This window comes from Bradyrhizobium shewense (genome assembly GCF_900094605.1).
In the GTDB taxonomy this organism is placed as follows: domain Bacteria; phylum Pseudomonadota; class Alphaproteobacteria; order Rhizobiales; family Xanthobacteraceae; genus Bradyrhizobium; species Bradyrhizobium shewense.
In genome coordinates, this window is the sequence record NZ_FMAI01000012.1 from 112,690 (window position 1) to 170,360 (window position 57,671).

The following is a 57,671-nucleotide window of genomic DNA, read 5'->3' on the forward strand; positions in this document are numbered from 1 at the left end:
GAGCTAGATCAACACCGGGCCCCTCTCCGGCGGCAGCGTCGAGGTCTGACCGCGAAGGACGGACCATGAATGCGCTGCTCAGGGAAATCCGGCACAGCCCGCTGCTGTGGCTGCTGATTGTCGTGCCTGTCGTGATCGTGCTCGAGCATGTCATGCCGGACGCGCATACGCTGCTGTTCGTGCTGGCCGTGATCGCCATCGTGCCGCTCGCGAGCCTGCTCAGCCACGCGACGGAGGCCGTGGCCGAGAAAACCGGCGATGCGGTCGGCGGACTGTTGAACGCCACGCTTGGCAATCTCACGGAGCTCATCATCGCGGTCACAGCGTTGCAGGCCGGTCAATACATGCTGGTCAAAGCCTCGATCGCGGGTGCGATCGTGACCAACTCGCTGTTCATGCTGGGCGCATCGCTTTTCCTGGGCGGATTGAGGCATCGCGTGCAGGAATACAACCGGGCAGGTGGCAGACTCCATTCCGCGCTGCTGCTGATGGCCACGATTGCCCTGTTGTCACCCTCGGCCGTAGCCGATCTCGACTTTCCCGGACACGAGGCGACGGTGCAGCGCTTGAGCACCGCCTTGGCGGTCCTGCTGATCGCGGCCTACGGTCTCAGCCTGCTGTTCTCGCTGAAGACGCACAAGGATCTGTTTGCGAGCAGCGACCATGGCGAGGCAGGCGGCCCGATACTACCGGTCGCGATCGCCGTTCCAACCCTGGGAATCGTCACCGTGCTGGTTGCGCTCGTGAGCGAGATCTTCGTCGCCTCGGTGCAGAAGGCCGCCGAAACGCTCGGCATGACCCCGGCCTTCGTCGGGTTCATCGTCGTTGCCCTGGTCGGGGCCGCGGCCGAGATGGCCGTGGCGTTTTCCGCGGCACGCCGCAACCGGCTCGACATGAGCGTGAGCATCGCGCTCGGAAGCGCCAGCCAGATCGCCTTATTCGTCGCACCCGTTCTCGTGCTGCTGAGCTACGTTGTCGGGCCGCAGCCCATGGATCTTCAATTCTGGCCGGGCGCGGTGACCATGGTCATGATCGCCGCCGTGGTGACGAGCTTCGTCACCAATGGCGGACGCTCCGCCTGGTTCGTCGGCGCGCTCCTGCTCTGCATCTACGCGATCTTCGCGATGACCCTCTACATGGTCCCGCCCGGCTCGCACGGGCCGGTCTAAAGCATGATCCGGAAAAGTGCGCTGCTGGTTTTCCGGATCATGCCTAAACAACAACCTAAAGCAGGCCGCGCGCCGGTTGACCTGTCGGGCAAAACAGCGGCACGATGGCATCATCGGCCTCGACAACACCCAGATCGCGACCGGCTCCGGGCGACACTCTGCTTCCATGGATCGCTTCAGTACCGACAACCTGACCGCGGAGAGGCTGAACGAAAGTCACCTCGCCGACCTCGTCGCGCTCCATCTGGATCCCGAGGCGTCGCGTTATATCGGCGGCGTGCGCTCGGCGGAGGCAACGGAGAAATATCTCGTCGCCAACATGGCGCATTGGGATCAGCACGGCTTCGGCCTGTGGACGCTGCGCACGAAAGACGGCGCATTTGCCGGACGGGCGGGCATCCGGCACATCCTGGTGGACGACGTCGACGAGATCGAGATCGCCTACGCGTTCACCCGCAACCTCTGGGGCCGGGGATTTGCCAGCGAGATCGCGACTGCGCTGACTCAGATCGGGCTGTCACAGCTCGAACTGCCGTCTCTCATCGGTATCGTCTATGTCGCAAACGGCGCATCGCGCCGTGTGCTGGAGAAATCGAATTACCTGCTCGAGCGGAGCACGAACCGTCACGGCGAGGACGTGGTGATCTACCGCATCCGTCGGTGAACGTCACAATGAGACGATTGGAGCGCGCTGACCGGACTTGTTGTGTTCAATTTTGAACCGACACAGCGAGTGCGGTCATTACCGAGGCGCGGGGCGAGAGCACCAGTTGCCGGGAACTCGGGCAGCGCTGGAGAGTTCCTTGTACGGACCTAGCTTGGGCCCCAGCCCTCTCTTTGGACGCTGGGCGAAAGCGGTCCTCCGGAATATCGTAGGGGGTTCAATGACCGGTCCATCCAGGGCTGCTCCAGACAGCGACATCAAGGACTTGCCGCGGGTTTCGACGGGCAGTGAAGGCCTGGATGACATCCTGGGCGGGGGCCTCGACGCCAATCGGATGTATCTCTACGAGGGCCGGCCGGGCACCGGCAAAACCACGATCGCGCTCCAATTCCTCCTGAGGGGGGTGCGGGATGGTGAACGTGTACTTTATATCTCCCTCTCCGAAACCAGGCGCGAGCTGAACCTGGTTGCGCATCGGCACGGCTGGTCGCTTGATGGTGTCGATATCTTCGAGCTGGTCCCTCCTGAGACGACCCTCGATCCCGACCGGGAGCTTACGGTCTTCCATCCGGCCGAAATGGAGCTGAGCGAAACGACCAGCCTGATCTTCAAGGAGGTCGAAAGGATAAATCCCACGCGCGTCGTTCTCGATAGCCTGTCCGAACTGCGCCTGCTGGCGCAAAATCCGCTGCGATACAGGCGTCAGGTTCTGGCGCTGAAGCACTTCTTCACCAACCGCAACTGCACCGTCGTCCTTCTCGACGATCTTTCGTCGTCTCAGGACGATTTGCAGCTGCATTCGATCGCGCACGGCGTCGTCATGCTGGAACAACTCGCGATCGACTACGGTGCCGAGCGGCGACGACTTCGCGTGATCAAGATGCGCGGCATTCGGTTTCGCGGCGGCTTCCACGATTTTACAATTGCAGAAGGTGGCCTGCGGATATTCCCGCGGCTCGTCGCGGCAGAACATCACAAAGCCTTTGCAGGCAAACTCACTCTGAGCGGCAACGCCGAACTCGACCAACTCCTCGGAGGTGGACTGGAGCGCGGTACCAACGCGCTCCTGATAGGCGCTGCCGGCGTGGGCAAATCCTCGGTCGCGCTGACCTATGCGATAGCGGCCGCCGAACGCGGCGAGCACGCCGTGTTCTTTGCCTTCGATGAAGGCCGCGGCACCGTGGAAGCCCGCGCCCGGACGCTCGGCCTCCCGCTCGAAAAGCACCAGGAATCGGGGCTTATTCGATTTCAACAGATTGATCCGGCCGAGTTGTCGCCCGGCGAGTTCGCAGCAGCCCTGCGCACGAGCGTTGAAGTCGACAACGCCCGCCTGGTTATCATCGACAGCCTGAACGGTTACCTGAACGCGATGCCGGACGAGCGGTTTCTCATCCTGCAAATGCATGAACTCCTGAGCTACCTGGCGCAGCAGGGCGTGCTTACCATCTTGATCCTGGCCCAGCATGGGCTGGTGGGCCCGATGGAAACGCCGCTCGACATGAGCTATTTGAGCGATGCGGTGTTGATGCTGCGCTATTTCGAAGTCGGCGGGACGGTGCGGCGCGCCTTGTCTGTCGTCAAGAAGCGCAGCGGTCATCACGAGCATACCATCCGCGAGTTTCGACTCGGCAGCACCGGGATCAAACTCGGCCCGCCTCTCAGGGAGTTCAGCGGCATCTTTTCCGGAAATCCGCGGTATACCGGCACGGACATCCCGGAAGGTTCGGCAGAATGAGCGAACACCGGGATCACCGCGTTCTCGTTTTTGCTCCAATCGGACGCGACGGTCCGGCCTCGGCCGAGCTCTTCCGCAGCTCGAACCTCGACGCGAGCAACTGCCGAAGCCTGCCCGAACTGGTCAGCGAGATGTCCGCCGGCGTGGGTACCGTTTTTCTAGCCGAGGAAGGATTATTCGGGAAAGACACGGCTCCGCTAGCACAATGGATCGCCAGCCAACCGCCCTGGTCCGACCTGCCTTTTGTCATCCTCACCAGCCATCGAGAACAGCCGGCGGTCGTTGCCTGGCGCCGTAGCATTGTTTTGCTTCTCCGCAACGTCTCCCTGCTGGAGCGGCCGGTGCAGCCGATCACGCTGACCAGCGCCGTTCAATCGGCGCTGCGTGCACGGCGGCGCCAGTACGAGATCCGAGCCCTGCTCGCCGCGCGCGAGCAGACGGCACAGGAACTCGAAAAGCTCGTGGTCGAGCGGACGCGAGCGCTGGAGGAAGCCAACAAGCAACTTCGCGTCGAAATGGAGGAGCGCGCCCGTGTGCAGGAGACGCTTCGCCAGGCGCAGAAGATCGAAGCCATCGGCCAGCTCACCGGCGGCGTGGCTCACGATTTCAACAATCTGCTGATGGTCATCTCCGGCGGCCTCGACATGCTCGACCGCCAGACAGACCCGAACCGCAGGCGCCGCTTGATGGACGGGATGATTCAGGCCGCGCAGCGTGGCGCCAGCCTAACCAAGCAGCTTCTGGCGTTCTCGCGCCGGCAGAAGCTTCGGCCGCAGCCCGTCGACGTGGCCGCGCAAATCGGCGGCATGCGAGAACTGCTCGATCGCAGTCTCAGGGGCGACGTTCATGTCGAGTTCGACTTTCCAGACTCGCTGTGGCCGGTGGAGGTTGATCCGGGCGAGCTCGAGCTCGTCATTCTCAACCTGGCCGTCAACGCCCGGGACGCGATGCCCAATGGCGGGACCATTCTCGTCCGCGGCGAGAATCTGCCCGATCTGAACGACGAGGAGATCTGCGGCGATTACGTACGGCTATCCGTGATCGACGAGGGCGTCGGCATGAGCCCGGAGATCCTGTCACGCGTGTTCGAGCCGTTCTTCACGACCAAAGACGTCGGCAAGGGGTCGGGACTTGGGCTCGCACAAGTCCATGGATTTGCCACGCAGTCGCGGGGCACGGTCCGAATTCATTCGGAAGTGGGCCGAGGCACCAGCATCGAACTGTACCTGCCGCGATCGTTCGACCTGCCTTTGAGCGAACAACACCTCATCGACCTTACCAGAGTGCGACCGAAGAAGAGCAATCAGGGCCGGATCCTGCTGGTCGAAGACGATGACGAGGTGGCCGCCCTGGTCGGCGAGATGCTCGGTCAGCTCGGTTACGACGTCACGCGCGCCGCGAGCGCGGCCGCTGCACTCGGCGCTTTGGCCGATGGTCGCTCCGTCGATGTCATTTTTTCGGACATCATGATGCCGGGCGGCATGAATGGGGTTGAACTCGCACAAGAGATCAGACGACGGCGCAGCGACATACCGGTCTTGCTAACCAGCGGCTACGCCGAAGCCTCTGTCCGCGAGGCGCAGGCGGCGGGTATCCGGATCCTGGCGAAGCCGTACCACATCGACGAGCTGTCCGCGGCGCTGGGTGCGGCGAGGTCGAATCCAGGGCTCGATGGAGACTCCAAGCGCTCCAACTCCTGCTGAGATCGGTCCCGGGCCGCGCGGAGCCAGCGGCACGGGGAACGTCTACCTGAAATACCCCAGCACGAGATCGATGTCGGAGCTTCCGGCCACCGTGCCGGTCAGTTCGGCGTCGATGACGCGGCGGCAGGCGTCGATCGCGGCGTGGTCGCCGAGGTCGTTGGCCGCTTCCAGCACGAGCCAGGCGGCGTCCACCGACGCCTTGTCGGGTGCTCCGCCGCCGAGCTCGGCGGTGACGGCGCTGTTGAGGTTCTTCTTGCGAACCGCGGTGCCGAATTGAGGCAACATTGCAAATACTCCCCTTCGAATTCCGGGACGATGCTCAGTGCACCTGTTCAGTGGACCTGAAGCTCGGGCTGACGGCCGCCTGAGGCGGAGTCAGCGGCGGTCTTGCGCGACTGGTAGAACTTCAAGACGCTGCGCGAGGTCTCGATCTTGAGCCGGCCGAAATCGCGCTCGTTGTCGTGGAGCTCGCGCGCCGTGATCAGATGATCCTTGGCGCCGAGGAACAGCAGCGACATGGTCGTGTCCCAGGAGAAGTCGAGCGCCTTGCACAGCACCAGAATCATCTCGCGGTTGCGGTCCATCATCGCGCGCTCGATCACGTCGACCGGCAGCGCCGACAGCAGCGACAGGCCGATCTGCACCTCGTCGAAGCGGTGCTGGCGCGCATAGTTCGAGATCGAATCCTGGTTGAGGTTGCCCTGGCGATACTGCGTCGTCACCACGCGCTTGGCGACGAAATAGCTGCGCGAGGACGGGCCGAACTTGGACTGAAGATCGCCGGTGACCTCGGTCACCGAGCTCTGGATCTGCGCCATCATTTCGGGCCGCTCGGTCTCGAGGCGGCGGCGGACGTCTTCCGACGCCTTCGAGATCAGCTGCTGGAAGATGTGGCGCGGTACGTCCTTGCGCAGGCCAAGCTGCTCGGCAAGGATCGAATCGCCTTCGGCGCGGCGGACCATGTGCAACAGGCCCGAGCCGGAGAAGCGCGCGCCCTCGTTCCTGGCAACCGACGTCACGACCTCCTGATCGCCGCGCTTGACCAGCACGTCGGTGACGGCCTCGCCGATCGATTTTCGCTGGGCGATTGCGAGCAGATGCGACTGGCCCTTGGTCATGGCGCTCTCGACCAGCATCTTCTCGTCGAGACGAGTGGAGTCGCGCAGCACGGGACCGGCGACCTCGATCTCGTCGTCGAGCGCCAGCTTTTCGATGACGTCGAGCGGAGCGTGATCGCACGCCGACATCAGCTCCGAGAGCTGCGCCCGCGCAGCGACCTCGATCTCGTCGGCGAGCCGCCCAATGACCTCGCCGAACATGCTGATCTCGTCGTCGCTGTAGCGGCCGGTGATCAGAATGTCGGTCGCATGCCACAACGCCTTCGCCCGGCTCTCGTCAGTGCCGCGCGCGATCGCGTCGTCCAGATCCTGTAGAAGCGTTTTCGCCCCGTTCATCTCGATAACCCCAGTTCTTGGCAGTTCTTTTGGCGCGCCGCCCCGCCGCTCGTGGCGGGACACCGGATTCCTCTGGGAACTGACGCTAGAGATCAAACGCGAGAATTCGGTAAAATCGGCAAATCAGTTTTGCCGGGCAAAATTCATTCAAATGCGAGGGAATCGGTTTACGGGTGCGGAAGGTGCTGCCCGGGAGGTGCGCTCCCTCTTCCGCAAGCGGGAGAGGTTGCTCCGAGCCCGTGGGTTCATCTCGCTGAACCAAGTCGCCCTTACGGATTCTGCGGCGTCAGGACCAGCGGCGGCTTCGGCTTGGGCTTGGCGGGCGGCGGACCCGGGGCAGGCTTCACGTCGATGGCCGGCGGCAGCGGCGCAAGCTGTTGGGCGAGCGGCGGGCTTGGCGCGGCAGGCGCGGCCTGCGGGGCCTTTGGCAACGGCGCGGCTTTCGGCTTTGGCGGCGCGCGGCGCGGATCCTGGCCCGGTAGCGGCACGTTAACCGGCGCCTGCTCGGGCGCTGCATCCGGAGACACCAGCGTCGGCAGCGCCGCGGTCGCCGGCGGCGGCTCGCCGCGCTCGATGGCGTCGAGCCGGCGCGTCTCGCGGTCGATCGTGCGCACCGCCAGCCACGACGACAGCGGCGCAAGATCGATGGTGCGGCTCAGCCGGTCGGGAGGGCCCGCCGCGAACAGCTGGATCTCCGGTGGGGCGCCGGAGAGGCCGGTCATGATCGGCGTCAGGCTGGCGCGGATGTCGGCCTGGTCGGCGGGGATGTCGTAGCCGCCGGAGACGATGGCGCGGGCGTTCTTCGCTTCCAGCGGCGTCGCGCCGACGCGCAAGCGTCCGTCGCGGATCGTGAACGGGATCTGCGCCGAGGCCACCGCGATCGGCGCGGCGGCAAGCGCGGGCTCGACCAGCTGGCGCAGGCGGTTGTCGTCGGCGACCTGGCCGCCGTCGCTGGCGCGGATCGCGATCTCGAAGGCGCGCGGATTGAGGCCGCCGATTTCCGCGGAGTCCAGCGTCACCGTGCCGTTGCCGGCGAGCGCGCCGGTGAGTGCCGCGACGCTGCGGCCCTGGCTGGTCAGCGCCATCTGCACCGTGGCGCGCCCCTTCGGCAGCGCGAGATCGCGATAGCGCAGCGTCGCCGCATCGACATTGCTGAGATCGATGCGCGCGTTCAGCGCAAGACCATTCGCGCCGTTGCGTGCGTCGAAGCTCGCCGACATCTCGCCGCCACTGAGGCCGCCCTTCAGTGCATCGAGCGCGAGCGACTGACCGTCGCTTCGAAGCGTGCCGCCGAACGGGCGCAGCTCGATGCCACCGGGCAACATCCCGCGCAGCGCCTGGAAAGCGATGCGGCCGCGCCAGCCGCCCAACAACCCCGCACTCAGCGGCTCGCCGGACTCATGTCCCGTCGCGCCGATCGCCATCGCCAGCGCCGGCGCCAGATCGAGCGTATCGAGGCCGACTTCGCCGTCGACGCTCTTTTCCTGATCGAGCCTTAGCGCCAGATGACCGCGCAAATGCGAGCCGGCCGCATTGCCGTCGAGATCGTCGAAGGTCAGGCGGTTGCCGGAGAGCGTGAGGCGGGAGGACAGGCTGACGGCCTGCATCGATTTGTCGGCGGGGCTGGTCCCGAACAGCGGCGCCAGATTGGCGCTGCGCACGCGCAGGTTCACGCTGGCTCTCGGCTCCGACAATTCGACGCTGCCCTGCGCATCGGCGTCCAGCCCGCCGCCGCTGAGCTTGGCGTTCAATTGCAGCGGCCGCCGCCACGCTCCGGTCAGCTTGCCTTCGAATTGCGAAGCGCCCTCGCCTGCAGCCACCACGCGATCGAGCCCGAGCAGCACCAGCAGCGCGCCGGCCTGCGGCGTCGATACCTTCGAGTCCAGCGTGAAGTCGCTGTTGCGCAATTTGTCGATGTCGATACCGTTGACCGCCGCCACCGGCGTCTGCGCAGCCAGCGTCGCGGTGGCCTTGAGCTGCGGCGCGTCGAGATCGAGCACGGCGCGGGCATTGCCGCGATCGGCATGCTCGGCATTCCTGTCGAGACTGAGATCGAGCTTGAGGCGGGTCGCGCCTGGTAGTGACGGCATGGCATCGAAGCGCGCGCGCACGGCCGGCGCAAACGGCTCGATCAGCGCGGTGAGTTCGCGCAGCGAATTGGCCGACGATTTCAGCGCGAGCTTGCCGGTGGCTTTGGCGCGGTCGAAGCTGCCGCTCGCCTCCGTGGTCACGCCGCTGGCCTGGCCGAAGCGCAGCTGCTCCAGCGACAGCGATGCCGGGCCGTAACCGAGCTTTGCCCCGAATGGCCGCAGCTCCTGGCCGGCGGAGATCGCGCGGCCGATATCGAGCGAGAGTTTTGCCTCTTCCGGCCATTCGCCTTGCGGCCCCGCGAGCGCGCGCGCGAAGCTTGCGGCGGCATCGAGGTCGAGCCGGTCGGCCTTCAGCTCGGCGTCGATCCGCGAGCCCTTGCTCGCGCCTGTTTGCACGAAGGCGATGCGGCCCTCGACGGCGCCGCCTTCGATGTCGGCCTTCAGCCTGTCGATGGCGAGATGGTTGGCGGCGATGGTCACGTTGCCGGCAAGGCGCAGCGGCCGCGTGCTGCGGCGGTTGATCTCGCTGCGGCCCTGCAGCCAGGCCACCAGCGCGTCAGGATCGGAGGATTCGATGCTGAGACGGCCGCTGAAGCTGTCGGCGCCCGGAGCTGCACCGTTGAGCGAGAGCTGCGTCATGCCGGGCGCGCGCAGCTCGAGCCGCTGGAAGGTCCAGGACCTTCCATCGGTCTGAAGCTCGGCCGCGATGTTCTGCAGCGGGCGGCCGCCGAGCATGATCTGGTCGGAGTTGAACTCGATCTGCGCCGGGATTGGCGCCTGCGGAATTGCAGCTAACCCCGCGCGCAGCGCCGGCAGGATGCGGAGCGGCTCGGCATCGTCCTTGCCCGCGAGCTTGTCGGCATCGACCTGGCGCGCCGACAGCACCGCGCGCAGCAGCGGCGAGGCGCCGAATTTGAGGTCGCCGACGCCGCCGAGCTTCAGCGCATTGTCTTCAGCGCCGAAGTTCGCGTCGATCTGCTCGAACTTCGCGCCGGCCGGATCCGCCCTAAGCTTGGTCGTGAGCTTCCACGGCGTCGGACCCGCCTCACCCGCCTTCTTGACCGCCGGCACGGCCAGCGTCAGCGCGCCGTCGAATTTCGGCAAGCGGTTGTCGAAGGCGAGCACGCCTTCGAGATCGGCGAGGATGGCGCGCTCGCCGGGATCGATGTTGAGGTGGAGACGGGTGGCGCTGCCGTCGGCGCTCGGCCCGGAGGAGACGCGGAACGGATAGCGCACCCCGCCGGCGGTGAATCTTCCGTCGCCGCGCACCGAGCCCGCGAGTGAGCGGACGTCGCCGGCGAAGGCGATGTCGTTCAGCTCCAGCGTCGAGCGGCTGGCGGCATCGTGGAGCGCAATGCGGCCGGTGAGATTCAGCCGCTCGATGGCGAGGGAGGCCAGATTGAAGGTGCCGCTCGCGGTGGAGGGCAAATCGACCCGCCCCCGGGCATCGAGGCCGAGATCGACCGCCATGCCGCCCACCGAAAGCTCGGTGGCGCGCCATTCGCCGCGCATCAATGAGCCCAGGCTGAACTCGACGTCGAGCTTGTCGGCGCGCAGGCGGCCGAGATCGTTATTGCCGCCGAAGGTGACCTGGCGCAGCCGCAGCGTCGGCGCCGGCAGCAGCCGCGCGTCGAGCTCGCCCGCGACCCGCACCGGCACGCCGATGATCTTGCCAGCCTCCGCCTCGAACTGGGGCCTGAACTGGTTCCAGTCGACGTAGTAAGGCCCGATCAGCGCGGCCAGCAGCGCAATAATGAAGGCAATCGCCAATCCGAGCAGCGTCGTCTGCACGGGTCTCCCCTCGGCCAAACCGGCATCCGGACCAAACCCTGGCCTTAGTGGACTTCAGGCGTGCCGGAACAGCCCCTTATATAGGGGGAAGTGTGGCGAAGTCACAGCGACTGTTGCGCGCGGAGGTTAACGCCGGGGCGCCTCACCAGCTCGCCGGTAGCCGCTTCAGGCCGCGTAGCACGAAGGTCGGCCGCCATTCGGGGTTTTCGACGTCGTCGATGCGCAAATCGGGTAGCCGCCGCAGCAGCGTGGCAATGGCGATCTCGGCCTCGATGCGCGCCAATTGGGCACCCAGGCAGAAATGGATGCCGCCGCCGAACGACAACGGTTTCACGTTCTGGCGGGTGACATCGAGCCGGTCGGGCCGATCAGGATAGACCGCGGGATCGCGGTTGGCGGAGCCGAGCAGGCACAGCACGGTCTCGCCCTTGGGGATCCTCTTGCCGCCGAGATCCTCGATCTCCTCCAGCGCGACGCGTCCGGTCATCTGCACCGAGGAATCGTAGCGCAAAAATTCCTCGATCGCGCCTGCCATCAGCTCGGGGCGCGCCTTGAGCAGCGCAAGCTGGTCCGGATTGCGGTGGAGCGCGAGCAGGCCGTTGCCGATGAGATTGACGGTGGTCTCGTGGCCGGCGCCGAACAAGAGGATGATGTTGGCGGTCAGCTCCTCGTTGGTGAGCTTGTTGCCGTCCTCCTCGGCCTGCACGAGCTGGGTGGTGAGATCATCCCCGGGATTTTTGCGGCGCAGCTCGAACAGCTGCTGGAAATACATCTGCGCCATCAGGTTGCCCTCGTTGCCCTTCTTGACTTCCTCGGCAGTGAGGGGCACAGGGTCGAGCAGCCGCCCGCCGTCACGCGAGCTCTTGTAGAAGACCTCGCGATGGTCCTCGGGGATGCCGAGCATCTCGCAGATGATGGTCACGGGCAGGCGGAAGGCGAAATCCTCGATCAGGTCCATGTGGCCGCGGTCGATCACGGCATCGATAGCCTGGTCGACGATCTCCTGGATGCGCGGCCGCATGTCCTCGACGCGGCGGGCGGTGAAAGCCTTCACCACGAGGCCGCGCAGGCGGGTGTGGTCGGGCGGATCGGCCTGCAGCATCCAATGGCTCATGCTGCGGAACACCGGCTCGTCCATGATGGCGGCGCTATATCGGCGCTTGGAGCGCTCGACGAAATCCTTGCCGAAGCGCTTGTCGCGCATCACGAGGCTGACGTCGGCGTGGCGACTGGTGACGAACTGGCCGAACGGCGTCACGTGGATCGGATCGTTCGTGCGCAGCCGTTCATAGTGCGGATAGGGATCGCGGATGAAGTCCGGCGAGAGCGGGTTGAACAGCGGTCCGCCTGCGCCTTGCACGTGCTCGTTCATGGTGACCTCAATCGGTTGCCGATGACACGAATACGCCGATCGGAGCCCCACTGCCCGGCGTAACCATCCCTGAATTATCAACTCGATACATTGTTGTATCGAGTTGCATTCTGCCCTAACCTCGTCCGATGTCAAGGGTGAGAACCAGGCCGACCAGGGACGATACGCGCGACAAATTGTTCGAGGCGGCCGCGCGCGTGTTCGAGCAGGACGGCATCGGCGGCGCCAGCATCGAGGCGATCGCGGCGGCGGCGGGCTTCACCCGCGGCGCGTTCTATTCCAACTTCAAGAGCAAGGACGAGCTGATCATCGCCATGCTCGAGGACCATGTCGAGCAGTCGATCCGGCGCAACCTCGACATCCTCGCCCAGCACCACAATCTCGACGACTTCATCGCGGCGTTGAAGGCGATGGACCGCTCGCGGCAAGATCCCCTCGCCCGTTCGCCGCTTCTGCACATCGAGATGATCCTGTTTGTCGCGCGCGCCGAGAAGCGCCGTCCCGAGCTCGCCAAGCGCCTGCGCGCCCGGCGCAAGCTGGTGGCCGACATCGTCGAGGCCACGTTGAAGAGCAAGGCGAGCGGCGGCAATCTGAACCCGCCCTGGATTGCCTCCGTCGTACTGGCGCTGGAAGACGGCTTTCGGCTACACCGGCTGATCGATCCCGAGACGACGCCAGCGGATAGCTTCTTGCGCGCGATCACGGATTTGCGGCGGAGGACGGGCCTGGCGTCGGAGTGAAAGCTACTGGGGCGTGTGTGCTCATACGCCGCTGGTTCCCCACATTCCGGGATTTCCCCACGGCTCAGTTGGAGTATGATCCGGCGGTCACCAGGGCTAACCCTGAGGGAGGGAATCATGACGAACTTGGCCCCCTCAACGAGCTTCGACGTCAGAGCCGAGATTACCGCGGCTTATGCCGCCTGGGATTCGGCATTCAACAAAGCTGACGCAAAAGCAGTCGCGAGAGCCTATGTTTCGAATGCCAAAGTGCTGCCTCCGACCCATCAAATCATTTCGGGTCCGGCAGAGATCGAGAATTTCTTCGCTGGGCTTTTTTCGAGCGGATTCGTCAATCACAACCTGACGATCATAGATGCGGGTGGAGACGAGAAGGTCGTCTACGGCACGGCGAGATGGAGCGCCAACGGCAAGGGAGCGGATGGGTCCCGCCAAGCTGCCGGCGGGATTGCTACGCACGTGTTTGAGCGTCAGGCGGACGGTTCGCTGAAGCTGAGGTTGCACACCTTCAACTAAGCCGGCCGTACGCCTCACCGGACACCAGGCGAGGAGGCGTCGCGTGAACATCGCGGAATGGCTTCATGGTCTTGGGCTGGAGCGCTACGCCCAGGCCTTCCACGATGCGGAAGTCACGCCTGAGGTCCTGCCAGAGCTGACCGAGGATGACCTGCGGGAACTTGGCTTGCCACTCGGCCCGCGCAAGACGGTGCTGAAGGCGATTCACGCTCTCGCTCTGTCGAGCGGTCCCACACCTGTGGAGGTTCGTGCCTCGGCGGGACAGCCAAAATTTCCACTGCCGTCGGAAGCAGACCGGCGGCAGCTCACGGTCATGTTTGTCGATCTGGTCGGCTCGACTGCGCTCTCCTCGGGACGTGACCCTGAGGAGTTGAGAGATCTGATACAGGCCTACCACAACACCGTGGCGAGCGAGATCACCCGGTTCGAGGGCCACGTTGCCAAGTTCCTGGGCGACGGCGTTCTCGCTTACTTCGGCTGGCCGCGGGCGCATGAAGATGAGGCGGAGCGTGCAGTTCGCGCCGGGCTTCGGATATCCAAGGCGGTCGCGGCCCTTACCGAGCCGACTGGTGCGGCACTCGCCGCTCGCGTTGGCATCGCAACGGGTCTCGTTGTCGTCGGCGAACTGATTGGCGAGGGAGAAGCGCGCGAGCGGTCGGTCATTGGAGAGACACCAAATCTGGCCGCCCGCCTGCAAGGGCTCGCCGAACCCGGCGGCGTTGTCATCGCCGATTCAACGCGCCGCCTTATCGGAGACGCCTTCATATACCACGACCTGGGGACGGTGCCTCTCAAGGGTTTCCCTGGACCGGTGCAGGCGTGGCTCGTCATGGGTGAGGGCGCGGCCGAGAGTCGATTTGACGCCCAGCACGGGATGTCGACGACCGCGCTGGTCGGGCGCGACCAGGAACTCGCACTTCTGTTGGACCGCTGGGAACAGGCGAACGGGCGAGAGGGACAGATCGTCCTGCTCGGCGGCGAACCCGGCATCGGCAAATCCCACCTAGTGCGCGCGCTGCGCGACCGGCTCGCAGGCGTGCCGCACACACGGCTGAGCCATTTCTGTTCGCCATTCCATACCAACAGCGCCCTTTATCCGATCGTTGGGCTCCTTGAACGTGCAGCGAGAATACGGCGAGAGGACCCTTCCAAAGAACAGCTCGATAACCTCGAGGCGATGCTCACACTTGCGACAGACGACGTGCGTGCGAGCGCGCCGGTTCTCGCGGACCTGTTGGCCATCCCGACGGGCGAGCGCTACTCTCCGCTGGAGCTTAGTCCACACCAAAAGAAGGAGCGAACGTTCCAGGCTCTGTTGGAGCAGATAAAGGGCTTGGCGGCAAAGCAACCGGTTCTTGCCATTTACGAGGACGTCCACTGGGCCGATCCCACCACGCTCGAACTCATTGATCGGGCTGTTGACGAGGTGCAGCGGCACTCGATCCTGATGATCGTTACTTTCCGACCGGAATTCGTCCCGCGCTGGACGGCGCATGGACACGTGGCGGCACTCTTTTTGAGCCGGCTGGGGCGCAGGCAAGGTACTGCCGTGGTCGACCGGATCACCGGCGGCAAACTGCTTCCGCAGGAGGTGCTCGATCAGATCCTGGCCAAGACGGACGGTGTGCCCTTGTTCGTCGAGGAGCTCACCAAGACCGTCCTCGAATCCGGGCTGCTCAGGGATCGGGGGAGCCGCTATGAGCTGATAGGCCCGTTGCCCCCGCTGGCGATTCCGACAACGCTACAGGATTCGTTGATGGCTCGTCTTGACCGGTTGGCACCCGTCAAGGAGGTCGCGCAGATCGCGGCCTGCATTGGGCGTGAGTTTGGACATAACCTTTTGAAAGCAATAACGCCGCTCGGTGAAGATGCCCTCCAGCTCGCGATCAATGAGCTCCTGGACGCGGAACTCATCTTCCGACGTGGAGTGCCTCCGGATATCGGCTACAGCTTCAAGCATGCGCTGGTCCAGGACATCGCGCATGAGAGCCTCTTGAAGAGCAAGCGACAGCAGATCCACACGCGTATCGCCGCAGCTCTCAAAGAACATTATCCTGCCCGTGCGGAGATGGAGCCGGAGACGATAGCCTTGCATCTCGCAGAGGCCGGGCTGGCGGCCAACGCGGTCGGCTATTGGCTGCAGGCCGGCCGGAACGCCGCGGGGCGTTCGGCCAATCTCGAAGCGATCACTCATCTCTCAAGAGGGCTGGAGGCACTCAAGGCCTGTCCGGAAGGGCCGGAGCGGGATCGCCATGAACTCGCGCTCCAGACGGCAATTGGAGGTCCGCTGATCGCCATTCATGGCTACACGGCCCCCCAGCTTGGCACGGCCTTCAGCAGGGCTCATGCGCTCTGTTACGAACTCGATGACACGAATGCTTTGTTCGCTACGCTTAGCGGCAAGTATATTTTCCATTTCGTGAGAGGCGACTACGGAGCCATGCAGAGCCTGGCTGCCGAGGCTCGCCTCGCCGCCGAGCGCACCAAGGACATGGCACTGGAATTGGGCGCGCATCGTTTGGCGGCTCTCACAGCCATGCACGCCGGTGACTTTCTGACGGCCCGCGCCGAGTTCGAGACGATCTTAAGCCGCTATGACCCGGACGCCCATCGGCCAGCGCCTGTGCACTATGTCCATGACCCGAAGGCCTCCGCGCTGCCCTACATGGCGATCGTGCTTTGGATCCTCGGCTACCCCGATCAGGCCCTGAGAACAAGCCGTGCGGCGTTTGAGTACGCTGCGGAGCTGAACCAGACGAACCTTACCGCCCACGTCGCGGTCTATGGCGGAGCGGGACCTGCGGAGCTGATGGGGGACGTGGCGGCCGCGCGTGCGCACGCAGACGCCATCGTCGACCTCGCCGATCAGCACAGCTTGAACTACTGGCGGCTGAGCGGCCTCATCCTTCGGGGGTGGGCCATGGCGCAGGAAGGCGACGCGGAGGGTGGCTTGGCGCTCATGCGCCGAGGGTTGAACGATCGCGGCGGGCTCGGAGCCAGTTGGTACCAGGTCCGGTACTTGTGCATGTTGGCATCAACCTGTTTGCAACTCGGTGACGGCGAGAAAGGGCTTACTGCGCTGGCAGAGGCAAAGGATCTCGCCGCGTGCCACGACGAACATATCTGGGAGGCAGAGATTGCATGCATCGGTGGCGAACTGCGGCGCATTCGTGGAGCTCCAGCCGATGAGGTCGAGGCTTATTTGCAAACTGCACTTGATGTCGCACGCAGGCAAAGCGCGCGGTCGTTCGAGCTGCGCGCGGCCATGAGTCTGGCTCGGCTTTGGCGCGACGAAGGCAGGCTTGTCGAAGCGCGGGCTCTCCTTGCCTCAACGTACGGATGGTTTACGGAAGGCTTCGAAACGTCCGACCTCCTTGCCGCCAAGACACTCACCGCAGAACTGGCTAAGCTTTAGTGCTTGTTTCGTTCGGTGACGCGATATAGCAGCCGCAGTACGTGATGCCTGTGCCGAACGGCAGAGATGAATATGATCTGCAGGGCGGCTGTTGGTAAAGCCTCCGCTTCCTCTGCTGACGAGCGGCAGGCGCCGGCTTCACCCGCGGCGCGTTCTATTCGAACTTCAAGAGCAAGGACGAGCTGATCATCGCCATGCTCGAGGACCATGTAACGCAGTCGATCCGGCGCAACCTCGACATCCTCGCCCAGCACGACAATCTCGACGACTTCATCGCGGCGCTGAAGGCGATGGACCGCACGCGGCAAGATCCCCTCGCCCGTTCGCCGCTCCTGCACATGGAGATGATCCTGTTCGTCGCGCGCGCCGAGAAGCGCCGCCCGAGACGACGCCGGCGGATAGCTTCTTGCGCGCGATCACGGATTTGCGGCGGAGGACGGGGCTGGCGTCGGACACGGGGGCGTCTTCATAGATCGCGGTGGCCCCGAGCAAGCGAGTCGCGAGATTTGTCGCAGGATCGGACAAGGCCCGCCCGCTTTGGGAAAGAAGCTCGATCCGCCCTGCGCCACAAACGAGTGCCATCGTTCGAACCCAGGGTTTCGTCCTGCCTCAGTTCCCCAGCGGCGCTGCGACGCCAACGTCTATTGTCGATGCCCTGAAGGCGGTTGCCGGGCTTCCGCCAAAGGCGCGGGCGAGCTTTTCCTGGGGCCAATGCGTTCGCGGCACCTACTCCCCGTCGCATCAGGCCAAGGAGATCACCAAATCCCGCAGTTTCACCAAGCCGTCCCGGGTGCTTGCGCGGTTCTCGGCGGACGGCTGCACGCCGGATGCGGTGGTCACTGGCAGGTGCTCGCTGCGGGGCTTCAGCTTCCGGCTCGGCAGCGAGGGGCAGCGCTCCGCGATATTCACCCAGAGCGCGCCGGTTCATTTCGCCAGAACACTCGACCAGATGCTGGCATTCCTCCAGGCGCGCATGCCGGGACCGGACGGCAAGCAGGACATGGCGCAGGTCGAGGCATTCTCCGCCGCCAATCCCGAAACGCTGCACCAGGCAAGCTACCTTGCCGTGCATCCGCCGCCCGCAAGCCTTGCGTGCACGACCTATTGGGGCGTGCACGCCTTTCCCGCGACGAACGCAAAGGGCGAGACACGGTTCATCAAATTCAAGGTCGCGCCGGTCGGCGAGGAAGGCAGGCCGCCCGAGGATGCGGCAACAGCCGAGTTCACCGGCTTTCTGCGCGGCGAGCTGGAAGCCCGGATCAGGGCACGCGATGTCAGGTTCAGCGTGCTGGCGCTGCTGGACCAGCCCGGCGACCCCGTCATGGACGTGACCAACCGTTGGCCCGATGAGGATGCGCGCGAAGCGGTACGCCTCGGAACGATCGTGATCACGGGCACAGAATCAAACGAGGCGTGCGACGGCTCCGCGTTCAATCTGGCCGAAGGTATCGGCCACCCGCCGGACGAGATGTTTGCAGCGCGTCGCGCCGCCTATGCCATCTCTCAGGCAAGGCGCCGTTGAGCGGAAGGCGTCTTGAGCCCGATCACGTTTCGCTTTCCGGCACGCCCTGCGCCTCGCGGCGCCACATTCCCGGGCTGATGCCGACCACAGAGGAAAATACCCGGGTGAAGTGGCTTTGATTGGCGAACCCGGCCGATATCGCAATCTCCGCCAGCGACAGGTCGCGCACCGTCATCAATTGCTTGGCCGTGTCCACGCGCTGGCGCAGCAGCCATTGGTGCGGCGGCAGGCCGGTGGAGACGCGAAATGCACGCGAAAAATGACTGACGGAGAGATCGAACTCGGCTGCGATCTTGTCCAGTGAAAGCTTTCCACGGAGATCGGATTCCAGCTTCTCGCAAGCCCGCTTGATCTGCCATGGGGCAAGGCCGCCGCGCGCCGGCTCGGCGGCGCACCGCAATCCGCCGTAGGTCGTCGCAACATGCGCGGCGAGCGCGAGCATCATGTGGTCGATGAAGAGCTGGTTGGCCTCATCAGGCTGGCGCAATGCCGCCAGGAACGATGCGCCGAGATGGCGGATCGTCATATCGTCATGGCCGACGCCGGGCTGGTAGGCGAGTTCGCCGATCCGTGGCGCGCCGCCTTGCCTCGCCATGTCGTCCAACACCGAACGGGGCAGATGGAAGAACAGAGAATGGAAAGGCTTGTCGATCACGTAGCACGGATCGCGTTTCAGGTCGTACAGATAGGTGGCGCCGGCGCGGATATCGCTCTTGGTTACGCAACGACCGCGCTCCCAGCACTCGCACTCGGCGAAATCGCGAAATTTGAGGCTGACGAGATAGGCGTCCTCCGAGGGCATCGAATCGGAAAGACGCGGCATGGGATGGTCATCCCGGGTTTCGGTGACGGCGAGCTCGGCGCTGCGCAGCGAACGCGTGACCAGCGTGGGCGGCGCATCTTTCAAATGCAGAAATCGTTCGACCTTCTGCGCGAAGGCAGCTGCCTGTGTCATGGCGGGAATCTCGGGCGTGATCTCGTATGAGAGGAGACTTGGGAGCGCGGCGCCATCGCCAAATCACCCCCGATTATCCGACATCGCCAAGCGACGGTCCAGACCAGCGGCTCGGAGCGACAGCCGTGTGACGGCCCGCCGCATTTATTGCCTCAGACCGTCTTTCACGAGCAATTTCAACGGGTTTTGATACCTCTCGCGCAATCCCGGTTCAGTGCCTCGGTAAGCGCATCGCCGGCCCATCGTGCGTTTGTGAAAGCGCGCGCCGCCTTGGAGCAGGATCGGACAAAGCATCACCGCTTCAGGAAATACGCTGAACCTTCGCAGCGCATAGAACACGCCCCGACCCGTACAAATACGGACAGCTGATCGAAAGCTTGAGCTGATCAGGAGGAGCCACCCAATGACCGGGAGCACTGCACTCATGCGCAATCCCTCGCACAAGGGCTTGCCACCCGCGCCGGGCTCACAGCCGGACGATCGCTCGAATTCTGAGCGACGCGCTGAGGCGGAGATGGCGCGCGTGCTCGGGACCGAACCACTTCGCATGGCATTGGAGTCCTCCGGTGCCGGGATCGCCCATTGGCAACATGATCCGTTGCACGACGTCGTCGAGCCCATGAGCCACCACGTGATCATGGCCTACAACGGCGTGATGCAACGCATGGAGCGGCGGACGGGAAAATCGGTTGCGATCGGTACGTTTCGTCGCGGGGTCGTGATCGTCATTCCGGAAGGATCAAGCTCCCGATGGGACATTCCGAAGCCCGTCGATGTGGTTCAACTGTATCTTCCTGATGCAACGTTGAAGCGCGTTGCTCGCGAAGCCGAGATCACGGGAACGGACGACCTGCTGGAGCGGACAGCGCATCCAGACCCCATTACGTCTCGGCTGCTCCTAAGCGCGGCAGATGCGCTGGGAGGCAATGAAGCCCTGGATACGCTGTTCCGGCATCAACTGACAGATCTTCTGGCCACGCGCTTGCTGGTTGCGCACACAGGTTCGCCAACCATGCTCCAGCCGACCATGGGCGGGCTGTCGCCGAAGATCCTGCTCCGTGCGATCGAACGGTTGCGCTCGGACAGCGATGCGGACGTCTCGCTCGATGCGCTGGCTTCCGATGCCGGACTATCGCGCTTTCACTTCTGCCGCGCCTCAAGGAAAGCACCGGCCTTTCCCCGCACTCCTGGCTGCGCCAACACCGGCTCGAGCAGGCCATGAGCATGCTGCGCGACAGCGACGAAGCGGTCGTCTCGATCGCTGCGGCGCTGGGCTATTCGTCGCAGACGGCGTTCGCAGCAGCCTTCAGGAAGCTGACCGGCGAGACGCCGAGCGACTGGCGCAGGCGGCACGCGCGCTAACGAGCCCCGCCGATCCGGTCCGTCATCGGCAGGTTGTCAGCGACGACACTGAACCGCGCGGTCCAGCGCCTGCGGTCCGAAGTCGAGACGGACCTCTCACTCCCGCGCTGGCGTCGGATGCCGGCCTGCTGCGCTTCCATTTCTGCCGCGCGTTCAAGAAAAGCACCGGGCTTTCGTCGCGTGCCTGGCTGCGCCGGCACCGGTTCGAGCAAGCCATGAAGCTGCTACGCGACTCCGACGATTCGATCGTTTCGATCGCAGCTGCGCTTGGCTATTCCTCGCAAACGGCGTTCGCAGTCGCCTTCAAAAATCTGACCGGCGAGAGCCCGAGCGACTGGCGCAGGCACAAGCGTTAGCAGCAATCGCGATGCAACCACGGCAATCGCTCTGGCGCAGCGGCAGATTCGATCCGCTAGACCATCACCGTGCCAGACCAATCGACGGAGACCGAAGATGACCTGGAAAAACTTCATCAGCCGGCGGGTGATCGCTTCGCGACGCCGAGGCCTTGCAACCGCAACCTTGTACGGACTCTCGCTGGCCGTTCGCTTCACGTCGGCGACGGGCGAGCAGGTCGAGATTCCGGCGCAAGCCATGCATCCGACCTACCCGCTGGTGTCCAACATGACCCGGGATGGCTCCGGTCTTCCCTACCAGGACTGGGGCCCGAGGACGACTCAGCCGGTCGTCTTTCGTCAAGGTTGGTTACGCCAAAGTTCGTTGCACCAAGGCTGGCCGTCGAGTTCGCCGCTGTCGCGCTGCGCCGCGCCTTAACACCGACGGTTCACTTCAACCCTTCGTGCCATCACCGGACGCTGCCTCAAGCGGAGCAGCGACGGCGCGCGCACGGACTTTCGAAACGCAGAGATCGAAACGCAGAGATCAAGGAGTAAACTCATGCGACTAGTCATCATCGGCGCCGGCTTCGCCGGCATGTACGCCGCCCTTTCCGCAGCCCGCCTGCGCGAGATCCAGGGCGTCTCGCCAGACCAGCTCGAGATCGCGCTGGTTGCCCCCGAGCCGACGCTCGTGGTTCGCCCTCGGCTCTATGAACGAAAGCCGGAGACCCTGACGGCGCCCCTGCTCGACGTGCTCGAGGCCATCGACGTCAGCTATGTGCAAGGCATTGCCGAGACGGTCGACACCAAATCCAGCATGGTGAAGATCGCCACGGCGAAGGGCACGAAAAAGACGCTCTCTTACGACCGCCTCGTCGTGACCACCGGCAGCCGGCTGTTTCGCCCGAACATTCCGGGTCTTGGCGAGCACGGCTTCAGCGTCGATTCGCTCGCGGATGCGATCGCGCTGGACAAGCATCTGCATGGCCTCGCCAAGCGGCCGGCCACGAACGGGCGCGACACGGTCGTCGTCTGCGGCGGCGGCTTCACCGGCATCGAGGCGGCCACCGAAATGTCGGGGCGGCTTCGCGACATCCTGGGCGCGAACGCCAGGCCCCGCGTCATCATCGTCGAACGCAACACGTCGATCGCGCCCGACATGGGCGCAGGTCCCCGGCCCATCATCGAGGAAGCCCTTGGCAAGCTTGGCGTGGAAGCCCGCCTCGGTGCAGGGGTCGCCTCGCTCGACAAATCCGGCGTCACCCTGTCCAGCGGCGAGCACATCGAGACCGAGACCGTGATCTGGGCCGCGGGCATTCGCGCCGCGCCGTTGACGACGCAGATTCCCGCCGAGCGCGACAGTTTCGGCCGGTTGCTTGTCGACCGCTGCCTGCAGGTGACAGGCGTTCAGGGCGTCTTCGCCGCCGGCGACGCGGCGCGTGCGGCCTGCGATGACGAGGGCAATTACGCGCTGATGTCGTGCCAGCACGCCACGCGCATGGGCGCCTTCGCCGGCAATAATGCCGCAGCCGAACTGCTCGGTCTCGCGACCAGGCCCTATCACCAGAAGGGCTACGTCACCTGCCTCGACCTCGGTGGAGCCGGCGCGCTGTTCACGCGCGGCTGGCAGCGCGAGGTGACAATGGTCGGCGAGGTCGCCAAGAAGACCAAGCGGGAGATCAACACCGTCTGGATCTATCCGCCCAAGGCCGAGCGCGCCGCCGCGCTCGCCTCCGCCGATCCGGAGCATGTGACCGACGTGACCGGCTTCCTCTAGTCCCTTCACACGAAACGGGCTGCGCATCGTCGCCGAGGCGCAGCCTCCCCCTGGATACTCTGGAGCTCGACCACAATGAAACACGAGACCGTGCGCACCAGCGCATTCGCCATGCCGCTGACCAACCCCGCCTTTCCACCCGGGCCCTACCGCTTCGTCGACCGCGAATATTTCATCATCCAGTACCGGACCGATCCCGAAGCGCTACGCCGGATCGTGCCCGAGCCGCTCGTGATCACCGACCCCGTCGTGAACTACGAGTTCATTCGCATGCCCGACTCGACCGGCTTCGGCGACTACACCGAAAGCGGCCAGGTCGTCCCGGTGAATTACCAGGGTCAGGCCGGAAGCTTCGTCCACCAGATGTTCCTGAACGATCATCCGCCGATCGCTGGCGGGCGCGAATTGTGGGGCTTCCCCAAGAAGCTGGCGCAGCCGAAGCTGGCGGTCGAGATCGACACGCTCGTCGGCACCCTGAACTACGGCTCGGTCCGCATCGCCACCGGCACCATGGGCTATAAGCATCGCGCCCTCGATGCCGCTGCCGAAGCGAAGAAACTCGCCGCCCCGAATTTCCTGCTCAAGGTCATCCCGCATGTCGACGGTACGGCGCGCATCTGCGAGCTGGTGCGCTTCCATTGCGAGGACATCACGGTGAAGGGCGCGTGGACCGGGCCGGCGGCGCTCGACCTCTGCTCGCATGCACTTGCACCCGTCGCCGAGTTGCCGGTGCTGCAAGTGTTGTCGGCCAAGCATGTCGTCGCCGATCTCACTCTCGGGCTCGGAACCGTCGTGCACGACTATCTGTCGCCGCGCACATCCGAACAACGGCGCGCATCGACTTCCGAAATCTTGATCGCCGGATGACCGGCTCGGCCGCAATGCAGGGAGTACTGGCAATGTTGAATGTGATGCGGGAGCCCATCAATCCTGCGCAGCAGATCGATTCGCTGCCTTACGATGTCGTCGCGCTGGTCCTTCAGGGCGGCGGTGCCCTCGGCGCCTATCAGGCCGGGGTCTACGAAGGCCTGCATGAGGCAGGCATCCGGCCGAACTGGCTTGCCGGCATTTCGATCGGTGCGCTCAACGCTGCCATCATCGCGGGCTCGCCCGAGGCCGAGCGCGTGGAGCGGCTGCGCGAGTTCTGGGAGACCATTTGCGCCTCCTCGATCGAGTGGCCTGCCGGTGAGGGGCTGGCCAATGCCCTGCCCTTTGCATTCGACATCAGCTCGGTGCGGAACGCCCTGGCGGCGATGCGCGCCCTGATGCAGGGCCAGCCCGGCTTCTTCAAGCCGCGCTTCCCGTCGCCGCTCTGGTCGCCATTCGCGGGCGATGCGGCGACCAGCTTCTACGACACGGCACCGTTGCACGCGACCCTGGAGCGGCTCGTCGATTTCGACCGGTTGAACTCGGGCGACGTGCGCGTCAGCGTCGGCGCGGTCAACGTCCGCACCGGCAACCTGACCTATTTCGACACCGCCGAGCGCCGGCTGGGGCCGAAGCATTTCATGGCGTCCGGCGCACTGCCGCCGGGATTTCCCGCCGTCGAAATCGAGGGCGAGCATTACTGGGACGGTGGTGTCGTCTCCAACACGCCGTTGTCGCGCGTGCTCTCCGGCGACGCACGCGACTCGCTGACGTTCCAGATCGACCTCTGGTCGGCCAAGGGGCGCGTTCCCTACGACATGATGGAAGTGTCGAGTCGTCAGAAAGACATCCAGTACTCGAGCCGCACCCGCGCCGTCACCGACCAGGTGCTGCAAATGCAGAAGATGCGCCAGGCGCTCCAGCGGACAATCGATAAATTGCCGGAGGCGGCGAAGCAGGAACCGGAAATCAGAACCATCGCAGATATGGCTCGCCATCGCTCCCACAACATCGTCCACCTGATCTATCAGACCAAGCTCAACGAGGGCCACTCGAGAGACTACGAGTTCGGGCTGAGCGCGATGCGCAGGCATTGGCAGAGCGGGCTGGAGGACATCCGCCGCACGCTGTCCGACCGGCGTCGTCTCGACCCGCCGCCACCCGAGCTCGGCATCGTAACCCACGACATCCATCGCCACGACTGAGCAGGCAGCAGCGCCACCGGCCCGGAAGAATGCCATGTCCGCATCGGGACAGGCATGAACGAGCGCAAACGACAACGATTACAGAAAGGACATTCCATGTTGAAGGGCAAGATCGCCATCGTCACCGGATCGACCAGCGGCATCGGGCTCGGGATCGCGAAAGAGCTCGCGCGCCTCGGCTCCGACATCGTGTTGAACGGTTTTGGCGAGGCAGGCGAGATCGAGACGATCCGCAGCAGCGTCGAGCGGGAGCATGGCGTGCGCGTGGTCTATGACGGTGCCGACATGTCGAAGAGCGAAGCCGTGCGCGGCCTGATCGGGGCAACGATCGAGAAGTTCGGGCGCCTCGATATCCTCGTCAACAACGCCGGCATCCAGTTCACGGCACCGGTCGACGAATTCCCGCCGGCCAAGTGGCAGGCCATCATCGACATCAACCTGTCGGCGGCATTCCACAGCATCGCTATCGCAGTGCCGCAGATGAAGCGGCAGCACTGGGGACGGATCGTCAACATCGCCTCCACGCATGGCCTCGTCGCCTCGACGCACAAGGCCGCCTATGTCGCGGCCAAGCACGGGTTGGTCGGCCTCACCAAGGTGGTCGGTCTCGAGACCGCCGGCAGCGGCGTCACCTGCAACGCGGTTTGCCCCGGCTGGGTGCGCACGCCGCTGGTCGAAAAACAGATCAGCGATATCGCCACCGACAAGCACATCAGCCAGAAGCAGGCGACGCACGAGCTATTGGCGGAAAAGCAGCCGTCGCTCGACTTCGTCTCTCCCGCGCAACTGGGCGGCACGGTCGCCTTCCTGTGCTCGGCCGCGGCGGACCAGATCACCGGGACCGCGATCTCGGTCGATGGCGGGTGGACCGCGCAGTAACCGGGCGCACGAACGCGGACACAGTGACCATAACCGTTGCAGGAGGCTGTCGTGATGCATCTGAACAAAAGGGTGATCGGCCTGTCGCTGTGCTTCACCTCCGTCGCGGTCGTCGCCGCGGGATTTACCTATGCTCAATCCGGCGAGACTTCGACCGACAACGCCTATATTCGCGGCGACGTCACCTCGCTCGCGCCAAAGGTTGCGGGTTACGTCACGGCAGTGGAGGTGCAGGACAACCAGGCTGTGCGGGCGGGTGACGTCCTGTTCCGAATCGACGACCGGGACCATCGCGCGCGGCTCGCCCAGGCGGTCGCCAATCTCGAAGCCGCACGGGCCCGCCTGACCAATGTCGACGCCGAGATACAGCTTCAGCATGCCCTGATCCGGCAGGCCGAAGCTCAAGGGCTTGCGAGCGTGGCCGAGAGGAATCTGGCGCGCAAGGCGTCAGACCGTCGCCGCGAACTGATCCGCACCAATGCCGTCAGCCAGGCCCAGGTCGATGAAAGCGACGCGGCGCTGTCGAAAGCCGAGGCGGCGGTCTCCGCGGCGGAGGCAACGATCGAAGCCCAGCGGCAGCGCATCGCCGTCCTCGCCAGCCAGCGCGAAGCTGCCGTGGCCGCGGTGGCGCAGGCACAGGCCGCACGCGATCTCGCGCAAATCGATCTCGACAACACCGTCGTCCGTGCACCGGTCGAGGGCGTCATCGGCAACCGCCAGGTCCGCATCGGCCGCCTGGTCGCGCCGGGCACCTCCCTGCTCGATATCGTCCCGGTCAAGGATGTGTGGGTCGTGGCGAATTTCAAGGAGACCCAGGTCGAGCACATCCGGCCGGGCCAGCGCGCGCGCGTCACCGTCGACGGTTACAGCCACACAACGCTTGACGGCGTGGTGGACAGCTTTGCGCCAGGCAGCGGATCCGCCTTCAGCATGCTCCCCGCGGACAACGCGACAGGTAACTTCGTTCGGGTCGTTCAACGCGTCCCCGTGAAGATCCGCTTCACCAGCAATCGGCTGCCCGGCCGGCTGGTACCAGGCCTGTCGGCGCGCGTCGAGGTCGATCAAGGGAGCGGCTCATGACGGCGACCGTCGCCACCGCGCCGCGCGGGGGGGCCCTGTTCGTGGCGGGCATCGTGCTGGCCACGCTGACGGAGGCGATCGCAAGCACGGTTCTGTCGCTCGGGCGCGGCTACATCATCGGCGACGTCCACGTCACGCCCGACGAGTTCGCCTGGCTCGACGTCGGATACATCGCCTTGAAGCTGATCGGGTTCATGACCGCGCCCTTGCTGGTGCACCGTGTCGATTCTCGCCGCCTGATCATCGGCTCGACCCTGGTGATGGGCGCCGCGTGCGGCTTGACGATCGTGACGGCGCGACTCGATCTGCTGATCGTGCTCCGCATGATTCAGGGCCTCGCTGGCGGCATCCTGCTCGTCGCGGGTCAAGTGACGCTCTTTCACGCCTATCCGCGATCCCGCCAGCCGATCCTCCAGGCCGTGTTTGCGATGGGATCGGTGGTCGCTCCCGCAACGCTCGCCCCGGCTTTGCAAGGCTGGTTGATCGACAGCCGGTCCTGGGCGTGGATCTTCTTCAGCGTCGTTCCCTTGGCGCTGGCGGCTGCCGGTCTGCTGTTGATCGCGGATGACCCGAAGCCCATCACGCGACAGCGCCGCCCGCTCGACTGGGTCGGCCTGGGGCTGATCTCGGTCGCGCTCATCTGCTTCTCCTACGTCCTCAACCAGGGCAGCCGATGGGCCTGGTTCGAGGAGCCCGGCATCCTCTGGCTCACTGTGAGCGGGACGGCCGCGTTGCTGGCCTTCCTCGGCAGGCAGGTGCTGGCCAGGGGCGAGGGCCTGCTCGACTTCTCCTTGTTCGAGTGCGAGGATTTTTGCTTCGCCTTTGTGGTCAGCTTCGTTGCGGGCGCCGCGTTGTTCGGCAGCGCGTTCCTGATCCCGTCCTTTGCCGTGTCGGTTCTGGCGTTCAGGCCGACCGACGCCGGTCTTCTCTTGCTGCCGAGCGGCGCGTTCTTCGTCGCCACGTTGCTGGTGGCCGCCTTCCTCATGCAGGTCCGTCGCGTTCCCCCCGTCGCCACGGTCCCCTTTGGCATCCTGATGATCACGGTTGCGATGTGGATGTTGTCCGGTTCGACCAGCGAAAGCGGTGCCCATGACATGATGGCCGCCATCCTCTTGCGTGGCCTCGGCCTTGGCTTCCTGTTCCTGTCGATCACCCTGATCGCCTTCGGCAACCTCAACGAACGCAACCGCGCCTTCGGCATCGGCCTCTTCAACACGAGCAGGCAGCTCGGCGGCCTCATCGGCGTCGCTGGCCTGGAGACCTTGATCGAGCACCACACCGCCGGCAATTTGACGGTGCTCGGCGCCAACCTAACCGCCGGCGTGCCCGCAGTCAGCGAGCGGCTGACCTCGACCGCCGCAATGCTCGCCGCGAGGGGAATGGACGCGCTGGCCGGCCGCGCTGCGACGAGCCTGCTGGACCGCGTCCTCATCGGCCAGTCGACAGTGGTCGCCTTCGACACGGCGTTCAATGCCGTTGCCCTGCTCTTTGTCTTCGCGGTGCCGGTGCTGGTCACCGTCAAGCTGGGACTGCACCGATACGCCCAAATGCGCGCTGCGCAGTCACGCCGGACCGGAGAGTCGCAGAGCACTGGCATCGCGATCTCCGTCGAGTGCACAAGCGCATGCATTGGCAGCAATTGCTCTACAGCGACGGCAATCGCTCTGGCGCAGCGGCAAATCCGATCCGGTAAACCATCACCATGCCCAGGCAGCGCACGGAGAATGATCGGAGCGAATATCGCCGAGACGACGAAGCAGGAAATCGGCATCAGCCGAACCGATCTCCCTGAGGGTCGAGCGCTCGCCTTGGCCGCCCCGGAGCGCGCCACCAGTCTCTGAACATCCGATCATCAATGCGAACAGAGGAGCCTTGAAAGATGAATCAAATGATCTCTCACGCTCAGAAGGAGACGAGCATGAACGTGCACGACGCCACACATTTCGACAGAGCGCGGTCCGACGAACTGGTTCCGTCGCGTTATGCGCTGCGCGTCGGCGAGATCGACGTGATGGTGATCAGCGATGGCGTGCTGACACCGCCCGCGGAGTCGATGGCCACCAACGCAGATCCAGCCGTCCGAGGGGCCTGGCTGGACGACATGTTCCTGTCGCGGGACGCGTTCGATTGGGCGCTGAACGAGGTCGTGGTGCGCAGCGGCGACCAGACCATCCTCATCGACAGCGGGCTCGGTGTGGAGTACCCGGACTTTCCGCGCGCCGGGCAGCTAGGCTCGCGACTCGATGCTGCCGGCATCGATCTTGGATCGGTGACCGACGTGGTGCTGACCCACATGCACTTCGACCATGTTGGCGGACTGCTCGTCGACGGGGTGAAGGAGCGGCTACGTCCGGACCTGCGGATTCACGTGGCTGCGGCCGAGGTCAAGTTCTGGGGAGCGCCCGATTTCTCCCGCACCGCCATGCCGCCGGCGCTCGCTGACCTGGCTCGGGGAGCATCCAGGCAATTCCTGGACGAATACCGCAACCAGCTGCGCATTTTCGAGGAGCAGCACGAGGTGGCGCCGGGCGTGGTCGTCAGTCGCACCGGCGGTCACACGCCCGGGCACAGCGTGGTCCGCCTGGCATCCGGCGGCGATCGGCTGATGTTCGCCGGCGATGCCATATTCCCGGTCTCGTTTGATCACCCCGAATGGCACAACGGCTTCGAGCACGATCCCGAGGAGGCGACCCGCGTCCGGATCCGGCTCATGCGCGAGCTGGTGGAGACGGGCGCGTGGCTGGTCGCCACGCACATGCCGTTCCCGTCGATCGGCCGGGTCGCGGCCGCAGGCGACCTGTTTCGTTGGGTACCGACCTGGTGGGACTACTGACCGCGTGTTGGACACCTCATCACCATTAGTCGCACTGCCGACCGGCGACGCGCGGTCTCTTACAGAACTGCGTCAAGACAGAACGAAGGAGCTTTCAAGATGAACCAGACGATCCGCAACACTCAGGAGACGAACATGAACCTGCACAACACCACACGCCCCGGCGGGCCGGGGCCCCAAGAGCTGGTTCCTTCGCGCTACGCGCTGAAGATCGGCGAGATCGACGTGATGGTGATCAGCGACGGCGTACTGACGCTGCCAGGCGCGATGCTGGCCCACAACGCCGACCCGGCCGTCCGCGCGGCGTGGCTGAAGGACATGTTCCTGCCGCCGGATGCGTTCGATTGGGCGCTGAACGTGGTCGTGGTGCATAGCGGCGACCAGACCATCCTCGTCGACGCCGGACTGGGATCCGACCCGGACTTGCACCTGCCGCGGGCCGGCCAGTTGAGCAAGCGACTGGAAGCCGCCGGTATCGACCTTGAGTCCGTGACCGACGTGGTGCTGACGCACATGCACATGGACCACATTGGCGGGCTGCTCGTCGACGAAGTGAAGGAGCGGCTGCGCCCCGACCTGCGCATCCATGTGGCAGCTGCCGAGGTCGCGTTCTGGGAGGCGCCCGATTTCTCCCACGTCTCGATGCCGCCGGGATTCCCGGACGCGCTTCGGGCGACCGCCAAGCGGTTCGCGAAAGAATACCACAACCAGCTGCGTACCTTCGAGGACGAGCACGAGGTCGCGCCGGGAGTGGTGGTCACCCGCACCGGCGGCCACACCCCCGGGCACAGCGTGGTCCGCCTGGCATCCGGCGGCGATCGGCTGACATTCGCCGGCGACGCCGTGTTCACTGTCGGGTTCCACCACCCCGACTGGCACAACGGCTTCGAGCACGATCCCGAAGAGGCGGCCCGCGTCCGTGTCCGTCTTCTGCGCGAGCTGGCAGCGAACGGAGAGCTCCTCGTCGCCACGCACATGCCGTTCCCGTCCACCGGCCGGGTGGCGGTCGACGGCGACCACTTTCGCTGGGTGCCGGCCTTCTGGGACTACTGACCGCTCGTCGGGTTAGAGCCGAACCGGGGTGCGTACTCACCGCATGCGTGAGTTCGCCCCCTGTGTTCGAACCTGCCTCTAAGCCGACCGCCTCACGGCGTCGCTGCCTGCCGGCCCAACATCCAGCCGCCCCTGCATCGCCCTCGCCTGCTCGGCGCAGTGCTCGATCAGCCAGCGCTCGAAGGCGACGGGGGGAAGTGCGGGTGCGTAGAGGAAGCCTTGCACGACGTCGCAGCCGAGCTCGGCCAGGGTCTTGCGCTGGCCTTCGGTCTCGACGCCCTCGGCGACGACGGTCATGCCGAGGCCCTGACCGACGCGCACCACGGCGGTGGCGATCGCAAGCGCGGCCGCGTCCTTTTCGATGTCGCGCATGAAACTGCGGTCGATCTTCAATTCGCGGATCGGCAGATGCGCGAGACGGCTGATGCTGGAATAGCCGGTGCCGAAATCGTCCACCGAGAGCCCGACGCCGAGCTCGCGAATCGCGTTCATGGTCTCGAGCGCGGCGACGCCGTCCTGCATGAATGTGCCTTCGGTGATCTCCAGCATCAAGGCGTCCGCCGGCAGATCGTATTCGGCGAGGATGTCCTTGAGCCGCGCCGCCAGCGTGACGTTGCGGAAATTGATCGGCGACAGGTTGACCGACACGCAAGGGATGTTGAGCCCGGCGCGGCGCCAGCTCGCCATCTGCCGGCAGGCCTCGCGTACCGACCACAGGCCGATCTTCTCGATCAGGCCGCACTCCTCGGCGAGCGGGATGAACTTTGCCGGCGAGACGTCGCCGAGCACGGCATCACGCCAGCGCGACAGCGCCTCGACGCCGTGGATGGCGCCGTCGCAGCTGCGGATCTGCGGCTGGTAGCTGAGGGTCAGCGCGCCTTCGGCGATGGCACGGCGGAGCGCCGCAATCAGCGCCAGCCGCTGCTCGGTGAGCCCGTTCATCTCGGCGCTGAAGATACGATAGGTCGAGCGGCCCGCCTGCTTGGCCATGTACATGGCGGCATCGGCCTGCTGCATCAGGGTGTCGATGTCGGTGGCATGGTCGGGATAGAGGCTGATGCCGATGCTGGCCGACATCGGCATCAGCTTCGATCCAAGCTTCAAGGGTGCAGCCAGCGCCTCCGTGATGTCGGCCGCGACGCGCGCGGCGCTCTCGGCGTTGCGTTGCGGCAGCAGGATGACGAACTCGTCGCCGCCGAGCCGTCCCAGCATGTCCTCGGGGCCAATCTGCTCGCGCAGGCGCTGGGCGAGCTGGATCAGGAGCTCGTCGCCGGCGGCGTGGCCGAGCGTGTCGTTGACGTCCTTGAAATGATCGACGTCGAGGAAGGCCAGCGCGACATGGCTGCCGGTCGGGCAGGCATCAATCGCCGTGGTGATCAGGTGCCGCAGCTGCGCGCGGTTCGGCAGGCCGGTGAGGATGTCGTGATAGGCGAGCCGCGCGATCTCGGCGCGCGCTTCCTTGCGCTCGATCGCGAAGGCGCCGAGATTGACGCAGGCCTCGACGATACGCCGGTGCCAATTGCTGGGCGCGCGGGGCTCCCGATAGTAGAAAGCAAAGGTCGCGATGACCCGGCCGTCCTTGGCCTTGACCGGCGTCGACCAGCAGGCGCGCAGGCCGATCGCGAGCGGCATGGCCTTGTAGGGCTGCCAGCGCGAATCAGTCTCCAGATCGGTCGCCAGCACCGGTTCGCCGTAGAAGGCGGCGGTGCCGCAGGAGCCGACATCGGGGCCGATGGCCACGCCGTCCAGCGCGCGGGAATAATCATCGGGCAGGCTCGGGCCGCCGAGCGGATGGATCAGGCCCGCGGCATCGACATGAAGCAACGAGCAGACCACGTGGGGCGCGATCTCCTCGACGCGACGGCACAGCCTGTCGGCGATCTCGCCGATCGGCACCTCGTCGGCGAGCGCGCCCATGATGAGCTGCTGCAGCGAGCGCAGCTGCTTGGTCTCGGTGATGTCCTCGAGCAGCGCGAAGATGTGCTTGACCCGGCCCTTCGTGTCGCGGAAGGCATCGATCCGGGCGCAGACCCAGATCTCCTCGCCGTCCTTGTCGTAGACCAGCACCTCGGCTTCGCCGCGGCGACCGCCATGCATCAGGCGCTTGATGAGCTTCGCGATGGCCTTGCGATCGGTGTGCCGGCCGGCAATCAGCTCGCCTGCGCGGCGACCCTCGGCCTCTGCGTTGGTGTAGCCGAACAGCGTCGTGAAGGCGGAATTGACGTAGACTATGTTCTGCTCGGTGTCGCTGATGATCACCGCCCGGTTGGTCTGGTCGGAGACGGCGTGGAGAAGCCCGATCCTGACGCGGCGCTCGGCTTCGATGGTGACGTCACGCGCAAACACGATGTAATGATTGGCGCCGCCGATTTTCACGGAAGACAGCGCGATAGCCGTTCTGATGCGGCTGCCGTCACGGCGCACGAGACTGATCTCGTCCCGGAGATCGGCCACCGGATCGGCCTGAAGGCCCTTGAGGGCGAGAATTTCGGCATCGCGACCGAGCACGTCGAAGCTCGCCAGCTTCCAGATGCGCTCCGCCGCGGCGTTGAAATGGGTGATGCGATGGGCGTGATCGACGATGACGACGCCATCGTCGGCGCGTTCGAGCGCGGCTCGCAGCACGTCCGGAATTTCAGTGAGACAATCGAAGGCGGACATCGTTTGACCCGGCGATATCGGGAAAATACGGCAAGCGGTCCGACGCTAACGCTCCGATGGTGTCCAAGACGTTTTTGCCGCGCCATCGCCTCGGGGCCAAGACGCGACATACTTAACGACCGGCGAAAACGACGACGGTATGTTGATGCGTGCGGAACCTAATCCGCGCCAGTTCCAGCCTGGAGCTTGTGCAGCCGGCCGGCGACGGCCCGCACCTTCCGCGGCGCGGCCTGCCAGATCGAGAGCGCCGACAAGGCGCTCACGATCATCGCGATGGCGAAGGCGAGCGTGTAGTCGCCGGTGCGATCGTAGAGGAAGCCGGTCACCCACGGTCCGGCCGCACCGCCGGCCAACGCCGCCAGCATGATCGTGCCGAAGATGCTGCCCTGATGCTTGCCCTGGAAAATCTCGAACACCACCGCGCCCATGATCGAGGTGAGGCCGTAACCGAGCGCGCCTTGCGTGAACACCATCACGTAGACCAGCCATAGCGACGGCTGGAACTTCAGCGCCATCAGCGCCGCAAAGCAGATCACAAAGCCTGCACAACTGATGGCCCACACCCATTCCCGCCCGATCCGGTCGGAGACATGGCCGAGCAGTATCTGGCCGGGAATGCCGAGTAGGCTGACGATGCCGAGCGCCCACACCGCGACACCGGGACTGAAGCCGATGTCGAGCAGGAATTTGGTCTGGTGCACTTGCACCGCGTACCAGATGTACAGGCCGCAGAAATAGCCGAGCGCGATCCACCAGAACCGCGCGGTCGCGACGGCACGCTTCAGCGTCCAATCGGTCCCGACCCAGACGGGATCGACGACATTGGAGATCGGTTCGGCCGCGCCTGCGGCCGGGACGGCATCGCCGTCCGGCTCGAGGCCGATGTCCTGCGGGCGCTTGTGCAGCAGCAGATTGACCGGCGCCAGCACGACCAGGATGAGCAGGCCCATCGCGGTGCAGGCGGTGCGCCAGCCGGTCTGCTCGATCATGTGCTGCACCCAGGGCAGCAACGTCACCGAGCCGATGCCGACGCCGGCGAAAGCGATGCCGATGGCGAAGCCGCGCTTGCGGATGAACCAGTTCGGCAGGAACAGCGACTGGCCGGAATAGCCGAGACACACCGAGCCGGCGCCGACCATGACGCCGATGGTGACATAGAGATGCCAGGGCGCGCTGGTGAGTGGCGCAAGCAGCAATCCGCCCCCCATCAGCACGACACCGAGCTCCATCACCGCGCGCGGGCCGGCGCGGTCCATCAGGCGGCCGATCAGCGGGCTGACCACGCCCGACACCACGAAGCCGAAGGAGAAGGCGCCCGCGGTGACGCCGCGCTCCCAGCCGAATTCGGAGACGATGGGAGGAAAGAACAGTGAAAAGGCGGTGCGCGCGTTGACGCCAATGGCCATGGTGACGAAGGTCACGGCGACCACGACCCAGCCGTAGAAGAACGGAAGCCGCATGTTTGTATGTTTCATCCCTGGACGGTCTTTCGGACCATCTGGAGATGTCCGGGTCAAGCGCTTTTCACGCATGCCCCTTGAGCGAGATGCGTCGGGGCGATCTCAGGCGGCGTCGCGCCGTGAGGGTTTGGCCGGCGCGTCGAACAGGATCCGCTCGATCGGCTGCGGGCGGCCGAACAGATAGCCTTGCGCGAAATTGACGCCGAGCGCCTTCAGCCGCTCGTACTCCTCGCGGGTCTCGACGCCCTCGGCGGTGACCGACATGTCCAGCCCACGCGCCAGCGTCACGATCGAGGAAATGATGGCGGAGCTGCGCGGCTGCTGGGTGAGGTTGCGGATGAACGACTTGTCGATCTTGATCTTGTCGAACGGGAACGCCGTCAGATAGCTGAGCGAGGAATAGCCGGTGCCGAAATCGTCGAGCGCGAGCTCGACGCCGAGCTGCTTCAGCCGCTGCATGAAGGCGTGGTTCTCGCCGCCGCGCTCCAGCAGCACGGATTCCGTGATCTCGATCTCCAGCCGCTGGGGCGGCAGGCCGGAATCGGCGAGCGCCGCGCAGATCACCTCGAACAGCCGGGCCTCCTTGAACTGGATCGGCGACAGGTTGACGGCGACCGCGAGATCCGATGGCCAGCCGGCCGCATCCGCGCAGGCGCGCCGCAGCACGAATTCGCCGAGCGGCACGATCAGCCCGGTCTCCTCCGCAAGCGAAATGAACTGGTCCGGAGGGATCAGGCCGCGTGTCGGATGCCGCCAGCGCACCAGCGCCTCGAAGCCGCGCCGTGCGCCGCTGAGTGCGTCGACGAACGGCTGGTAGTGCACCTCCAGCTGGCACCGCGCGATGGCATCGCGCAGATCCCCCTCCAGGGTGTTGCGGGCCTCCAGCTCGGCCGACATCGCCTCGTCGTAGATGGTGAAGCAGTTGCGGCCTGCCGATTTCGAACGATAGAGCGCAAGGTCGGCCTTCTTCAGCAATTGCTCCTGATCGCTGCCGTGATCCGGCGCGATGGCGATGCCGATGCTGGTGCCGATCTCGACGCGATGACCGGGCAGCAGGAACGGTTCGGTCAAGAGCTTGGCAATCCGCGCCGCCAGCTCGGTCGAGCAGGCGCGCTGATCCTCGCCGGTTTCCTGGATGATGGCGAACTCGTCGCCGCCGAGGCGCGCCAGCACGTCGTTGGCGCGCACGGCGGATTTAAGCCGCTGCGCCACCTGGCGCAGCAGCGCATCGCCGGCGCCGTGACCGAGGGAGTCGTTGACGTTCTTGAAGCGGTCGAGGTCGAGCATCAGGATCGAGAAAGGCAGGCCCCGCACGCTCAGCTGGCTGTTCATCTCGTCGAGCCGGGTGAGGAAGAAGGCGCGGTTCGGCAGTCCGGTCAGGATGTCGGTCTGGGCGAGCTCGAGCACTCGCCGGTTCGCCAGCGACAGCCGCCGCGAATTGCGGCTCGCGAGGATGAGATAGGTCGACAGAGACAGCGTCAGCAGCAAGCCGACGATCAGCACGGCGCCCGCGCGATCGTAAGTCGTCTCCAGCGGGCCGCCCGCGGTTGGAACCGCCCGCACCTGCCAATCGGTATCGCCGATCTTGAGGCTGCCCGCCCAGTGCAGCGCCCGCGCGACGTCCCGCATCGACTGCGGCGCCGTGGCCGCCGAGGAATAATCCGGCAGCATCTGCTCCAGGCTGACGATCTGCGCCGTGAAGGGCGGGTAGACGTTCATGCTGACCGCGGGGCTTGCCCCGGTCGTGACGCGAATGGCCTGGATCAGCAGCGGCATGTCGAAGATGCCGACCACGAAGCCGGCCAGATTGCGGCGCCGATCCGCGACCGTCTCGCGCGACGTCCCCTTGGCGTAGACGGGAACGGCAACGAGGACGTCGGGCAGCCGGCCGCCCTCCTTCGGCTCGAACAGGCGCGTGCGAATGGCTACGACCTTGTCATTGTCGCGCGCCCGCTCCAGCACCGCGCGGCGCTCCGGCACGGTGGCGTAATCCATGCCGTAGACCGCTGAGGTCTTCGGCTGGGTCGAGTAGAACACCGGAAAATACTCATCGGTCTGCGGCGCCGTGGCAAAGCCCTCGCTCTGGAGCGACTTGATGCGATAGCCGGACACGCCGTCCGCGATCGCCGCGGTCTCGTATTCGGCGCGTTCCTTGCGGTTGACGCGCGGCAGCCAGGCGATGCGCAGCATGCCGGGATGGCGCTCGAACAGGCGGGCGCTGAAGGTCTCGAACTCGCTGCGGGTGACCTCGTCGTTGGTCGATTCGAACAGCGTGCGCAACGCGACGAGCCGGGAGATGTACTCGCCCATGCCGTTCTGCATGACGATCGCTTCGGTTTCGGCCGCGTTCTCGAACTCGATCCTGTTGACCCGATCCTCCCACCGCGCCACGGCGGCCGCGCCCACGACCGAAAACAGAAGACCGACGCCGACCGCGACGAGCGCAGGGCGATACAGCCCGAGCAGCGGCGCAGCACGCCACCATCCGGTCATACGCCTCCGATCCTGATCGTTCTGATCGCGATCGCCCATCTTGAAGCCGCCGTCCCCCTGTCCCCGACGAACCGAACCTCTGGTTGAGGTGCCGGCGCCGCTATCGGAACAAGACCGCGGTTAAGAACTGCACAATTTCGGAACCCCTCCATTCCGCAACGCGTGAATTAGTTAACGAAGTGCCCGAATGATCCGGCATTGTGGAAACAAGTTGCCGGTTTTGCCCGGAGTAATACGGGCTGCCGACACGTCGCCGGTTAGCGAGCTGTTCAGGCTCGCGGGAATATGTTGCGCGAGGCTCCCCCCATCATTCGGCAAGACTTCCCCGATGTATCGATTTCGATCAGCGACATCCCTCGTCCTGACCGTCGCGCTCCTCGCCACGACCATGCTTGCGGCGAGAGCCGACGAAGCCGGCGTCAGCGAGGATGCGATCCTGTTCGGCCAGGCCGCCGCGCTGGAAGGTCCCTCCTCCGCGCTCGGGCAGCGAATGCGGCAAGGCATCGTCGCGGCATTCACCGAGATCAACGCCAAGGGCGGGGTCCACGGCCGCAAGCTCCAGCTCATCAGCCGCGACGACGGCTACGACCCCGACCGTTCGGTGGCGCAGACGCTGCACCTGATCGAGGACGACAAGGTGTTCGCGCTGATCGGCGCGGTGGGTACGCCGACCGCGATGGCGACAATTCCGATCACCAGCGCCAGGAACATCCCCTTCATCGGCCCGTTCAGCGGCGCCGAATTCCTGCGCGACCTCGAGCTTGCCAACGTCGTCAACATCCGCGCGAGCTATGGTGCGGAGGCCGAGGCGTGGATCAAGCACCTCACCGAGGATCGCCACTTCACCCGCATCGGCATCTTCTACCAGGACGATTCCTTCGGCCGCGACGGTCTGGTTGGCGTCAAGCGCGCGCTCGCCAAGCGCGGCCTCGAGCTTGCCGCCGAAGGCACGTTCGAGCGCAACACCCGCGCGGTCACCGCGGCCTGGCGGGTGATCAAGCGCGCCGAACCCGAGGCCATCGTGATGGTCGGAACCTATGGGCCCTGCGCAGAGTTCATCAAGCTCGCGCACCGCAGCGGCTTCCATCCGACCTTCGTCAACGTCTCCTTCGTCAGCGCCAATGCGCTGGCCCGGGAGCTCGGTCCCGACGGTGAAGGCGTCATCGTCTCGCAGGTCGTGCCGTTTCCATGGGATCGCTCGCTCAAGCTCGTCGCCGACTACCAGGCGGCGCAGAAGGCGTTCGATCCGACGCTGACACCGGACTTCGTGTCGCTGGAAGGCTATCTCTCCGGTCGCCTCGCGGCCGCGGCGCTGGAGAAGGCCGGACCGAACCCGACGCGCGCGAGCCTGCTCCGCGCCATCAACGATGTCGGCCGCTTCGACATCAGCGGCAGCATCGTCACCGTCGGCCTGCGCATGATCGACACGCCGCCGAAGGTGTTTTTGACGGTGATCCAGAAGGATGGGACGTTCAAGGCGGTGGACCGGCTCTAGGACCGGCTTCCCGCAAATGGCCGCTTCACGGCCGCCGCGTCCAGCGCTCGGCATTGACGGCACCCGGCGGGATCGCGCCCTTGACGATTGCCTCGACCTGCCGAACCGTTTCCAGCGACTGATATTCGATCGCCTGCGGCGTCAGCCCACCGACATGCGGCGTCGCGATGACGTTGGGAAGCTTCGCCAGCTCCGGCGTCGGCATCTGGTCGGGCGCGCGGCCGACATCCATCGCCGCGCCCGCGATGCGATGCTCCAGCAACGCGCGCGCCAATGCTGCCTCGTCGACGAGATTGCCGCGCGAGAGATTGACGAAAACCGCGTGCTTCTGCATGCGCCCCAGCGCCGCTTCGCCGATCAAATTCTCGGTCTGCTCGTTGGCGATCGCGAGGCAGACGACATAGTCCGACGCGGCGAGAAGCTCGTCGAGACCGACCTGCCGGATCCCAGTATCGCTGACGACTGCGAAGGGATCGGCGACCAGCACCTCCATGCGCAGCACTTTTGCGACCTCGGCGAGATAGCGGCCGATGCTGCCGTAGCCGATGATGCCGATTTTGCTGCCGGCGAGTTGGCGGCCCATCCGCGCTTCGACCTTGCGGCCGGCCTGGTAGTCCGCCGTCGCCCGCGAGACGCCGCGGGAGAGATCAACCATGAAGCCGAGTGCGAGCTCAGCGACCGCCTGCGCGAAGCCGGGCCCGGCGCGGGTCACGAGCACGCCGGCGTTTGAGGCCGCTTCCACATTGACGTTACGGATGTCGACGGCACAGCGGACGAAGGCCCGCAGGCGCGGCAATTGCGCAAAGATCTCGCCGCGCCCTTCGGTCATGCGATCGGCGACGATGATGTCGGCATCTTGCGCAGCGCGCACGAGCCCCGCAGCGTCCAAGGTTTCATCGCTCTCGTGCAGGATCACCTCGGCGGCCGCGCGCAGGCCGCTCAGGCTGCGATCGCCATAGTAATTGCGCCGCATCTCCGGTGTGTGAGCGAGCAGAACCTTCACGACAAAACTCCTTCAGTAACCGAAAGCCCGCGGCAGCGCGGTGCTCAGCCATGGCACGAAGGCGATGACGAGCAGGCAGAGGAACAACAGGCCGAGATAGCCCATGATCGGTTTCACCGTCTGCTCGATCGGCACGTTGCCGATCAGGCAGGCGCCGTAGAGCCCGAGCCCGAGCGGCGGCGCGAACAGGCCGATGCCCATGGCGATGACCAGCACGACGCCGAAATGCAGGGGATCGACGCCGAGCTGCACCGCGACCGGCAACAGCAGCGGCCCGAAGATGATCAGCGCGGCCGCGCCCTCCAGCACCGAGCCCATCACGATCAGCACGGCGATCGCGAGCAGGATGAACAGCCAGACGCCAGAAGTCTTGGACAAACCCAGCATGAAATCGCCGACCGCATGCGGCACCTGCTGCAAGGTCAGTGTAAACGCCAGCGACTGCGCGGCGGCGACGATGAACAGAACGAGACCGGCGCGCGTCGCCGCCTGCACGAAGCTGTGCGCGGCCGATTTGAAGCTGAGCTCGCGGAACACCACGCTGCCGACCACGAGCGCATAGGCCACGGCAAAGGCCGATATCTCCGTCGCCGTGGCAAAGCCGCTCTTGAAGCCGAAGAAGATCATGAAGATCAGGCCGAACGAGGCGATCGCGCCGCTCCACAGCCCCGACACCGGCATCTGCGGCTCGACGTCCTCCACCTTGTCCGGCCGCTTGCCGAAGATGATGGACACCGCAATCAGCACCAGCGCCATCAGCGCCGACGGCAAAAGCCCGGCGACGAACAGGCCGCCGATCGACAAATTGGCCACAAAGCCCAGAATGATGAGGTTGATGCAGGGCGGGATGGTCTCCGCCATCACCGCGGACGCCGCCAGCAGCGCCACCGCGCCGCCGGGGTTCTGCTTCGAGCGGCGCGCCGCCGGGATCAAGACCGAGCCGACCGCGGCGACATCGGCCATCTTCGAGCCCGAGATGCCCGAGAACAGCACCATCGACGCCACCATCACGACGTTCAGCCCGCCGCGCATGCGGCCCACCGCGCGCTGCAACAGCTCGATCAGGCGCACCGACATGCCGTTGGCTTCCATGAGATAGCCGACGAGGATGAAGAACGGGATCGCAAGCAGCACGAAATTGTCGATGCCACGCGCCATCTGCTGGGCGAAGATGACGCCGGGCAGCGCGCCCTCGACCCAGATGAAGATCAGCGCGGCGAGCGCCAGCGCAAAGCCGATCGGCAAGCCGCCGAACAGCGTCACAAAGAAGCCGATCAGCATCAAGGTGCCGGCCGACGGCACCGAGGATGGCGACAGATAATCCCAGGCAAGATAGAGCCCGGTGACGACGATGATCGCAACGAGCCCCCTGACGATGTCGGGAAGCGGCCTCGCGCAGAGATGGTCGATCGCGAACACCGTCATGAACAGCGCGCCGACGCCCATCGGATAGAAGGTCAGCTCCAACGGCAGGCCGGAGCCGGTGGTCTGGCCTGCGGTGAGCGAACCCAGCTTGATGGCGTTGTAGGCGACGTAGCCGGAGATCAGCACGACCAGCAGCGCGCCGGCGGCATCGACCAGCGCGCGCAGGCGCAGCGGCAGGAGATCGCGGAAGAAGGAGACACCGACATTCTCGCCGCGCGCGAGCGCGCTCGCGGCGCCGAAGAAAGCCGAGCCGACCATCAATCCGCGTGCGACGTCGTCGGACCATTCGACAGGCGCGTTGAAGAAGAAACGCAGCAGCACCGAAACGCAGACCACCACGAGATCGGCGGCGAGCAGGATGGCCGCGATCGCATCGCTGAGCCGAAGCAACAGGGCGATGCTGCCGTGGCGGCCGGCCGAAACGGGCACGGCGGCTGTCACCACCATCTCAGACCTGGCCATCAGGCTTGTGTCGCGCGGATGATGTCGATGACGGCCTTGGACTCCGGACGGGTCTTGATGAAGTTCTCGATCTGCGGCGCGACCCGCTTCTTGAAGGCCTCGCGGTCGCATTCGGCAACCGTCACGCCCTTCTCGGTCAAGGCCGCCAGCGCCTCCTTCTCGACCGCAAGCCCATGGGCACGCGTGTCGGCCGCGGCCTTCTTCGCGGCATCGAGAAAGCCCTCGCGCAGCTTCGGGTCCATGCGGTTGTAGGTCATGTCGCTGAAATAGATCGCAAGCGGCGAAAAATTATGCTGCGTCAGGGCGTAGAATTTGGCTGTCTCGAAGAACTTGCTGGCCAGGATCGTCGGCGGATCGTGCTCAAGGCCGTCAAGCACGCCGGCCTGCAACGCCGTGTAGATCTCGCCGAAGGCCAGCGGCGTCGCGGCGGCGCCCATCAGCCGCAGGCATTCCGTGATGACTGGGTTTGGCAGCGTCCTGATCTTGAGCCCGGCGAGATCTTCCGGCGTTTTCACCGGCTTCTTCGCCAGTACGCTGCGCGAGCCGAAATTATAGGCCCAGGCGATGATGCGGATGTTGCCGCCCTTGAGCAGGGCGTCTTCGATCGGCTTGGCAGCGCCGGCATCGAACGCCTTGGTCTGCTGCGGGAAGCTGGAGAACAGAAAGCCGAGATCGTAGGTGCCGACCAGCGGCACCAGATTGGCCGAGATCGAGGAGCCTGACACCATGAGATCGATGACGCCGAGCTTCACCGAGTTGATGACGTCGATCTCCTGGCCGAGTTGGTTGTCGGGGAAGAACGCGACCTCGATTTGCTCACCGAGCCCGTTGCCCTTCAAATTCTTGACGAGGTTGTCGTAATAGACGCGGCCGTTGGCGAACTTGGGATCGTTCGGCAGCGAGGAGGAGCATTTCAGCTTGAGCGTCGCGGCTTCGGCGCGGCCGATGATGGCGGGGGAGAGCACGAGGCCGGCGGTGACCGCCGCCGATGACTTGATGAACGCGCGACGGTTCACGGGCACGATGGTCATGGTGCGGTCTCTCCCACATTATTTTTTGTTCGCCGCGGTCGTTGCCGTGGCCTGTTGCGCGGACTGTATGGCCAAAGCGACGGCGCAGGCAAGCGTGGCGGTCGGCCGCCGCAGAGCGCGCCCGCGGCGCGTTCCGTCAGTCCGTGAGCGCTCCGAAACGACTATGATTCCCGGGATTTGCGACGAGGATCGGCTTGTGGCCTCATCTGCGCGAGGGCGCTTTCGCGTGGGCCCGGCATCGATCCAATTGGAGCATGGATCAATGCGCAATTCACATGGATGAGCCCAGAACGATGCCCTTCAGGCTCCGGCGGACATTCTGCCCCATTTTGCCGCACACCGAGCGTGATCCAGTGCACAGACAGACGCATGGCGGCCCCCTAGAAAAAGTGACATCATCGCACGTATTGCCGATGGAGGTGACACCATGCGCCGTCCAGCCTTTCCCAATTTGCTTCTTGCATCCGGTTTTCTCGCGCTCGCACAGTTGATGACACCGACGGAAGCCGCGGCCGAAGCGCGGCTCGCGCTGGTGATCGGCCAATCCGCCTATCGTACCGTGCCCGAGCTGCCCAACGCCGCCAACGACGCCAAGGGCATGACGGAGCTGCTCGGCAATGCCGGCTTCAGCGTCACCACGGCCGCCAACCTGGCGCAGAACGAGATGCGCGCGGCGATCTCGGATTTCGCCGGCAAGGTCAGCGCCAGCGGCGCCGACACGGTGGCACTGGTGTTCTATGCCGGCCATGGCCTGCAGATCGACGGCGAGAACTACCTGGTGCCGGTCGATCTCGATCCCAAGCGCGAGGCCGATATTCCGCTTCAGGGCGTGCGGCTGAACGACATGCTCAACACGCTCGGCGCGCTGCCGACGCGGGCGCGCATCTTCATGCTCGATGCCTGTCGCAACAATCCGTTCCCGGCGCTCAGCGGCGCCGGCCACGGGCTTGCGATCGTCGACACCAAGGCCGGCGCGCCGGGCTCCTTCATCTCCTACTCGACCTCCCCCGGCGCCGAGGCCGAGGACGGCAGCGGCATCGACAGCCCCTACACCACGGCGGCGCTGACCGTTGCCAAGCAGCCCAATTTGCCGATCGAGGAAGTGTTCAAGCGCATCCGCGTCGCCGTCGCGCAATCGACCGACGGACGGCAGATCCCCTGGGAAAGCTCCTCGCTGACGACTGACTTCAAGTTCTTCGGCGAGAGCAGCGGCAGCCAGCCGGCCATGCCGGGCGCGTCCTCGATGGCGCTCGCCAGCGGCACGCGCAGCGTCGAGGATTGGCGCAGGGACTTGCAAGGCAAGCCGGCCATGGTCGCCTATGAACTCGTCATCACCGACGACACGGTGCCGGCGTATCAGGCCTATATCGAGCTGTACGCTCAGGACACCCGCACGCCGCGCTTGCGCACGGTGCTGGAACGGCGACGCCAGATGCTGGCCTGGGAACGCGCAACTGCGATCAACACCCGCGCCTCGTTCGAGGCTTATCTTGCGAACTGGGACAACAGCGATCTAGCGGCAACCGCGCGCAGGCTGCTGCTCCGCGTCCAGAACCGCAACTACGGCCTGCCTGTCGCCGCCGCCGCCGCGAGCCCTGCCCCGGTCGCCGTCGCGATGGCGCCGACGTGCCCGTGCTCGACGCCGTCGAGCCCGGCAACGCCCGTCAATCCGAGCGTCGCGCCCGTGATCAAGAAGCGCGTCGACGACACCCCGCCCAAGCGCAAGGTGGTCGAGACACCGCCGAAGCGCCGGCCGCCGCCTGAGGAAGTGGTCTACGAGCGCGCGCCGCCCCCGGGGCCGCCGCCAGCCGCCGTTATGCAAGGCATCGGCGTCGGTATCGGGATCGGCATTGGAATGGGCGGCCGCGGCGGCGACCATTATCGCGGCGACTACCGCAGATACTGAGACTGTCCAGCATAGACATTGATCTGGCTCGCGCCCGACGCGCGAGCCGGATCTACTGCGCCAGCGCTGGATAGTCGTGTTGGACGGCCTCCCGGATCCAGCCCGCCTGGATCGCGCGAAACAGGATCTGCGCCGTCTTGATATCATTTGCCTTCACGCAGAGGTCGACGATGCGGCGGACCGCATCGTCGCGCATCAGATCGTCTGCGATCTTCATCGCAATTTCCATCGCGACGCGGGCTGCACGTTCAAAGCGCTCACGTTCGCGCTTATCAGCCTGTGCGGAGCCTCCGACAGCCTCCGCGCCCGCTCTCGCAGCCTCGCAGATGTTACGAATGCGCTCCGCCGCGTCGATATCGCCGATCGGTCCCTGGATCGGCTCATCCCAGATGTCGGCCGGCTGCCGCCTTGCGAACCACTTCATTGCCCCACCCCTGGCCTTTATGGCTTGCACCGTTCAGGACGTGCGGCGCGGCCCGATCGCCTCGAACTGCGCCTTCTGCTCGTCGTTGAGCGTGGCGTAGAAATCATCGAGCGCCGCGCGCACCGACTTGATCCCGTCCAGCATCGCATCGAGCCGTTTGCGGATTGTGGCCATGCGTGCCGGCGGTGTCATCACGTCATTGGGCTCGCAGCCCGCCTTGAGCGATGCGCTGACCTTGCCGCTTGTATCCTGGAGCACCTGGAGCGCCGCGCGCTGGGTGTCGCTCGGACGAAGCCGCTCATCGATCACAGCACCGGGCCAATCGAACGCGGCGGTCACATTGCAAGACTGCACCGACGCTTCCCTCGCATTGTTCGATGCCGTCGCACGACGCTGATCCTCGGCCAGCGCATTGAAGCGCGCCTTCTGCTCGTCGTTCAGCGAGCCATAGAATTGGTCGAGCGCGGGCTGGACCAGCTCGACGGCCTTCTGCATCGCCTCGATGCGCTGCTGCATCGCTGCGAGCCGGCCGGGCGCCGTCGCTGCGGCCTGCGTCGGACAGGATGTGCGGATCAGCGCTGCCGCGTCGACTGAGGCATTGCCGAGCGCATCGAGAGCGGCGCCCTGCGCATCTGTCGGCTGCACCGCGGATGCGATCTGATCGATCGGTAGTCCGGCGATGGCACGGCGGTCACTGCCGCAGAGCTGATCGAGCGGTGCGCTACGCGCCCGTCGTCGTCCCTGCGGTTGCTGCGGCAGATAGGCCGACAGGCGATCATAGCCATAGGGGCCGAAAATGCCTGCATAGATGTCGGGGTAACCGTAACCCCAGAAGCCGAGCCCGTCGCCCCAGATCGTGTAATCGTAAAGGTCGTTATAGGCGAACGGCCAGAACAGCGGCCCGACCCAGCCATAGCCGCCGCCCGCATGCTGCCACCATCCGCTGCTTGCGCCGCTCCAGCCGGCCAATGCGGCCGCTGCCACGATCTGTGTACGCGCTGCCGGATTGCTGATCAGCCGGCCATTCCGGAATGCGCTGGTGTTCAGGGCGTTGCGGAAGCTCGCGGGGCGGATCGCCGCATTGCGGATCTGACCGAAGTTGGGCCCGCCGCGTCGGACCCCGGACGTGAACCGCATGCCGCGATGATGCCCGCCGGCATGCCCATGTCCACCGCCGTGGCCACGGAAATGTCCGCCGCCGTGATGGCCACCGCCGTGCCCGCCTCCATGGCCGCCCCCATGGCCGCCCTTGGCCATAGCCGCGCCCGCCAGCATGCAGGCAAGCGCCATCGCGGCAATTCCAATGACCGGTCGCACCATCGCATCCTCCCGCAGAGCCGCGCCATTGAGGCATCGGAACTTGGCGGGAATTGGAACCGACAGGATTGCCGAAAGTTCCCGCCCCGACCGGTGGACGGCATCGGCCTTGCGGCGGCTTTGTTGTGCCGAAGGCCTACGCCTCCGGCACAATCTTGCCGGGATTGAAGATGTTGAGCGGATCGAGTGCCTTCTTCAGTGCCCGCATCGCATCGAGCGCCTCGGGGCCGAGCTCTGCCTGGAGGTATTTCTGCTTGCCCTGGCCGATGCCGTGCTCGCCGGTGCAGGTGCCGTCCATCGCCTGCGCGCGCTCGACCAGGCGATGCATGAACTCTTCGCCGCGCGCCATCTCGGCGGCATCCTTGGTGTCGCAGACCAGCGAGCAATGGAAATTACCGTCGCCGACATGGCCGACAATCGGCGACAGCAGGTTGAGCCGCTTGAGATCTTCCTCGGTCTCGCTGACGCAATCGGCGAGCCGCGAGATCGGCACGCAGACGTCGGTCGCGACCACGCCGATGCTATCACCGGGCCGCAGCGCCTTCACGGACCAATAGGCATCGTGCCGCGCCTGCCACAGTTTCGTGCGGTCCTCCGGCTTGGTGGTCCAGGAGAATTCGCCGCCGCCGCAATCCCTCGCAATCTCACCGAACGCCTTGGACTGCTCGGCAACCTCGATCTCGCTGCCGTGGAATTCCATCAGCAGCAGCGGCGTCTCCGGCAGCGTCAGCTTCGAATAGGCGTTGCAAGCCTGCACCTGCGCGGCGTTGAGCAGCTCGATGCGCGCCACGGGAATGCCGGTCTGGATCGCCAGGATCACGGCCTGACAGGCCCCGTGCACGCTCTCGAACGACACCGCACCGGCCGCGATCGTCTCGGGGATGCCGCGCAGACGGATGGTCAATTCCGAGATGATGCCGAGCGTGCCTTCGGCGCCGACGAACAGATGGGTGAGGTCGTAGCCGGCGGATGATTTCTTGGCGCGCGTGCCGGTGGTGATGATCTCGCCGTCACCGCGCACCACCTTCAGCGCCAGCACGCTGTCGCGCATGGTGCCATAGCGCACGGCATTGGTGCCGGAGGCACGGGTCGAGGCCATGCCGCCGAGCGAGGCGTCCGCGCCGGGATCGATCGGGAAGAACAGGCCCTGGTCGCGCAGATGCTCGTTCAGCGCCTTGCGGGTCACGCCGGGCTGGATCACGCAGTCGAGGTCCTCGGCGTGCACCGCGAGCACCTTGTTCATGTCGCGCAGGTCGATCGAGATACCGCCGGCCGGCGCGTTGACCTGGCCCTCGAGCGAGGTGCCGGTGCCGAAGGGAATGACGGGGACGCGATTTTTAGCGCAGATCCGCACCACGTCCTGGATGTCGGCGGTCTCCTGCGCCATCACCACGCCATCAGGCGGCTGGTTCGGGATCCAGGTGGTGGTATGGCCATGCTGCTCGCGCACGGCCTGCGAGGTGATGAGGCGGTTACCGAAGCGTGCGGCAAGCTGCTCCAGCGCGCTCGCGAGGGCTTTCGGCTCCGGCCGCGGCGGATTATTGGTGATGGTGGTACCCACGGACATTCCTCCCGACAGAAGAACCGTGGCAAAGGATATAAAACCGGTCAAGTCAAGCGACCGGACGCATAGCTGGAAGGAAACATGCCGGAGACTGCCGCCTCAGCGCCCAAAGCCGAGCCGTTCCGCGCCTCGATCATGCAGATCGAGCCGCAATGGATCGACTATAACGGCCATCTCAACATGGCCTATTACAACGTGATGTTCGACCGCGCGATCGACCAGCTCTGGGCCGAGCTCGGCATCGGGCCGACTTACATGAAGGAGCGAGGCGGTTCGACCTTCACTGCCGAATGCCATGTGCGTTACTTGCGCGAGATCCACCTCGGCGATCCCGTGCAGATCCTGGTCTGGCTGCTGGAGGCCGACAACAAGCGGCTGCACACGTTCGAGGAGATGCGGCACGCAACCGAGGGCTGGCTGTCGGCGACTTCCGAGAACATATCGCTTCACATGGACATGAGCTCGCGCAAGGTTGCGCCTTTTCCGCCGGATATAAGCGAGCGCATCGCTGCGGTCACAAAGGCCCACAGCGCGGTCTCGCGCCCCGAGGGCATCGGCCGGAACGTGGCGATGCCCTCGAAGCGGTAGCGCGTGATCCGGCGGCCTATACCCTGTTGCGGCCGCGGGCCAGGCCGACCACGGCCGAGACCAGGAACAGAACGACCGCGATGAAGAAGATGATCTTGGCGATCTCGATCGAAGCGCCGGCGATGCCGCCGAAGCCCAGGATGCCGGCGATCAGTGCGATAACCAGAAACGTCACAACCCAGCCAAGCATGGTCAAACCCTCGTCTTGATGTCTGTCTACGTCTGGCGCGGCTGGCCGCGCCACCTGTCCAGACAATCTCGAGGCGGGAACGATGGTTCCGGCCCGGACAGGGTGGAAATTCGCGAGGACCGCTGGAACAAATTGACGTGCCCCGCACGTGGAAAACCTCGTTCCGCCGCCCCATATAGGCACCAATCCCTGTTAGAAGGCTCCCTTCCGCCACCCCGCGGTGCCATCGTGGGGCCCATGATTCGCATGACCGAGCCGAGCAAGATCACGTCCCAGAACGTCCCCGACCACCAGCCCGCAGCCGGCGGCATTGCCGCGCGTGCGCGCGCCTCGGTGGGCCCGAAATATCTGTCCGGGCTCAATCCGGAGCAGCGCGAGGCCGTGGAGACGCTGGACGGCCCGGTCCTGGTGCTGGCCGGCGCCGGCACCGGCAAGACGCGCGTGCTGACGACGCGTATCGCCCACATCCTGAGCCAGGGCCGCGCCCGCCCCGCCGAGATCCTGTCGGTGACCTTCACCAACAAGGCGGCGCGCGAGATGAAGCACCGGCTCGGCCAGATGCTCGGCCACGCCGTCGAGGGCATGCCGTGGCTCGGCACCTTCCACTCCATCGGCGGCCGCATCCTCCGCGTCCATGCCGAGCTGGCGCAGCTCAAGTCGAATTTCACCGTGCTCGATGTCGACGACCAGGTGCGGCTGCTGAAGCAGCTGCTGCAGGCCGACAACATCGACGACAAGCGCTGGCCGGCACGCATGCTCGCCGGCCTGATCGATGGCTGGAAGAACCGCGGCCTGATGCCGTCGCAGGTGCCCTCCGGCGAAGCCGCCATGTTCGCCAACGGCAAAGGCGGCAAGCTCTATGCGAGCTATCAGGAGCGGCTGAAGATTCTGAACGCGGCCGATTTCGGCGATCTGTTGCTGGAGAACATCCGCATCTTCCGCGAGCACCCGGATATCCTCAGGCAGTACCAGCAGCGTTTCAAATATATTCTGGTCGACGAATATCAGGACACCAACGTCGCGCAATATCTGTGGCTGCGGCTGCTGTCGCAGGCGCCGTCGGCGACCAAAGCCGTCGTTCCGGGGCGCGTCGAAGACGCGAACTACGACGCGCAATTGCGCGTCGGACAATCTCGAGATGAGTCCTCAGCTCTAGATTCCGGGTCTGCGCCTTCGGCGCATCCCGGAATGACCGAGCAAGCGGCGATCGCGGCTGCGCCCAATGCCCCAACCAAAAACATCTGCTGCGTCGGCGACGACGACCAGTCGATCTATGGCTGGCGCGGCGCCGAGGTCGACAACATCCTGCGCTTCGACCACGATTTTCCCGGCGCCAAGGTCATTCGCCTGGAGCGCAACTATCGCTCGACCGGCCACATCCTCGCCGCCGCATCGCATCTGATCGCGCACAATGAAGGCCGGCTCGGCAAGACGCTGCGCACCGAGGACCAGGACGGCGAGAAGGTCACGGTCACGGGCTCGTGGGATTCGGAAGAGGAAGCCCGCGGCATCGGCGAGGAGATCGAGCAGATCCAGCGCCGCGGCGAAAAGCTCAACGAGATCGCGATCCTGGTGCGCGCCTCCTATCAGATGCGCGAATTCGAAGACCGCTTCGTCACGCTCGGCCTGCCCTATCGCGTTATCGGCGGCCCACGCTTCTACGAGCGCGCCGAAATCCGCGACGCGCTGGCTTATCTGCGCGTCATCAATTCGCCGGCCGACGATCTCGCCTTCGAGCGCATCGTCAACGTGCCCAAGCGCGGCCTCGGCGATGCCACCGTGCAGATGCTGCACGACCACGCCCGCAAGCGCCGCATTCCCTTGTTCGAGGCGGCCCGCGCGGTGGTCGAGACTGATGAGCTGAAGCCGAAGGCGCGCGGCTCGCTTCGCGAGGTCGTCGCCCAGTTCGACCGCTGGCGCGCCCAGCGCGAGGTCACCGCGCACACCGACCTCGCCCAGATCGTGCTCGACGAGAGCGGCTATACCGAGATGTGGCAGAAGGACCGCTCGGCGGACGCCGCGGGCCGGCTCGAAAACCTGAAGGAGCTGGTGCGCTCGATGGAGGAATTCGAGAACCTGCAAGGGTTCCTCGAACACATCTCGCTGGTGATGGACCGCGACAGCGGCGCCGACGAAGACGCGGTGTCGCTGATGACGTTGCACTCGGCCAAGGGGCTCGAATTCGACAACGTGTTCCTGCCGGGCTGGGAGGAAGGCCTGTTCCCGAGCCAGCGCACGCTGGACGAACAGGGCCGCGCCGGCCTCGAAGAGGAGCGTCGGCTCGGCCATGTCGGCCTGACCCGCGCCCGCCGCCGCGCGATGATCTATTTCGCCACCAACCGCCGGATCCACGGCACCTGGTCGACCACGATCCCGTCGCGCTTCCTCGACGAATTGCCGGCGGCCAATGTCGAGATCACCGAATCCAAGGGCGGCTCGGCCTGGGGCGGCACCGGCGGCTACGGCGCCTCGCGCTTCGACGACATGGAGGCGTTCGGCTCCACCTATTCGACGCCGGGCTGGCAGCGTGCCCAGGCCAACCGCAACCGGGGCGGCGGCCGTACCGGCGGCGGTGGCGGTGGCTTCGAGGAACAGGCCTCGTCGTTCTCATCCTCCTCGTCATCAGGCCCCGACTTCGGCAGCTTCTCCTCACGCCGCCGCGGTCCCCTGACGATCGAGGGCGAGCTGGTCGCCAAATCGACCGGCACCACCTCGGAATTCTCGTTGTCCGATCGCGTCTTCCACCAGAAATTCGGCTACGGCCGCGTCACCAAGATCGACGGCAACAAGCTCACCATCGCCTTCGACAAGGCCGGCGAGAAGAAGGTCGTGGACAGCTTTGTGCAGCGGGCGTGAGCGCCCCGATATGGCTCCGTATGTTGCCATCATCGAAGACACCGATCCCGACGCTGTCAGCCTATGGTTTCCCGACCTGCCCGGCTGCATTTCCGGCGGTGATGACGTCGACGAGGCCCTGGAGAGTGCACCCGAGGCACTCGCCTTCTATGCGCAGGAGCTGATCGCGGACGGCCGGCAGCTTCCTCCGCCCAGAACATTGGACGAGCTCAAGGCCGAGCCTGAGTTCGCCGACGACCTCAGGAAACACACGGTCGCCCTGATCGAATGGCCGCCCCGTGAAGACGCCGACGAGTGAGGACTGTTCGCCGCACTCGCCGGGCCTTCGACAGTTCTCGTCCGAACAGCCCTTGACCCGCCCGAACTTCCCCGTATCAGATGCAGCCATGGTCCGGGGCTCCATCACACTGATCTTGCTGGCATTGGGGATGCCGTCGCTTGCGGCGGCGGAGACCATGAGCTTTGGCGATTCGATCGGGCTGCTGGCCAAGAGTTGCGGTGCGGAAATCGTCGCCAATTGCCGCGGCGTCAACCCGGATTCGACCCGCCTGAAGGAGTGCCTGTCGCGCAATCGCGACGTGCTGTCCCAGCAGTGCGCGAGCGACTATCTCGGCGCGTTCGACGCCATCCAGAAGCGCGTCGCCGCGCGTGTCACGGTGGCGAACGCCTGCCAGCGCGAGATCGTCAAGGTCTGCGGCGGCTCGACCAAGGAGACCAGCAAGTCGATCCCCTGCCTGGTTTCGACGCCCAAGGGCATCAGCAACAACTGCCTGAAAGCCGTCGACGACGCGGGGTACCGCTGATGCGCGCGAGCAGGCTTTTCATTGCCGGAACTGCAGTCGCGCTCGGTCTCGCTTTGCTCGCGAGCACTGCCGTCGCCCAGACGGCGGCACCGACCCGCGACGACATCGTCAGCAAGCTCAACCATTTCGAAGAGGCCGCCGAGGTCGACTTTCCCGCGCTGAAGCAGCAGGTGATGGAGCGCGCCAAGGCCAGGATCAAGAACGATCCGGGTCCGGTGAACCGGCCGCCGATCGCGCCTGACCTCGCCAAGCTGCCGGCCTTCAACGCGCAGATCCAGTTCGATGCCGACACGCCGATCATCCAGCCGACCTCCTACCAGACCGTCGGCCGCATCGCGGACGCGCTGGTTCATTCCTCGCTGCTGCCCTACACGTTCCTGATCGTCGGCCACGTCGAATCCAACTCGAAGACGCGCGAGGCCAACGCGATCCTGAGCCAGCGCCGCGCCGACGCGATCCGCGACGTGCTGGTGAACACGTTCAAGATCTCGACCAAGCGGCTGCATCCGATCGGCCTCGGCGAGGAGCAATTTCTCGACCGGGCCAAGCCGACCTCGACCGTCAACGGCCAGTTGCAAATCCTGACCTACGCCAAGGTACCCGAGGACGCGCCTGCGCATCCGGCTGCGGCGTCTGCGCCTGCGGCGAAAAAGCCCGCCAAGAAGCGCTGAGCGAACGCAGCTTCGCATCCGACGGAACCCCTTGAAGTCCCGATCGTTTTGTAGCCTGTCCGGGGCGCACAAAATACGGTTTCACGCGACAAAAGCGCCGGTTTGTGCACCGCCCGGTCCAGTGCTATAGCCTCTGTTCGCCCTTCCCCGACCCCGTGCTGCATGAGACCGAAATGGGTGGCTATTTTCAGCGCCAACTTGCCGTTTATGTCGAGTACCATCGCGACCCACGGAACACGGCGATGCATGTGGTCGGTATTCTCCTGTTGTTCACAGGCGCCGTGATGCCGCTGACGCTGGTCAGGCTTCCGCTGTTCGGTTTCGATGTCAGCCTCGCCGTGATCCTGGCCTTGCCGGTCCTGATGTATTGGCTGCTGCTCGATGTGGCGCTCGGGATCGGCATTCTGGCCGTCTCGATCGTGCTGTTTTCGGTTGCGACGACCGTTGCGGCGCAAGTCAGCACCGCGACGATGTGGGCGATTTTCGCCGCGCTGGTGGCGCTCGGCCTCGCCGCGCAGGCCATCGGCCACAAGGTTTTTGAGGGCCGCGAAGCCTCGTTGTTCACTTTTCCTTCGCATCTTTTGCTTGGACCGATGTTCGTGATGGCAAAATTATTCATTGCATTGGGCTTCCGTCGCGACCTTGCCGCGATTCTGGCGCCTCTTCCGACCAATTCCCTTTCAACCCGATAGCTCTAGACGCGAAACAGCAACCTTCTGCATGGCTCTCGTACTGGTTACCGGTGGCAGTGGCTTCATCGGACATCACCTCGTCGAAGCGCTCCGCGCCCGTGGGCAGCGGGTGCGCGTTCTCGATGTCCGCGCGCCTGCCGCGGCAAACGCGGATGTTGAATACGTCCACGGCTCGGTGCTCGATGGCGCCGCGGTCGATACTGCGATTGCCGGGGTCGATCAGGTCTATCACCTCGCCGGCCTGCCCGGCATGTGGGTCGCCAACAAGCAGGACTTTCACGACGTCAACTGTCGCGGCACCGAAATCATGCTCGCGGCCGCAATGAAGCGCGGCGTCTCGCGCTTCCTGCACTGCTCGACGGAATCGATCCTGTTCCCCTATTCCGACCTCAAAGGCGCTGCCGCCGAAGAGGCGCTGCAGCCGGCCGACGCGATGCCGGGTGCCTATACGCGCTCGAAGTCGCTCGCCGAGCATCATGCCGCGAAGGCCGCGGCCAGCGGCTTTCCGCTCGTGATCGGCACGCCGACCATGCCGATCGGTGCGGCCGACCACAATCTGACACCGCCGACGGCGATGCTGTGGTACTTCCTCCAAAAGAAAGTGCAGCCGCATCTCAACTTCCTGGTCAACCTCGTCGATGTCCGCGACGTTGCCATGGGCCTCGTGCTGACCATGGAGCGCGGCCGCACCGGCCAGCGCTACATCCTCGGCGGCGACTGCGTCCCGCTCGGCAACATCCTGCGGATGATGTCGGCGATGAGCGGCCGCCGGCAGTTCCCGGTCGTCGTGCCCGGCAAGGTCGCCGAGCTCTCGGGCATCATGCTCGAATACCTCGCCGATCGTGTCACGCGCCGACCGCCCAACGGCACCGCCGAGGGCGTGCGCATTGCGCTCGCCGCGAGCGACCTCTCGATCGGCAAGGCGCGCACCGAGCTCGGTTACGCGCCGCGTCCGATCGAGCCCGTGCTGCGCGAAACCATCACCCATCTGCTCGCCCGCAACGGCCAGCAGCCCTCCGGCGCCATCAAGCATCACGCGCTCTCCTCGCGCGCGAGCTAAAGCCGCCGCCCAACGCAAAGAACCTTCATGTCCTTCGATTTCAGCAAGCTTCTCTCGGTCGCCTGGGGTGGCTGGACCACGGCCTGGCCGACCGAACTCCTGGCCCTGGTCTGGCTCGCCTTTCTCGCCAGCTGGGTCGGCGCCTCGTTCTGGCAGGGGCGGACCAAGAAGCAGGTCATGACCCTGGAGTCGCAGCGCTATCGTCTGCCGATCCTGGTCGGCGGCATCCTGTACACCCCGTGGGTTGCACAACTCCTGGGCTGGAAGCCGCTTTGGGTGCTCGGCAACACCGGCATCTACATCGCCGCGGTCCTCTCGGCCGCCGGCATCGCCTTCGCTTGGTGGGGCCGGCTGCATCTCGGAAAATTCTGGTCGAACACCATCACCCAGAAAGAAGATCACCGCGTTATCGACACCGGCCCCTACGGCATCGTGCGTCACCCGATCTACACCGGCTTGATCTTCGGCATGCTCGTCACCGGCATCGCAATCGGCCTCGTAACCACAATCCTCGGCGCGATCCTGATCTCGCTCGGCATGTGGCAAAAGGGCCGAATGGAAGAGGTGTTCCTGTCGAAGGAGCTCGGCGAAGACGCCTACGGCGCCTATTGCCGCCGCGTGCCGATGATCATCCCGTTCCTGTCGCCGCGGTGAGGGCTTAGCAGCTCGCGTCCCTCTCGTGTCCCGGACGCGCTGCAGCGTGCAACGCTGCTGCGCAGAGCCGGGACCCAGATAGCGACACAGTGCGCGGTGAGATGGGCCCCGGCTCTGCAGCGCACCGCGAAGGCGCGCTGCGCTGCGTCCGGGGCACGAGCGCACGATCTGACCCATCTAGGAACCGCGCCTCCCCAAGCCCGTTACCCCTCGACAGCTGCCACCAGCGCGAGCATTGCGCCATGTCGGACGCCTACGATTATTTTCGCGAGCATGCGATCACCGCCGTCCGCAAGGCGCGGGCGCTGCCGCGTGGGCGGCCGAAGCAGAAGCAGCGCACGGTGGCGCGGGTCTATCATCTGCTGTCAAAGGAGGCCGCGCTGGTGCCGAACATTCATCACCTCGATGATTTTCGCGCGGCGCGGCGGCTTGAGCGGCAACTCCCTCGCTGATCTCCGGGCAAAGGCCGTCGGCGTTCGTCCCATGCAAAATCGATCGGCTGCCATTCCATGGGAATAGGCCCGGCCGGCGCCCCGCACAGGTTGACGTCCGCCCCGTCAGCCAGTTGGATGCGCGCGCAAACAGGGGCCCTCTCATGACCTTTTCCAGCATCTTTGCGCAGTTCGTTGCGCTTCTCGGCGGCATCGCGCTGCAATGGCGGAAGCTGTCGGGCACCGTGCCTGCGCCGGCCTGGGGAGAGAAGCCCGCCATTCCCGAGGCGAAGCCGCAAGGCGCGATCCCGACCTTGAAGATGCCGACCGCGCGCGGCTGGAGCGAGGGCCAGAAGCCGACGGTCGCGCCCGGGCTCAAGGTCAACGCGTTCGCGACCGGGCTCGACCATCCGCGCTGGATCGAAGTGCTGCCCAATGGCGATGTGCTGATCGCGGAGGCGACGCAGATCGCGGGCGCGCCGCGCAGCGTGTTTCATTACGCGATGCAGGCAACGATGCGGCGCGCCGCGGCGCTCGGCGTGTCCGCTGACCGCATCACGCTGCTGCGTGACAAGGACGGCGACGGCGTCGCCGAGCACCGCGGCGCCTTCATGGAGAACCTCAGCCAGCCGTTCGGCATGGCCCTGGTCGGCGACACTTTTTACGTCGGCAACACCGACGGCGTGATGGCGTTTCCTTACGTCACCAATGCCGACTGCATCACTGCGCCGGGCAAGCGGCTCACGACGTTCAAGCCAAGCGGACACTGGACCCGCAGTCTTTTGGCAAGCCCCGACGGCAAGAAGCTCTATGCCGGCGTCGGCTCGCTCAGCAACATCGCCGAGATGGGCATGGAGGTCGAGGAAGGCCGCGCCGCGGTGTACGAGCTCGACCTCGTTGCCGGCACGCACCGCATTTTCGGCGCGGGCCTGCGCAACCCCGTCGGGCTGGCGTGGGAGCCGAATACGGGTGTGCTCTGGACCGTCGTCAACGAGCGCGACGGGCTCGGCGACGAAACACCGCCGGATTATTTGACGTCGGTGCGCGACGGCGGCTTCTACGGCTGGCCCTATTGCTATTGGGGCAAGACGGTGGACGACCGCGTGCCGCAGGATCCTGCGATGGTCGCCAAGGCGCTTCAACCGGACTACGCGCTCGGCGGCCACACCGCCTCGCTCGGCCTGTGCTGGATGCCCGCAGGCACGCTGCCGGGCTTCCCCGACGGCATGGTCATCGGCCAGCACGGCTCGTGGAATCGCAGCACGCTGTCCGGCTACAAGCTGGTGTTCATCCCGTTCGAGAACGGCAAGCCGTCCGGCCCCGGTCGCGACATCCTGTCGGGCTTCCTGTCCCCGGACGAGAAGGAATCCTACGGCCGCCCGGTCGGCGTCGTGATCGGCCCCGACAAGAAATCACTGCTGATGGCCGACGACGTCGGCAACGTGATCTGGCGCGTCACGGGCGCGTAAAGGATCACGTCCCCACACACAGCGTGGCGCGCTGCTTCTTCAGCAGCGCAATCACGGACAGCGCGGTGATCAGCCCGGTCTTGGGATTCTCGGACGGGATGTTTTCGATGCCCATCGAGAACCGGGCCGAATCCGCCTCGACCTCGATGCGGTGAACGTTGCGCGTCACGGTTGGATCAGCCCAAACCTGGATCTCGGTGCGATCAGGCCCGATGCCCGCCAGCGACAACGCAACGGCGACATTGACGTTCGCCGGAAAGCCCTTCGCCGCCTCGCGCGCGCTGCCCTCGAACAGTTTCAGCGGCTCGCGCAGATTGTCGATATCGATCTTGTTCTGAACGATGAAGGACGCGCCCTTCAACCCGTCGATCGGCTTGCGTGTCACCATCTTCACGGAATGAATGGTGCCGATTGCAGCGGCGTTGACGGCATCGAGCCCGATCAGCGCGCCGGTCGGCACGATGATGCGGCCGCCATTGGCACGCGCGAGATCGAT

The 57,671-nt window shown here is 65.3% G+C and carries 46 protein-coding genes and 2 pseudogenes (1 of these 48 running past the window's edge); 31 read left to right on the forward strand and 17 right to left on the reverse strand.

The window, feature by feature from the left end:
* The first annotated feature begins 65 nt into the window (after positions 1 to 65).
* The 4 genes from cax to GA0061098_RS22985 all read left to right on the forward strand — a co-directional run bounded on the left by cax (position 66) and on the right by GA0061098_RS22985 (position 5,271).
* On the forward strand, positions 66 to 1,169 hold the full coding sequence (gene cax, locus GA0061098_RS22970) for a calcium/proton exchanger (protein WP_091961503.1): 1,104 nt from the start codon (positions 66 to 68) through the stop codon (positions 1,167 to 1,169).
* Between the two features lie 166 nt (positions 1,170 to 1,335).
* The gene (locus GA0061098_RS22975; protein WP_091961506.1) at positions 1,336 to 1,833 is read left to right on the forward strand and encodes a GNAT family N-acetyltransferase; all 498 of its coding nucleotides are present in this window, start codon (positions 1,336 to 1,338) and stop codon (positions 1,831 to 1,833) included.
* Between the two features lie 220 nt (positions 1,834 to 2,053).
* Positions 2,054 to 3,568, forward strand: coding sequence for an ATPase domain-containing protein (locus tag GA0061098_RS22980; protein WP_091961510.1), 1,515 nt, complete (start codon positions 2,054 to 2,056; stop codon positions 3,566 to 3,568).
* The gene (locus tag GA0061098_RS22985) at positions 3,565 to 5,271 is read left to right on the forward strand and encodes an ATP-binding protein (RefSeq protein WP_091961513.1); all 1,707 of its coding nucleotides are present in this window, start codon (positions 3,565 to 3,567) and stop codon (positions 5,269 to 5,271) included. The genes GA0061098_RS22980 and GA0061098_RS22985 overlap by 4 nt, the downstream gene beginning before the upstream one ends.
* A gap of 42 nt (positions 5,272 to 5,313) precedes the next feature.
* Here GA0061098_RS22985 and GA0061098_RS22990 read toward each other — a convergent pair whose 3' ends face one another.
* The 4 genes from GA0061098_RS22990 to GA0061098_RS23005 form a co-directional block, all read right to left on the reverse strand.
* Positions 5,314 to 5,556 (reverse strand): hypothetical protein, encoded by a 243-nt coding sequence (locus tag GA0061098_RS22990; RefSeq protein WP_091961516.1) that lies wholly within the window; start codon positions 5,554 to 5,556, stop codon positions 5,314 to 5,316.
* Positions 5,557 to 5,603: 47 nt separating this feature from the next.
* A complete protein-coding gene (locus GA0061098_RS22995; protein ID WP_091961519.1) occupies positions 5,604 to 6,725 on the reverse strand; it encodes a DUF2336 domain-containing protein in 1,122 nt (373 codons plus the stop codon).
* A 269-nt stretch (positions 6,726 to 6,994) separates the two neighbouring features.
* A complete protein-coding gene (locus GA0061098_RS23000) occupies positions 6,995 to 10,606 on the reverse strand; it encodes an AsmA family protein (protein WP_091961522.1) in 3,612 nt (1,203 codons plus the stop codon).
* A gap of 142 nt (positions 10,607 to 10,748) precedes the next feature.
* Positions 10,749 to 11,978 (reverse strand): cytochrome P450, encoded by a 1,230-nt coding sequence (locus tag GA0061098_RS23005; RefSeq protein ID WP_091961525.1) that lies wholly within the window; start codon positions 11,976 to 11,978, stop codon positions 10,749 to 10,751.
* Positions 11,979 to 12,106: 128 nt separating this feature from the next.
* Here GA0061098_RS23005 and GA0061098_RS23010 point away from each other — a divergent pair, with 128 nt between their 5' ends.
* The 3 genes from GA0061098_RS23010 to GA0061098_RS23020 all read left to right on the forward strand — a co-directional run bounded on the left by GA0061098_RS23010 (position 12,107) and on the right by GA0061098_RS23020 (position 16,649).
* Complete coding sequence (locus tag GA0061098_RS23010; protein WP_091961528.1) at positions 12,107 to 12,718, forward strand: TetR/AcrR family transcriptional regulator; 612 nt, start codon at positions 12,107 to 12,109, stop codon at positions 12,716 to 12,718.
* A 117-nt stretch (positions 12,719 to 12,835) separates the two neighbouring features.
* Positions 12,836 to 13,234, forward strand: a complete 399-nt coding sequence (locus GA0061098_RS23015; RefSeq protein WP_091961891.1) for a YybH family protein — start codon at positions 12,836 to 12,838, stop codon at positions 13,232 to 13,234.
* Between the two features lie 43 nt (positions 13,235 to 13,277).
* Positions 13,278 to 16,649 (forward strand): adenylate/guanylate cyclase domain-containing protein, encoded by a 3,372-nt coding sequence (locus GA0061098_RS23020; RefSeq protein ID WP_091961531.1) that lies wholly within the window; start codon positions 13,278 to 13,280, stop codon positions 16,647 to 16,649.
* On the opposite strand, the gene GA0061098_RS47450 is transcribed toward GA0061098_RS23020, so the two are convergent.
* Positions 16,646 to 16,957 (reverse strand): hypothetical protein, encoded by a 312-nt coding sequence (locus tag GA0061098_RS47450; RefSeq protein WP_430649273.1) that lies wholly within the window; start codon positions 16,955 to 16,957, stop codon positions 16,646 to 16,648. The two genes, GA0061098_RS23020 and GA0061098_RS47450, sit on opposite strands and share 4 nt — an antisense overlap.
* A gap of 296 nt (positions 16,958 to 17,253) precedes the next feature.
* On the opposite strand from GA0061098_RS47450, the gene GA0061098_RS23030 reads away from it, so the two are divergent.
* Positions 17,254 to 18,171 carry a catalase gene (locus tag GA0061098_RS23030; RefSeq protein ID WP_091961895.1) on the forward strand — a complete coding sequence of 306 codons (918 nt, stop codon included), beginning with the start codon at positions 17,254 to 17,256 and terminating at the stop codon, positions 18,169 to 18,171.
* Between the two features lie 22 nt (positions 18,172 to 18,193).
* Here GA0061098_RS23030 and GA0061098_RS23035 read toward each other — a convergent pair whose 3' ends face one another.
* Positions 18,194 to 19,126 carry a helix-turn-helix domain-containing protein gene (locus GA0061098_RS23035; RefSeq protein ID WP_091961535.1) on the reverse strand — a complete coding sequence of 311 codons (933 nt, stop codon included), beginning with the start codon at positions 19,124 to 19,126 and terminating at the stop codon, positions 18,194 to 18,196.
* A gap of 403 nt (positions 19,127 to 19,529) precedes the next feature.
* Between GA0061098_RS23035 and GA0061098_RS23040 the strand changes: the two are divergent.
* From GA0061098_RS23040 to GA0061098_RS23090, 11 genes and pseudogenes are all read left to right on the forward strand, one after another.
* Positions 19,530 to 20,488: pseudogene (locus tag GA0061098_RS23040) on the forward strand (helix-turn-helix transcriptional regulator).
* Positions 20,489 to 20,515: 27 nt separating this feature from the next.
* Positions 20,516 to 20,844 (forward strand): annotated as a pseudogene (locus tag GA0061098_RS23045) (helix-turn-helix transcriptional regulator); the annotation flags it as partial.
* Positions 20,845 to 20,941: 97 nt separating this feature from the next.
* Positions 20,942 to 21,262, forward strand: coding sequence for a hypothetical protein (locus GA0061098_RS23050; RefSeq protein WP_091961538.1), 321 nt, complete (start codon positions 20,942 to 20,944; stop codon positions 21,260 to 21,262).
* Between the two features lie 123 nt (positions 21,263 to 21,385).
* Positions 21,386 to 22,603: an NAD(P)/FAD-dependent oxidoreductase gene (locus tag GA0061098_RS23055; protein WP_091961541.1), complete on the forward strand. Its 1,218-nt coding sequence runs from the start codon at positions 21,386 to 21,388 to the stop codon at positions 22,601 to 22,603.
* A 75-nt stretch (positions 22,604 to 22,678) separates the two neighbouring features.
* Entirely contained in the window at positions 22,679 to 23,470 is a 792-nt protein-coding gene (locus GA0061098_RS23060) for an acetoacetate decarboxylase (protein ID WP_091961543.1), read from the forward strand.
* Positions 23,471 to 23,502: 32 nt separating this feature from the next.
* On the forward strand, positions 23,503 to 24,675 hold the full coding sequence (locus GA0061098_RS23065; protein WP_091961899.1) for a DUF3734 domain-containing protein: 1,173 nt from the start codon (positions 23,503 to 23,505) through the stop codon (positions 24,673 to 24,675).
* A gap of 96 nt (positions 24,676 to 24,771) precedes the next feature.
* Positions 24,772 to 25,554, forward strand: a complete 783-nt coding sequence (locus GA0061098_RS23070) for a 3-hydroxybutyrate dehydrogenase (protein ID WP_091961545.1) — start codon at positions 24,772 to 24,774, stop codon at positions 25,552 to 25,554.
* A 54-nt stretch (positions 25,555 to 25,608) separates the two neighbouring features.
* A complete protein-coding gene (locus GA0061098_RS23075; protein WP_091961902.1) occupies positions 25,609 to 26,634 on the forward strand; it encodes an HlyD family secretion protein in 1,026 nt (341 codons plus the stop codon).
* Positions 26,631 to 28,475, forward strand: a complete 1,845-nt coding sequence (locus GA0061098_RS23080; protein WP_091961548.1) for an MFS transporter — start codon at positions 26,631 to 26,633, stop codon at positions 28,473 to 28,475. The genes GA0061098_RS23075 and GA0061098_RS23080 overlap by 4 nt, the downstream gene beginning before the upstream one ends.
* Before the next feature lie 38 nt (positions 28,476 to 28,513).
* Entirely contained in the window at positions 28,514 to 29,467 is a 954-nt protein-coding gene (locus GA0061098_RS23085) for an MBL fold metallo-hydrolase (RefSeq protein ID WP_091961551.1), read from the forward strand.
* Positions 29,468 to 29,566: 99 nt separating this feature from the next.
* Positions 29,567 to 30,520 (forward strand): MBL fold metallo-hydrolase, encoded by a 954-nt coding sequence (locus GA0061098_RS23090; protein WP_091961554.1) that lies wholly within the window; start codon positions 29,567 to 29,569, stop codon positions 30,518 to 30,520.
* 78 nt (positions 30,521 to 30,598) lie between these two features.
* Here the strand turns inward: GA0061098_RS23090 and GA0061098_RS23095 are convergent, their stop codons facing one another.
* The 3 genes from GA0061098_RS23095 to GA0061098_RS23105 form a co-directional block, all read right to left on the reverse strand.
* Entirely contained in the window at positions 30,599 to 33,181 is a 2,583-nt protein-coding gene (locus tag GA0061098_RS23095) for an EAL domain-containing protein (RefSeq protein WP_091961557.1), read from the reverse strand.
* 158 nt (positions 33,182 to 33,339) lie between these two features.
* Positions 33,340 to 34,641: an MFS transporter gene (locus GA0061098_RS23100; protein ID WP_091961907.1), complete on the reverse strand. Its 1,302-nt coding sequence runs from the start codon at positions 34,639 to 34,641 to the stop codon at positions 33,340 to 33,342.
* 102 nt (positions 34,642 to 34,743) lie between these two features.
* Positions 34,744 to 37,134, reverse strand: coding sequence for a bifunctional diguanylate cyclase/phosphodiesterase (locus GA0061098_RS23105; protein WP_165637543.1), 2,391 nt, complete (start codon positions 37,132 to 37,134; stop codon positions 34,744 to 34,746).
* A gap of 328 nt (positions 37,135 to 37,462) precedes the next feature.
* Between GA0061098_RS23105 and GA0061098_RS23110 the strand changes: the two genes are divergently transcribed.
* Positions 37,463 to 38,629: an ABC transporter substrate-binding protein gene (locus GA0061098_RS23110; RefSeq protein WP_091961563.1), complete on the forward strand. Its 1,167-nt coding sequence runs from the start codon at positions 37,463 to 37,465 to the stop codon at positions 38,627 to 38,629.
* Between the two features lie 25 nt (positions 38,630 to 38,654).
* Here GA0061098_RS23110 and GA0061098_RS23115 read toward each other — a convergent pair whose 3' ends face one another.
* The 3 genes from GA0061098_RS23115 to GA0061098_RS23125 are packed head-to-tail and all read right to left on the reverse strand — an operon-like array spanning position 38,655 to position 42,550.
* Positions 38,655 to 39,632, reverse strand: coding sequence for an NAD(P)-dependent oxidoreductase (locus tag GA0061098_RS23115; RefSeq protein WP_091961566.1), 978 nt, complete (start codon positions 39,630 to 39,632; stop codon positions 38,655 to 38,657).
* A 12-nt stretch (positions 39,633 to 39,644) separates the two neighbouring features.
* Positions 39,645 to 41,519, reverse strand: coding sequence for a TRAP transporter large permease (locus GA0061098_RS23120; RefSeq protein WP_245323494.1), 1,875 nt, complete (start codon positions 41,517 to 41,519; stop codon positions 39,645 to 39,647).
* Positions 41,519 to 42,550, reverse strand: coding sequence for a TRAP transporter substrate-binding protein (locus tag GA0061098_RS23125; protein WP_091961569.1), 1,032 nt, complete (start codon positions 42,548 to 42,550; stop codon positions 41,519 to 41,521). Before GA0061098_RS23125 ends, GA0061098_RS23120 begins: the two co-directional genes overlap by 1 nt.
* A gap of 427 nt (positions 42,551 to 42,977) precedes the next feature.
* Between GA0061098_RS23125 and GA0061098_RS23130 the strand changes: the two genes are divergently transcribed.
* A complete protein-coding gene (locus GA0061098_RS23130) occupies positions 42,978 to 44,456 on the forward strand; it encodes a caspase family protein (RefSeq protein WP_091961572.1) in 1,479 nt (492 codons plus the stop codon).
* A gap of 52 nt (positions 44,457 to 44,508) precedes the next feature.
* Here the strand turns inward: GA0061098_RS23130 and GA0061098_RS23135 are convergent, their stop codons facing one another.
* From GA0061098_RS23135 to GA0061098_RS23145, 3 genes are all read right to left on the reverse strand, one after another.
* A complete protein-coding gene (locus GA0061098_RS23135) occupies positions 44,509 to 44,880 on the reverse strand; it encodes a hypothetical protein (RefSeq protein WP_028145489.1) in 372 nt (123 codons plus the stop codon).
* A 33-nt stretch (positions 44,881 to 44,913) separates the two neighbouring features.
* Positions 44,914 to 46,200: a Spy/CpxP family protein refolding chaperone gene (locus GA0061098_RS23140; protein WP_091961575.1), complete on the reverse strand. Its 1,287-nt coding sequence runs from the start codon at positions 46,198 to 46,200 to the stop codon at positions 44,914 to 44,916.
* 133 nt (positions 46,201 to 46,333) lie between these two features.
* Entirely contained in the window at positions 46,334 to 47,758 is a 1,425-nt protein-coding gene (locus tag GA0061098_RS23145) for an FAD-binding oxidoreductase (RefSeq protein ID WP_091961913.1), read from the reverse strand.
* Between the two features lie 84 nt (positions 47,759 to 47,842).
* Here GA0061098_RS23145 and GA0061098_RS23150 point away from each other — a divergent pair, with 84 nt between their 5' ends.
* Positions 47,843 to 48,349: a thioesterase family protein gene (locus tag GA0061098_RS23150; protein ID WP_091961578.1), complete on the forward strand. Its 507-nt coding sequence runs from the start codon at positions 47,843 to 47,845 to the stop codon at positions 48,347 to 48,349.
* Between the two features lie 16 nt (positions 48,350 to 48,365).
* Here GA0061098_RS23150 and GA0061098_RS23155 read toward each other — a convergent pair whose 3' ends face one another.
* Positions 48,366 to 48,539: a DUF1328 domain-containing protein gene (locus tag GA0061098_RS23155; protein ID WP_018319670.1), complete on the reverse strand. Its 174-nt coding sequence runs from the start codon at positions 48,537 to 48,539 to the stop codon at positions 48,366 to 48,368.
* A 237-nt stretch (positions 48,540 to 48,776) separates the two neighbouring features.
* On the opposite strand from GA0061098_RS23155, the gene GA0061098_RS23160 reads away from it, so the two are divergent.
* From GA0061098_RS23160 to GA0061098_RS23195, 9 genes are all read left to right on the forward strand, one after another.
* Positions 48,777 to 51,395 carry an ATP-dependent helicase gene (locus GA0061098_RS23160; protein WP_091961581.1) on the forward strand — a complete coding sequence of 873 codons (2,619 nt, stop codon included), beginning with the start codon at positions 48,777 to 48,779 and terminating at the stop codon, positions 51,393 to 51,395.
* Between the two features lie 10 nt (positions 51,396 to 51,405).
* On the forward strand, positions 51,406 to 51,693 hold the full coding sequence (locus GA0061098_RS23165) for a type II toxin-antitoxin system HicB family antitoxin (protein ID WP_091961584.1): 288 nt from the start codon (positions 51,406 to 51,408) through the stop codon (positions 51,691 to 51,693).
* Positions 51,694 to 51,781: 88 nt separating this feature from the next.
* Positions 51,782 to 52,198 carry a hypothetical protein gene (locus GA0061098_RS45130; RefSeq protein WP_028145495.1) on the forward strand — a complete coding sequence of 139 codons (417 nt, stop codon included), beginning with the start codon at positions 51,782 to 51,784 and terminating at the stop codon, positions 52,196 to 52,198.
* Positions 52,198 to 52,869 (forward strand): OmpA family protein, encoded by a 672-nt coding sequence (locus GA0061098_RS45135; protein WP_165637544.1) that lies wholly within the window; start codon positions 52,198 to 52,200, stop codon positions 52,867 to 52,869. Before GA0061098_RS45130 ends, GA0061098_RS45135 begins: the two co-directional genes overlap by 1 nt.
* Positions 52,870 to 53,042: 173 nt before the next feature.
* On the forward strand, positions 53,043 to 53,561 hold the full coding sequence (locus tag GA0061098_RS23175) for an Mpo1 family 2-hydroxy fatty acid dioxygenase (protein WP_165637545.1): 519 nt from the start codon (positions 53,043 to 53,045) through the stop codon (positions 53,559 to 53,561).
* A 28-nt stretch (positions 53,562 to 53,589) separates the two neighbouring features.
* Entirely contained in the window at positions 53,590 to 54,621 is a 1,032-nt protein-coding gene (locus GA0061098_RS23180; protein ID WP_091961593.1) for an NAD-dependent epimerase/dehydratase family protein, read from the forward strand.
* A 27-nt stretch (positions 54,622 to 54,648) separates the two neighbouring features.
* Entirely contained in the window at positions 54,649 to 55,275 is a 627-nt protein-coding gene (locus GA0061098_RS23185; RefSeq protein ID WP_091961596.1) for a methyltransferase family protein, read from the forward strand.
* Between the two features lie 242 nt (positions 55,276 to 55,517).
* Positions 55,518 to 55,727 carry a hypothetical protein gene (locus GA0061098_RS23190; protein ID WP_091961599.1) on the forward strand — a complete coding sequence of 70 codons (210 nt, stop codon included), beginning with the start codon at positions 55,518 to 55,520 and terminating at the stop codon, positions 55,725 to 55,727.
* Between the two features lie 143 nt (positions 55,728 to 55,870).
* The gene (locus GA0061098_RS23195; protein WP_091961602.1) at positions 55,871 to 57,175 is read left to right on the forward strand and encodes a PQQ-dependent sugar dehydrogenase; all 1,305 of its coding nucleotides are present in this window, start codon (positions 55,871 to 55,873) and stop codon (positions 57,173 to 57,175) included.
* 4 nt (positions 57,176 to 57,179) lie between these two features.
* On the opposite strand, the gene GA0061098_RS23200 is transcribed toward GA0061098_RS23195, so the two are convergent.
* Positions 57,180 to 57,671, reverse strand: the 3' portion of a protein-coding gene (locus GA0061098_RS23200) for an aspartate dehydrogenase (protein WP_091961606.1). The gene runs 333 nt beyond the window's last position; the window shows 492 of its 825 coding nt (coding positions 334-825); its start codon lies off the right edge, out of view; the stop codon is at positions 57,180 to 57,182.

Excerpts from the sequence above, each read along its gene's own strand:
- cax (WP_091961503.1), top strand. The coding sequence starts at position 66 with ATGAATGCGCTGCTCAGGGAAATCCGGCACAGCCCGCTGCTGTGGCTG.
- GA0061098_RS22975 (WP_091961506.1), top strand. The coding sequence starts at position 1,336 with ATGGATCGCTTCAGTACCGACAACCTGACCGCGGAGAGGCTGAACGAA.
- GA0061098_RS22980 (WP_091961510.1), top strand. The coding sequence starts at position 2,054 with ATGACCGGTCCATCCAGGGCTGCTCCAGACAGCGACATCAAGGACTTG.
- GA0061098_RS22985 (WP_091961513.1), top strand. The coding sequence starts at position 3,565 with ATGAGCGAACACCGGGATCACCGCGTTCTCGTTTTTGCTCCAATCGGA.
- GA0061098_RS22990 (WP_091961516.1), bottom strand. The coding sequence starts at position 5,556 with ATGTTGCCTCAATTCGGCACCGCGGTTCGCAAGAAGAACCTCAACAGC.
- GA0061098_RS22995 (WP_091961519.1), bottom strand. The coding sequence starts at position 6,725 with ATGAACGGGGCGAAAACGCTTCTACAGGATCTGGACGACGCGATCGCG.
- GA0061098_RS23005 (WP_091961525.1), bottom strand. The coding sequence starts at position 11,978 with ATGAACGAGCACGTGCAAGGCGCAGGCGGACCGCTGTTCAACCCGCTC.
- GA0061098_RS23010 (WP_091961528.1), top strand. The coding sequence starts at position 12,107 with ATGTCAAGGGTGAGAACCAGGCCGACCAGGGACGATACGCGCGACAAA.
- GA0061098_RS23015 (WP_091961891.1), top strand. The coding sequence starts at position 12,836 with ATGACGAACTTGGCCCCCTCAACGAGCTTCGACGTCAGAGCCGAGATT.
- GA0061098_RS23035 (WP_091961535.1), bottom strand. The coding sequence starts at position 19,126 with ATGACACAGGCAGCTGCCTTCGCGCAGAAGGTCGAACGATTTCTGCAT.
- GA0061098_RS23050 (WP_091961538.1), top strand. The coding sequence starts at position 20,942 with ATGACCTGGAAAAACTTCATCAGCCGGCGGGTGATCGCTTCGCGACGC.
- GA0061098_RS23055 (WP_091961541.1), top strand. The coding sequence starts at position 21,386 with ATGCGACTAGTCATCATCGGCGCCGGCTTCGCCGGCATGTACGCCGCC.
- GA0061098_RS23060 (WP_091961543.1), top strand. The coding sequence starts at position 22,679 with ATGAAACACGAGACCGTGCGCACCAGCGCATTCGCCATGCCGCTGACC.
- GA0061098_RS23065 (WP_091961899.1), top strand. The coding sequence starts at position 23,503 with ATGTTGAATGTGATGCGGGAGCCCATCAATCCTGCGCAGCAGATCGAT.
- GA0061098_RS23070 (WP_091961545.1), top strand. The coding sequence starts at position 24,772 with ATGTTGAAGGGCAAGATCGCCATCGTCACCGGATCGACCAGCGGCATC.
- GA0061098_RS23075 (WP_091961902.1), top strand. The coding sequence starts at position 25,609 with ATGCATCTGAACAAAAGGGTGATCGGCCTGTCGCTGTGCTTCACCTCC.
- GA0061098_RS23080 (WP_091961548.1), top strand. The coding sequence starts at position 26,631 with ATGACGGCGACCGTCGCCACCGCGCCGCGCGGGGGGGCCCTGTTCGTG.
- GA0061098_RS23085 (WP_091961551.1), top strand. The coding sequence starts at position 28,514 with ATGAATCAAATGATCTCTCACGCTCAGAAGGAGACGAGCATGAACGTG.
- GA0061098_RS23090 (WP_091961554.1), top strand. The coding sequence starts at position 29,567 with ATGAACCAGACGATCCGCAACACTCAGGAGACGAACATGAACCTGCAC.
- GA0061098_RS23095 (WP_091961557.1), bottom strand. The coding sequence starts at position 33,181 with ATGTCCGCCTTCGATTGTCTCACTGAAATTCCGGACGTGCTGCGAGCC.
- GA0061098_RS23100 (WP_091961907.1), bottom strand. The coding sequence starts at position 34,641 with ATGCGGCTTCCGTTCTTCTACGGCTGGGTCGTGGTCGCCGTGACCTTC.
- GA0061098_RS23105 (WP_165637543.1), bottom strand. The coding sequence starts at position 37,134 with ATGACCGGATGGTGGCGTGCTGCGCCGCTGCTCGGGCTGTATCGCCCT.
- GA0061098_RS23110 (WP_091961563.1), top strand. The coding sequence starts at position 37,463 with ATGTATCGATTTCGATCAGCGACATCCCTCGTCCTGACCGTCGCGCTC.
- GA0061098_RS23120 (WP_245323494.1), bottom strand. The coding sequence starts at position 41,519 with ATGGCCAGGTCTGAGATGGTGGTGACAGCCGCCGTGCCCGTTTCGGCC.
- GA0061098_RS23125 (WP_091961569.1), bottom strand. The coding sequence starts at position 42,550 with ATGACCATCGTGCCCGTGAACCGTCGCGCGTTCATCAAGTCATCGGCG.
- GA0061098_RS23130 (WP_091961572.1), top strand. The coding sequence starts at position 42,978 with ATGCGCCGTCCAGCCTTTCCCAATTTGCTTCTTGCATCCGGTTTTCTC.
- GA0061098_RS23135 (WP_028145489.1), bottom strand. The coding sequence starts at position 44,880 with ATGAAGTGGTTCGCAAGGCGGCAGCCGGCCGACATCTGGGATGAGCCG.
- GA0061098_RS23140 (WP_091961575.1), bottom strand. The coding sequence starts at position 46,200 with ATGGTGCGACCGGTCATTGGAATTGCCGCGATGGCGCTTGCCTGCATG.
- GA0061098_RS23150 (WP_091961578.1), top strand. The coding sequence starts at position 47,843 with ATGCCGGAGACTGCCGCCTCAGCGCCCAAAGCCGAGCCGTTCCGCGCC.
- GA0061098_RS23155 (WP_018319670.1), bottom strand. The coding sequence starts at position 48,539 with ATGCTTGGCTGGGTTGTGACGTTTCTGGTTATCGCACTGATCGCCGGC.
- GA0061098_RS23160 (WP_091961581.1), top strand. The coding sequence starts at position 48,777 with ATGATTCGCATGACCGAGCCGAGCAAGATCACGTCCCAGAACGTCCCC.
- GA0061098_RS23165 (WP_091961584.1), top strand. The coding sequence starts at position 51,406 with ATGGCTCCGTATGTTGCCATCATCGAAGACACCGATCCCGACGCTGTC.
- GA0061098_RS45130 (WP_028145495.1), top strand. The coding sequence starts at position 51,782 with ATGGTCCGGGGCTCCATCACACTGATCTTGCTGGCATTGGGGATGCCG.
- GA0061098_RS45135 (WP_165637544.1), top strand. The coding sequence starts at position 52,198 with ATGCGCGCGAGCAGGCTTTTCATTGCCGGAACTGCAGTCGCGCTCGGT.
- GA0061098_RS23175 (WP_165637545.1), top strand. The coding sequence starts at position 53,043 with ATGGGTGGCTATTTTCAGCGCCAACTTGCCGTTTATGTCGAGTACCAT.
- GA0061098_RS23180 (WP_091961593.1), top strand. The coding sequence starts at position 53,590 with ATGGCTCTCGTACTGGTTACCGGTGGCAGTGGCTTCATCGGACATCAC.
- GA0061098_RS23185 (WP_091961596.1), top strand. The coding sequence starts at position 54,649 with ATGTCCTTCGATTTCAGCAAGCTTCTCTCGGTCGCCTGGGGTGGCTGG.
- GA0061098_RS23190 (WP_091961599.1), top strand. The coding sequence starts at position 55,518 with ATGTCGGACGCCTACGATTATTTTCGCGAGCATGCGATCACCGCCGTC.
- GA0061098_RS23195 (WP_091961602.1), top strand. The coding sequence starts at position 55,871 with ATGACCTTTTCCAGCATCTTTGCGCAGTTCGTTGCGCTTCTCGGCGGC.